33 protein-coding genes, 3 tRNA genes and 2 pseudogenes (1 of these 38 only partly in view) are annotated in these 44,497 nt (G+C 63.3%); 24 read left to right on the top strand and 14 right to left on the bottom strand.

From position 1 onward, the window contains the following. Positions 1-699: 699 nt before the first annotated feature. The 3 genes from JS531_RS06730 to galE form a co-directional block, all read right to left on the bottom strand. Positions 700-772 (bottom strand) — tRNA-Phe (locus tag JS531_RS06730). Between the two features lie 45 nt (positions 773-817). After that, positions 818-891: transfer RNA gene (locus JS531_RS06725), tRNA-Asp, on the bottom strand. Positions 892-1,163: 272 nt separating this feature from the next. Next, on the bottom strand, positions 1,164-2,177 hold the full coding sequence (galE, locus tag JS531_RS06720) for a UDP-glucose 4-epimerase GalE (RefSeq protein WP_214314317.1): 1,014 nt from the start codon (positions 2,175-2,177) through the stop codon (positions 1,164-1,166). Positions 2,178-2,543: 366 nt separating this feature from the next. On the opposite strand from galE, the gene trmB reads away from it, so the two are divergent. The 9 genes from trmB to JS531_RS06675 all read left to right on the top strand — a co-directional run bounded on the left by trmB (position 2,544) and on the right by JS531_RS06675 (position 8,416). After that, positions 2,544-3,440, top strand: coding sequence for a tRNA (guanosine(46)-N7)-methyltransferase TrmB (gene trmB, locus JS531_RS06715; RefSeq protein ID WP_214314352.1), 897 nt, complete (start codon positions 2,544-2,546; stop codon positions 3,438-3,440). Between the two features lie 145 nt (positions 3,441-3,585). Then, a tRNA-Glu gene (locus JS531_RS06710) sits at positions 3,586-3,657 on the top strand. 890 nt (positions 3,658-4,547) lie between these two features. Continuing rightward, on the top strand, positions 4,548-4,721 hold the full coding sequence (locus JS531_RS06700) for a hypothetical protein (protein ID WP_165775776.1): 174 nt from the start codon (positions 4,548-4,550) through the stop codon (positions 4,719-4,721). Positions 4,722-4,914: 193 nt separating this feature from the next. Next, positions 4,915-6,108, top strand: a complete 1,194-nt coding sequence (locus JS531_RS06695) for a helix-turn-helix domain-containing protein (RefSeq protein ID WP_125981988.1) — start codon at positions 4,915-4,917, stop codon at positions 6,106-6,108. Beyond that, positions 6,105-6,632, top strand: coding sequence for a WhiB family transcriptional regulator (locus JS531_RS06690; RefSeq protein WP_125981990.1), 528 nt, complete (start codon positions 6,105-6,107; stop codon positions 6,630-6,632). The genes JS531_RS06695 and JS531_RS06690 overlap by 4 nt, the downstream gene beginning before the upstream one ends. Before the next feature lie 43 nt (positions 6,633-6,675). After that, positions 6,676-7,272 (top strand): ParA family protein, encoded by a 597-nt coding sequence (locus JS531_RS06685; protein ID WP_164514793.1) that lies wholly within the window; start codon positions 6,676-6,678, stop codon positions 7,270-7,272. A gap of 4 nt (positions 7,273-7,276) precedes the next feature. Further along, positions 7,277-7,516, top strand: coding sequence for a hypothetical protein (locus tag JS531_RS11095; RefSeq protein ID WP_033892026.1), 240 nt, complete (start codon positions 7,277-7,279; stop codon positions 7,514-7,516). Between the two features lie 106 nt (positions 7,517-7,622). Then, positions 7,623-8,030 carry a transcriptional regulator gene (locus JS531_RS06680; RefSeq protein ID WP_125981993.1) on the top strand — a complete coding sequence of 136 codons (408 nt, stop codon included), beginning with the start codon at positions 7,623-7,625 and terminating at the stop codon, positions 8,028-8,030. Between the two features lie 134 nt (positions 8,031-8,164). Further along, positions 8,165-8,416 carry a hypothetical protein gene (locus tag JS531_RS06675; RefSeq protein ID WP_240542085.1) on the top strand — a complete coding sequence of 84 codons (252 nt, stop codon included), beginning with the start codon at positions 8,165-8,167 and terminating at the stop codon, positions 8,414-8,416. Between the two features lie 101 nt (positions 8,417-8,517). On the opposite strand, the gene JS531_RS06670 is transcribed toward JS531_RS06675, so the two are convergent. Beyond that, positions 8,518-9,531, bottom strand: coding sequence for an Abi family protein (locus JS531_RS06670; RefSeq protein WP_214314315.1), 1,014 nt, complete (start codon positions 9,529-9,531; stop codon positions 8,518-8,520). A 389-nt stretch (positions 9,532-9,920) separates the two neighbouring features. On the opposite strand from JS531_RS06670, the gene JS531_RS06665 reads away from it, so the two are divergent. Beyond that, the gene (locus tag JS531_RS06665; RefSeq protein WP_214314313.1) at positions 9,921-14,216 is read left to right on the top strand and encodes an LPXTG cell wall anchor domain-containing protein; all 4,296 of its coding nucleotides are present in this window, start codon (positions 9,921-9,923) and stop codon (positions 14,214-14,216) included. Between the two features lie 171 nt (positions 14,217-14,387). Here the strand turns inward: JS531_RS06665 and JS531_RS06660 are convergent, their stop codons facing one another. Further along, positions 14,388-15,869 carry a glycoside-pentoside-hexuronide (GPH):cation symporter gene (locus tag JS531_RS06660; protein ID WP_214314311.1) on the bottom strand — a complete coding sequence of 494 codons (1,482 nt, stop codon included), beginning with the start codon at positions 15,867-15,869 and terminating at the stop codon, positions 14,388-14,390. Between the two features lie 361 nt (positions 15,870-16,230). Between JS531_RS06660 and JS531_RS06655 the strand changes: the two genes are divergently transcribed. From JS531_RS06655 to nagA, 3 genes are all read left to right on the top strand, one after another. Next, positions 16,231-19,392, top strand: coding sequence for a glycoside hydrolase family 2 TIM barrel-domain containing protein (locus tag JS531_RS06655; RefSeq protein ID WP_214314309.1), 3,162 nt, complete (start codon positions 16,231-16,233; stop codon positions 19,390-19,392). Positions 19,393-19,477: 85 nt separating this feature from the next. Beyond that, a complete protein-coding gene (gene nagB / locus JS531_RS06650) occupies positions 19,478-20,290 on the top strand; it encodes a glucosamine-6-phosphate deaminase (protein WP_055427681.1) in 813 nt (270 codons plus the stop codon). 71 nt (positions 20,291-20,361) lie between these two features. Further along, on the top strand, positions 20,362-21,675 hold the full coding sequence (nagA, locus tag JS531_RS06645; RefSeq protein WP_214314307.1) for an N-acetylglucosamine-6-phosphate deacetylase: 1,314 nt from the start codon (positions 20,362-20,364) through the stop codon (positions 21,673-21,675). A gap of 51 nt (positions 21,676-21,726) precedes the next feature. On the opposite strand, the gene JS531_RS06640 is transcribed toward nagA, so the two are convergent. The 5 genes and pseudogenes from JS531_RS06640 to JS531_RS11080 form a co-directional block, all read right to left on the bottom strand. Then, a complete protein-coding gene (locus tag JS531_RS06640; protein WP_169275836.1) occupies positions 21,727-22,728 on the bottom strand; it encodes a LacI family DNA-binding transcriptional regulator in 1,002 nt (333 codons plus the stop codon). Between the two features lie 118 nt (positions 22,729-22,846). Further along, positions 22,847-23,998: an ISL3 family transposase gene (locus tag JS531_RS06635; RefSeq protein WP_240542084.1), complete on the bottom strand. Its 1,152-nt coding sequence runs from the start codon at positions 23,996-23,998 to the stop codon at positions 22,847-22,849. A 358-nt stretch (positions 23,999-24,356) separates the two neighbouring features. Next, entirely contained in the window at positions 24,357-25,478 is a 1,122-nt protein-coding gene (locus JS531_RS11090; protein ID WP_169240056.1) for an XRE family transcriptional regulator, read from the bottom strand. 230 nt (positions 25,479-25,708) lie between these two features. Continuing rightward, positions 25,709-25,837, bottom strand: a pseudogene (locus tag JS531_RS11085) (IS1595 family transposase); the annotation flags it as partial. A gap of 113 nt (positions 25,838-25,950) precedes the next feature. Beyond that, a pseudogene (locus tag JS531_RS11080) lies at positions 25,951-26,070 on the bottom strand (HAD family phosphatase); the annotation flags it as partial. A gap of 473 nt (positions 26,071-26,543) precedes the next feature. Between JS531_RS11080 and kdpA the strand changes: the two are divergent. The 5 genes from kdpA to JS531_RS06600 all read left to right on the top strand — a co-directional run bounded on the left by kdpA (position 26,544) and on the right by JS531_RS06600 (position 34,939). After that, positions 26,544-28,220 carry a potassium-transporting ATPase subunit KdpA gene (gene kdpA / locus JS531_RS06620; RefSeq protein WP_169240058.1) on the top strand — a complete coding sequence of 559 codons (1,677 nt, stop codon included), beginning with the start codon at positions 26,544-26,546 and terminating at the stop codon, positions 28,218-28,220. A 1-nt stretch (position 28,221) separates the two neighbouring features. Then, entirely contained in the window at positions 28,222-30,396 is a 2,175-nt protein-coding gene (gene kdpB, locus JS531_RS06615; protein WP_169240059.1) for a potassium-transporting ATPase subunit KdpB, read from the top strand. A gap of 31 nt (positions 30,397-30,427) precedes the next feature. Beyond that, positions 30,428-31,060, top strand: a complete 633-nt coding sequence (gene kdpC, locus JS531_RS06610) for a K(+)-transporting ATPase subunit C (RefSeq protein WP_169240060.1) — start codon at positions 30,428-30,430, stop codon at positions 31,058-31,060. Positions 31,061-31,226: 166 nt separating this feature from the next. After that, the gene (locus JS531_RS06605; RefSeq protein ID WP_214314299.1) at positions 31,227-34,229 is read left to right on the top strand and encodes an ATP-binding protein; all 3,003 of its coding nucleotides are present in this window, start codon (positions 31,227-31,229) and stop codon (positions 34,227-34,229) included. After that, positions 34,226-34,939 (top strand): response regulator transcription factor, encoded by a 714-nt coding sequence (locus tag JS531_RS06600; protein ID WP_214314297.1) that lies wholly within the window; start codon positions 34,226-34,228, stop codon positions 34,937-34,939. The genes JS531_RS06605 and JS531_RS06600 overlap by 4 nt, the downstream gene beginning before the upstream one ends. Before the next feature lie 186 nt (positions 34,940-35,125). On the opposite strand, the gene JS531_RS06595 is transcribed toward JS531_RS06600, so the two are convergent. Then, positions 35,126-35,551 (bottom strand): hypothetical protein, encoded by a 426-nt coding sequence (locus JS531_RS06595; protein ID WP_169240063.1) that lies wholly within the window; start codon positions 35,549-35,551, stop codon positions 35,126-35,128. A gap of 760 nt (positions 35,552-36,311) precedes the next feature. Between JS531_RS06595 and JS531_RS06590 the strand changes: the two genes are divergently transcribed. Genes JS531_RS06590 through JS531_RS06565 form a run of 6 tightly spaced genes read left to right on the top strand, consistent with a single transcriptional unit; the run spans position 36,312 to position 43,047 of the window. Further along, positions 36,312-36,518 (top strand): hypothetical protein, encoded by a 207-nt coding sequence (locus JS531_RS06590; RefSeq protein ID WP_214314289.1) that lies wholly within the window; start codon positions 36,312-36,314, stop codon positions 36,516-36,518. Between the two features lie 18 nt (positions 36,519-36,536). After that, positions 36,537-37,382 carry a hypothetical protein gene (locus tag JS531_RS06585; RefSeq protein ID WP_055427678.1) on the top strand — a complete coding sequence of 282 codons (846 nt, stop codon included), beginning with the start codon at positions 36,537-36,539 and terminating at the stop codon, positions 37,380-37,382. Positions 37,383-37,422: 40 nt separating this feature from the next. Beyond that, positions 37,423-37,803, top strand: coding sequence for a PrgI family protein (locus tag JS531_RS06580; RefSeq protein ID WP_055427677.1), 381 nt, complete (start codon positions 37,423-37,425; stop codon positions 37,801-37,803). Continuing rightward, the gene (locus tag JS531_RS06575; RefSeq protein WP_055427676.1) at positions 37,796-40,192 is read left to right on the top strand and encodes a DUF87 domain-containing protein; all 2,397 of its coding nucleotides are present in this window, start codon (positions 37,796-37,798) and stop codon (positions 40,190-40,192) included. The genes JS531_RS06580 and JS531_RS06575 overlap by 8 nt, the downstream gene beginning before the upstream one ends. Beyond that, a complete protein-coding gene (locus tag JS531_RS06570) occupies positions 40,189-41,781 on the top strand; it encodes a CHAP domain-containing protein (RefSeq protein ID WP_094667177.1) in 1,593 nt (530 codons plus the stop codon). The genes JS531_RS06575 and JS531_RS06570 overlap by 4 nt, the downstream gene beginning before the upstream one ends. Positions 41,782-41,802: 21 nt before the next feature. Continuing rightward, positions 41,803-43,047, top strand: coding sequence for a hypothetical protein (locus JS531_RS06565; RefSeq protein WP_223847559.1), 1,245 nt, complete (start codon positions 41,803-41,805; stop codon positions 43,045-43,047). Between the two features lie 6 nt (positions 43,048-43,053). Here the strand turns inward: JS531_RS06565 and JS531_RS06560 are convergent, their stop codons facing one another. From JS531_RS06560 to JS531_RS06550, 3 genes are all read right to left on the bottom strand, one after another. Further along, the gene (locus JS531_RS06560; protein ID WP_055427673.1) at positions 43,054-43,680 is read right to left on the bottom strand and encodes an ABC transporter ATP-binding protein; all 627 of its coding nucleotides are present in this window, start codon (positions 43,678-43,680) and stop codon (positions 43,054-43,056) included. A 65-nt stretch (positions 43,681-43,745) separates the two neighbouring features. Next, the gene (locus JS531_RS06555) at positions 43,746-44,432 is read right to left on the bottom strand and encodes a hypothetical protein (RefSeq protein WP_094729292.1); all 687 of its coding nucleotides are present in this window, start codon (positions 44,430-44,432) and stop codon (positions 43,746-43,748) included. Position 44,433: 1 nt separating this feature from the next. Further along, on the bottom strand, positions 44,434-44,497 hold the 3' end of the coding sequence (locus JS531_RS06550; protein WP_055427671.1) for a hypothetical protein. It continues 635 nt past the right edge of the window; only the last 64 of its 699 coding nucleotides appear in the window; its start codon lies off the right edge, out of view — the gene reads right to left on this strand; its stop codon occupies positions 44,434-44,436.

Genomic DNA, 44,497 nt, shown 5'->3' with positions numbered 1-44,497 from the left:
GCGACTACCAGTACCGAAAACCCATGCCCGACGTCAACCATGCCCCAGGACACATGTAAACCATGCCCCAGGAGATACCGTCAACCATGCCCCAAGACATACGTCAACTATGCCCCGAGACAATACACGAAACAACCAGGACACGGCATGACGAACCACCTCGTGGAAACCACCATCAACGAAGCGACACGGCACAACCCCACCAGACCGCCTCGCCAACACCCCTCCCAGCGAAACGGTTCCGCAGCACATCGCCAAACCACCTTACCGATAGGGACCCGGAACGCAGGGATGGCGCCGTTGCCCACTCCGGCCCACTGAGCCTTGGCCCGGAGCAGTGATCCCCACACGAATCGGCCTCCGGGCCCATGTTTTGCGGCTACGGAACGCGAAAACCGCATCACCGCGCGTTCCGGCCCACCACACGCCGGCCCGGAACGCGCATGCATCCCGAATTCTTGTTCCGGTGTCACGGCACCGTCCCGGCGTGCGACATAACGCCATGCAGAAGGGCCCCAAGCACCACTTTGCCAGTGAACGTGCAGAGTAAATGCAGAGTCGGGACTGAATGCAAACCGTGGCATAACGCCATGCAGCGCCACCTTGCCAGTGAATGTGCGAGGTAAATGCAGACCGTAACGGCGGATATGCGAAACCCCGTGAACCTTGCGATTGCTTGGTTCACGGGGTTTCCCGCGGTGGCTCCGAACGGCGTCGATCCGTTGACCTAGCGATTTTCAGTCGCTCGCTCTACCAACTGAGCTACAGAGCCAGAGACAGTATAAAAGCCCGAGAACCGGGCTTTCAGACCATCCAGCGACCACGACCGGACTTGAACCGGCGACCTCCGCCGTGACAGGGCGGCGCTCTAACCAACTGAGCTACGCGGCCGTTGTTTCTCGCGTTTCCGTGAGGCAACGAGTAGATATATTACTCACACCGAGCCATCGCGCAAGCTACGGCGTGTCGCCTTGTATCGCAACGGTTTTCAACCATTCCCATGGAGACGGACACCACCCGGAACCATCGCGCGACCGCCACGGAACCACCTCCGACACCGCCCGAAGGCCCCAAGGCCACGCGAAACGCGCGTGGGGCGCGCCCGACGAACGGACGCGCCCCACGGCATCGATGGCGCCACACCGGCACCGGACGGGACCGAATCAGTCGGCCTGCTTCCAGTGCTCGACGTCGATGTGATGCTCCGGGTTGGCCTGCCAAGCCTTCCACGCGGATTCCACGATGTCCTCGACGTTGTACTTGGCGTGCCAGCCCATCTCCTCGTTGATGCGCTTCGGGGAGCCGATGAGGTGCGGCGGATCGCCGGCGCGACGGCCCTGGACATGCTCCTCGAACGGGATGCCGGTGACCTTCTTGAGCTCGTCGACGATCTGGCGCACGGAGGTGCCTTCGCCGGTGCCGACGTTGAAGGCGTCGTACTTGCGCTCGTCACGGTCGAGGTACTTCAGCGCGGCGAGGTGCGCGTCGGCCAAGTCGGAGACGTGGATGTAGTCGCGCACGCAGGTGCCGTCCGGAGTCGGGTAGTCGTCGCCGAAGATGAGCGGGGCCTTGCCCTTCTTGAGGCGGTCGAGCAGCATCGGGATGAGGTTGAGGATGGCCGGGTCCTCGAGTTCGACGGGGCCGCAGCCGGCCACGTTGAAGTAGCGCAGGGCGCAGAAGCGGATGCCGTAGCGGCCTTCGCAGGCGCGGGCCATCCACTCGCCGAACAGCTTGGTCTGGCCGTACGGGTTGATCGGCAGCATCGGGACGACGTCCTCGGGCACCACGTCGACCGGCGGGACGCCGTAGGTGGCGGCGGAGGAGGAGAAGACCAGCTTGCGGGTCTTCTTGGACTGGCTCATGCCGGTCAGCACGTTGAGCATGCCGCCGATGTTCTGCTGGTAGTACCACAGCGGCTTCTCGACGGACTCGCCGACCTGCTTACGGGCCGCGAAGTGGATGACGGCGTCGACGTCCTCGGCGTCGAGGATTTCGGCGAGACGCTCACCGGCGCCCGGCGCGGAGATGTCCATGCCGTACAGGCGGGAGCCTTCGATGCGGGTGGGCTTGCCGTAGCTCAGATCGTCGACGACGACGACCTTTTCGCCGGCCTCATGAAGCGCGTGGACGACGTGGGCGCCGATGTAACCGCACCCACCGGTGACGAGAACAGTCATGTCTGACCTTTCCTTTGATGAGACATAGGCGTGCGGCCCGACCACGCGAGCCGCTGTTCGCTTCTGCTCACATTTGTTATTTTTTCGAACAATTTGAGTATAACACGTAACAAGACCGAACACACGCGGTTTCTCCGACCGCGTGGTGAATAATGGGACACAGGAATCGGACGGACAGGCATCCGCACGTACGCACGGAAGACGGCATCCGGAGGGCAACACCCGGAAACGACGCCCGGCGGCGGAACGACATCCCACATCACCGGACGCCGCGCACCAGGCACCGATCGAGCAATCGGACACCACGAAAGGAAGACACGCCCCATGGCCACCACGGACCAGACACCCACGGACCAGACGTCCCCCATGAACGGCACGAACGCCGGCGCCCCCGACACCGCTTCGCCGACGACCACGCCGGCCACGGCATCGACGGCCGCACCGACCACACCGGACACGGCGCCGACCACCGCCGAAGGCCACCCCATGCACCGGGTGCTGTCGTTCGTCCGCCGGTCGGCGCGTCTCGACGCGCGGCTGCAGCGCGCCTGGGACAACTACGCGAACGACTACCTGCTCGACATCAACGACGGCGAGGGCTCGCTCGACGTGCAACCCGGCTTCGTCCTCGACAAGGAGACCAAGCGTCGCATCTGGGGCGACGACGCACCGCTCGTCATCGAGATCGGCACCGGTCAGGGCGAGAACGTCGTCGCGGCCGCCGAATCGCACCCCGAACGCAACTTCCTCGCACTCGAGGTCTACGAGCCCGGCGTGGCGCACACGCTGCTGCTCGCCGGCAAACGCGGCCTGAAGAACCTGCGCGTCGCGCAGGTCAACGCTCCCGAACTGTTCAAGGCGTGCGCCGACGGCATCGCCGCCGAGGTCTGGACCTTCTTCCCCGACCCTTGGCCGAAGAAGAAGCATCACAAGCGCCGCATCGTCCAGCCGGCGCTGGCCGCGGACGTGCGCCGCGCCCTGGCCGACGGCGGCGCGTGGCGCATCGCCACCGACATCGAGGACTATGCGCTGCACGTGCACGAGGTGATGGACGGGCTCGAGGGCTGGCGCAATGAGGGAGGCCTCACCGTGAGCCTGCCCACCGGGCACGTCGGCAAGGGCAACGCCGACCTCGCCGCCGACATGCCGCACGCCGACTTCACCGAGTCGCCGCGGTTCGAGGGGCGCGTGCTCACCAACTTCGAGCGGAAGGGCCTCGAGGCCGGGCGCGTCATCCACGACTTCACCTACCGCAAGGCGTGACGCCGCCGGAGATGACCCGCGGACCGGCGGCACGACCGGACGGCGCCGCAGACGGACAAGGACACCGAACGCAGACCCGACACTCCAACGACACGCCGGGTTTGCGCGATATGGGCAACTTGCGTATTGTTAGGCGAGTTGTCACGCCCCCATCGTCTAACGGTTAGGACACCAGACTTTCAATCTGACAACGAGAGTTCGACTCTCTCTGGGGGTACTCACCGGCTCCGGGTTCCACGAGGTATCGTGGCCCGGAGCCTTTTGTTTCCAACGGTTTCAGGCCGCCAGCTTGGCCTTCAGTTGCTCGCACAGGAAACCCGGCGGTGGCTACTGCCACCAAAGATGCACCTCCGTCACTGCTCATTCCGCGCATCATCTGCTCGTACATCGACGCATCCAGCAGGGAGAGCGGGGGGACGTTGAAGAATTCCGCCACTGCGGCGATGTCCTGGATGGTCCAGGAAGTCTTGCCGGTCATCTTCGCGGACACGGCGCCCCTCTTCAGCCCCAGTGCCGCGCAAAGTGACTGCTGGGTCATCCCGCGGCCGGTCAGCTGCATGTTGACGTTCCAGATGAATACCCTCTGCAGGTAGTCGCCGAGTCCATTGAATTCGGGCGACGGTTCGATTTTTGCCATATCAAGTCCTTTCAGATTGGAGTTGTCCAATATCGATGGACATAATCCTACAACAATGATTTGCTGCTGTGCAAGTTTCTTGATATATTGTCTATTGTGAATGGACTGACGGCAAAAATAATGGATTCTCCGATGCGTCGCTATATGACGGCGGCGGGTCTGAGCTGCCGAGACCTCGCGAGGGAGATGGGTACGTCCAAATCCTCGGTCGCGGGAAAGGTCAACGGCTCGATACCGTGGCAGCAGTCCGACCTGATCTGGCTGGCCATTCACCGAAACCTGTCCCCTGGGTATGTGCTCGGCATCGACGCCTATCTCACGGATGGCGGGTGGAAACCCGAAACGAGAATCCCCGGACCGGCTGGAACCCGGCGCGGGGATTGAACGGCAACAACCATGGAGCCGCGGGCGCGCATATCCGCCAAGATCAGACGCCCGTCGTTCCGATTCCCCGAAGGAGGGTCATCGCCATGACCGATTCTACCAATACCGCCGGCATTCGCCCGGCATCCGTCTTCGAGCCTAATCGCCAGCGCGACGCCGCGCGGCGGACGACGCGGGCCGGCGGCAAAGTCGATCTGCGCATCGCGAAGGCGCATGTGCTGTCCATGCTCGCCCACCCGTCCCGGGGCTCGCGCCGCTGAGGCGCGCGTCCGCGGACCGTTTCCCCGATACCGGCCGAACCATGTGGTGGCTGGTCGTTGCCGCCGTGTGCGTGTCCGGCGGCGTTCTCTCGTATGCGTTGTGCCGCGCCGCCCGTCTGGGCGACGACATCGGCGCGAGGCTGCGCGAACGCCGTGAAGCGGACCCGGAGCATGACGGCGGGAAGGTCGAACGATGAGCAGCAGAGCCGAGAACTGGGCATGGGAGCGCGACGACGTCAAGGGCATCACCAAGTTCGTGCTGGTGTACCTGGCCCGCCGCGCCTACTACGACGATGGCGCCGCCGCGTGGCCGAGCGTGGAGACCATCGCGTTCAACTGCGGGTGCTGTGAGCGCACCGTGATCCGTTCGTTGCAGGAGTTGGAGCGCAAGGGCTACATCAGGCCCGGCGACCAGGAGATGTCGGCGCGCAACCCGCGCACGCGCAAGCCGATCGCCAAGGGACACCGCTCGCGCGTATGGGACGTCGTCATGGACGGCGACCACGCCGCCGAGAACATCGAGGAGAAGCCCAGGAATCTGGACGCGCTGGCGGAAGGCGACGGCAAACCGGATCCAGACAAGGACAATTTGTCACCCGACGGATTGTCACCCGAACCGAAGGGCGTGGAGCCGAGGACAAATTGTCCCGGAATCTTGGACAGAAAGTCACCCAATAGACAAGTGATAAACAATTCTCCCCTCATCCCCTTCGGGGATGCTCCCCTCAACGCCGAACAAGCCTCCACGAAGACCGAACCCGTTCCGGCGACCGATTGGGGCAAGGCCCTGCCTCCAAGGGGCTGCAGGAACCCGCTATGGGTGCCTGAACCCGGCAAGCTGCCCGAGCCGGTCACGGAACGCGCAGGCCAGGAGGTGCGCGTGCTCGACGGCATCCGCCGGCGCATGCTCGCCGTGGACCAGAGGTTCGATGTTCCGGCGACCATGGCCGACCGCAAGGCCGTCCACTCGCTGCTGATCGATCGCCCGTACGGCGAGATCGTCGCGACGATGGACTGGGCGTACCGCAACCGCTACTGGCTGCCCCGGCTCACCAGCGGCGCCAGGTTCGCCGCGAACTACGTGCAGCTGCGACTGGAAATGCTCACCCATCCCGATCCGACGGGCAAGCGGGCGCCAGACGCCCCGCTGCCGGTCGTCAAGGACCCCAACCGGGCGATACCGGTCAGCTCGTCGTCCGCGAGCCGCGTGCCGATCTACGGGGCGGCGCTGCTGCGCACCTCGCTGTGCCAGGAACACATCGAAGGCGCCATCTCGCAGGAGGCGTGCCCGGTATGCGCGTACGACAAACGCAACCACGCCACCCACGACGTCGCCGGGCGCCGCAAGGCGAAAGCCGTTGCGCCGGCGGAGGCGGTGCGGCCATGAGCGGGGACGGGCAGCGTCTTGAGGCGTGGAAGAAGGCCGGCGAATGCCGCGATTTCCCGCAACCATGGTCCGACTACCTGTGGTCGCTGGAGTTCGAGCATCGTCCCGGCGACGCGAAGGCGTTCCACTCGGTCGCCAAGGCCGTGTGCGAACGATGCCCGGTACGCGCCGAATGCCTGGCCTATGCGGCCAGCGGCGGGCTCGAATGGGGCGTGTACGGCGGCAAGGTGTGCACCGACCGGCGCAGGATCGCGCGCATGGCCGAAGCCGACGGCGTCCCCTGCCGGGACCGCGGCCTGCCGTGGCCGCAACGCTGGCGGCTGCTCACGGACTGGATACGCGCCCATCGGAACGTGTTCGACGAAGCCACCGACGAGGCCAGCACCGAACGCCAGCAACGACGCCTGCGCGCACGGGGCAGGACGGCCAATCGCCCCGCCCCGCATGAGCCGTCAGGCAATCAAACATTCAAACAAGCAGGAATCCAAGCAATCAGACAAGCAGACAATCAGGCGACCGACTGATCAGGTTCGCGTGATCGCCGGCAATCGCAAAGGAGAAGAACGAATGCGCATCGCCATAGCCAACGCCAAGGGCGGGGTCGCGAAGACCACGTCCAGCATTTACATCGCCTCGGTCATCGTTTCCAGGGGCGGCAGCGCCGTCGTGTACGACGCGGACCCGCAGTCCAGCGCGAGCCTGTGGGCCGCCGCCGCTGAACAGACCGCGGACCCGCTGACGTTCGACGTGCTTCCGGCCAACCAGGCCACGCTCCGTCAGCTCGCCGCGGGAGCGGACCCGGACGAATGGGCGATCATCGACGCGCCGCCGCAGGGGCCGACCCTGGACATGGCCATCAAGGCCGCCGACTTCGTGATCGTGCCGGCGTCGGACTCGCCCATGGACCTCCAGCAGGCATGGAGCACCCTCGACATGGCCAGGATGAGCACGCCAGCCGCGCTGCTGCTGGTCAAGGCCGAACGCAACACGAAGGCGTTCCGCGACACCATGGACGCGCTCAACGCCATGGACACGCCCCGGTTCGACACGATCGTGCCGAAGGCCCAGTCCTACAAGCGTTCGCTCGGCACCAACCCGCACCAGCTGGGCGAATACCGGGACCTCGTCACCGAACTCCAGCAGATCGCCGGAAAGCAGGAGTGAGACCATGCAGGGCAACTACCAGCCACTGGCACGGCCGGTGCCGTTCGACGACGTGCTGCGTCAGCAGAACAAGACCTCCAAAACCACGGGCGAACCGCTGGTCATGCTCTCATTGCGCATACCCGTGTCGCTCAAGACCCGGCTCAAGACCACGGCCGCCGCGCACGGACTGCCCATGCAGCAGCTCCTGCGCGACGCCATCGAACGCGAGCTCGACCGGCTCGACGGCGACGATGAGCCGTAACCCGTCAGACAATCAAGCAATCCAACAAGTCAGCACCCAAACATTCAGGCAGTCAAACATGCAGACGCAATCCGGCAAGCCGGCGCGTCTGCGGAAAGGAGACACTATGGACTATTCGATGGAGGTCTCCGTGCTCGGCGACCGGATCAGCATCGGCGAGGAGGCGCACGTCATCATCCTCGGCGTGAACACGGGATTCCCCGCGGGCTCCACGGCGGGACTGGCGTACACGCTCTCGCCATTGCAGGCCCGCGTGTTCGGCGCGCAGATGCGCGCGGCCGCGGACGCCGCCGAGGGGCATCCGGGCATGCCGTCCGACGAGGAGGTGAACGCGGCGGCGAAGGTGTTCTGCGGCGGCGTGTGGAACGGGTTCGACCCCGTCAGCATGATGCCGACCGAACAGTTCGACCGGTTCTGGGGCGACGGCGAGGGACACCAGCTCTACCTGGAGATCGCGCGCCACGCGCTCATCGCCGCCCGCATGTCCATCCTCGCCGGGCAAAACGAAAGCTGACAAGCAGACAAGCCCGCATGCAGGCAATCAAACAATCAAACTTGACTGCATGCAGTCAATCGGACATGCAAGCAATCAAGCAAGCCAACAATCGGGAAAGCAAACAATCCAACAATCAGGAACGGAGTAGAACCATGAACGACAACCATAACGAAGACGAAGAGATCTTCGACGGCACGAGCGAGGATTCCGCGCTCGAAGACCAGATGAGCGCGCATATCGCTGCCATCGCCGCCAGCGGCGTCGCCGCCGAAGCCGAAGCCCTGGCCAACCGACAAGCCGACATGGCGGCCAAGGAACGCCACGAAACCAGACTGGCGCTCCTTGCCGCCGTCACCGTCATCGCAGGTCTTATGGCCTATGTAATCACTCGCATCGTCAAATAAAGACGATGTTTCTGTCGCCTATCATTTCAGGGACGGGTAATTCCTTGAATTCACGTCCCTGAAAGGCGCGCGTTTCCCATTTATGCAATTAGGATGCCCCGTCAATGAGCTGAGCCATCGACTCGCCACAGCGGCGACACCCTCCATCCGTCAGGGAATCCCATGTCAGACTTTGGAATCTGAGGGTACCTGTCCATGAGGGAGATGAATTTCTCCGTCCATGCGGGTCCGTCGATCTGGGATGTCAGGTAGTTCTCCATGGTGAGGAATGCAGCGGGGCCGGAGGACTTACGGAAGATATCCCAATCGTTGCCCCACCAACCCTTTGCATGGGATCCGCTGCGATGCTTCGGCAGTTTCGGCGCTATGCGGGTGCTGGTTTCGTTCCAGAAGCGATCGTGGTGCGCGGTCATGTTCCGGGCCTGCCGGATAGTCTCAAGCCAATTGGAGAGGATTTTGGCGTCGCCGCGTACGGCGGGATTCGGGTTGGGGTTGAAGATATGCAGCCTGGTGGCCAGCTTTCTCTTGATATGGTCTGGCGCTCCTTGGTAGAAGTTCTCCTTGAGTGTTCCGTAGCTCAGGCATCCGACGATCATCCAATACGGAGGCAGCGGATCGCTGTAGGTACTCCGAAAATGCCTGAGGTACGGAAGATTTGATTTGGTGAATGTCGAACGCAACGAGGAAAGGCAAGCCAGATGGTCGTCATAGCTCAACCCCGGGAGTCCTTCCCGTGTCATGTAGCCGAATTCGCCGCCGAATACCGATAGTTCATGGGCGAGGAAGCTCTTGAGATAGATCTCGATGGTGACGATGCCGTCGAATACCAGCATCCGCAGTTCCTGATCGAACAGGTATCTATCCCAGATATCCTTGAATTGCACATCTTGACGGAAGGGCAATGAGCGCTTCGCCGACTGCTCCGATACCGGGGTGAGGAACGGATACCAGTACCCTTTCAGCCGGAAGTATCCCACTTGCTCGATTCGGCGCTCAAGCAGTTCACGACTTATTCCGGACAAACCGTTGTCAATAAGCTTGGCCGATAAATCATCCAATGATTTCGGCGGATGCTGCGGATAGGGGCGGAGCTGTGGAGTATCATTCTCGTCCATCGTTCCTCCGATAAGAAAAATGCCACCCTAGTGTGCTTCAGTGAGAGGCAATGGTGGCTTTTAACATCGCTAATTGTAGCGAATATATCGCCTTTCGTAAAGATACAGAACACTCCGTACATCTAGTATCCAAAGCATAGCGATGCACTAAATGTAGTATTCGCGTCATGTTTCATCCGTGAACGGGTTGCCAATCTTCGTCACATGTCCGCCGCAGCGTCGCTCGATGCGGGGCGATGCTGATGGTGCGTTCGGGGTCCGGCGGCCGGCCGTCGGGCTTGCGGGCGTGCTTTTCTTCCAGGGACCCGGGAGGAGGCGGGTTCTGGAGTCCCCGTCTCCTCCCTTTCCCGGAGAGGGGCGCTTCTGTCGTATGTGGGAAAGGATTTCGTATGAGGTTCGGGAAGAAGGGCGCCGGCGTGGTGGCGTCGATCACCGCCGCCGCGGCGTTGCTGGCCTGCCTGGTTCCGGTCGCGTTGGCCGATAACGGTGGCGGCGGTTCCGGCGAGGACGGTGGCGGTTCGGGCGGCGGTCCGACGCAGACGGCCGATGTGCATTGGATCTACAAGGATTCGTGGCCGGCCACGCTGGATGGCATGAAGACGGCGTTGAGTGACGCGAAGGTGCGTCTGTCGTCCGATCTGGCAAACGGGCAGAACCAGTTCGTGAACATGAACAAGACTTTGAGCGACGCGATCGATGAGTGCCAACGCTCCTATACGGGTGACGGGAACGCGGATTGCCGTCTGGTGGCTGTGGGCTATGTGCGATTGGCGGATGGTTCGTTCAACGGCAGCTATGTGAGCTCGAACGCGAAGAACCGTTGGGAGGCGCAGTGGAAGGCCGAGGCGAAGGGCGACTACACGTATCAGGGTCAGAAGTATTCGACCTCGACCACGTGGAAGGACAAGCTCGGCACGCGCAGCGTTGACTCACTGGCGCAGGAGTCGATTAACTCCAACCCGAACGCCTCGTTCCGCGTGATCGTGCTGGCGCAGAACCAGCCGCCGGTCGATTACAAGCTGAACGTGACCACCAGCCACAAGCAGAAGACCGACATGCAGGTCGGCTCCACCGACCCGATCGGCGACGTCATCCATGCAGACAATGGCGGTTCCGCGATCAAGGAGACGTTGAACGGCACCGCGATCATCCATTACGAGAACGGCCCCTACCTGCCCGCGAAGAGCGTGAGCAAGCCGATCAGCTTCTCCAGCAATGGGGACACCCAGCTCGACAATCTCGCCTCGCCGAAGGATTTCGGCATGAAATACTGGGCCGAGGGCTCGTACTGGATCGACATTCAGGTGCCCAAGCAGGGCCGCATGCAGGCGGCCGTGGACACCGCGGACCGCGATCCGGCCGAATCCTGGAAGGTGAGCTCGGTGCCGCCCGAGCCCCCGGTCAAGAAGATCGAGGACGGCGTGAGCGCCGACCGGATGACGAACCGCACCACCATCACGTACGGCACCGGCCGTGGCGGCTACGAGATGCGTTTCCGCGACGTGATCGAACCCAACGGCGTCGAATACTCCGTGGACAACTACAGGCTCATCGACAGGACCGACGGCAACCGCGACGTTTCCGGCGAGTTCGAGATCAATTGGGACAAGGCGTCGAACACGGTGTCGGCCGCTCGGTCGGCGGACAAGGGCGAGATGCCCATGGACCATGTCTACGAATTCAGCTTCGACGTGACCGTGTCGAAGCCCTCCGACTTCCAGCAGGTCAGGGACCATGCGTGGGGCCAGTGGAACCACGAGCCCGAGGCCGACGCCGGAACGAAACAGTTCGATACATGGCGGCCGAATCCCGACAAGAGCTGGATCCGCCTGAACGCGAAGGGCCAGTGGGAGGCGGTCATCGACCCGAAGGAGACCAACCAGACCGGTGCCGACGATATGACGCTTCTGGACGGGGACCGGGTCGCTTCGGTGGTCAACGGCACCATCGCCAAAAACCTCATCCAAGCCCCGGAGGCTCTGACGCTCACGGACGACTGGTCGGCCGCCGACTACCTGTTCGACGCCGACGACAAGTCGAAGATCAAGGTGTACGAGGCCGATGCCGGCACCGATCGCGAGTCCAGCGTCACCGACATCGCCAACCACGGCAGGGACGTCACCGACCAGTGGACGATCACGATGGAAGGCACCACGGTGACCGCCACCGCCGATCGGGCCTACCGTGATGGATTGAAGGGGCTGAAGACCGCGAAGCAGGTCACGCTGCTCATTCCCGGCAAGGCGTCCTATGCCAACGGCAAGGGCGCGGGCCAGGTGCGCGACGACTTCGGCAAGCAGTCGAGCGACGAACTGTCGTTCTGCACCACGCCGGACGGCAAGGCGCTGACGAACAAGGGATCCCAGACCGTCAACACGCACACCATCCCCACGAACGAACCGAAGATCTGCGGCTACATACCGCCCGTCGTCAAGGACGTGGTCGGCGAGTCCTCGCAGGGAGGCGACCAGGCGTCCGTGGACGGCAGGGTCGTCTACCCGGGCCAGCGCGTGGAATACCGTCTGGAGACGCAGCCCCACCTGCCCGGCAATCTCGCGTACTCGGTCAGCGAGGTGGCGGTCACCGACACCTACGACGAGCATCTTGAAGTGGACAAGCAGACCCTGGAGGTCACCGACCTGTCCACCGGCAAGTTCATCCCGAAAACCGAGTACGAGACCCAGTGGAACGACGGGCAGCATGCAGTGCGCCTCGTGTTCTCCGACGGGTACGTGAAGACCAACTGGCGCAACGGCGCGAACCCGCGCATCATCGTCCGCTTCGAGGGCACGGTCGCCAAGGACGCGCCCACGGACACCAAGATCGGCAACCAGTGGGCATTGACACTGAACAACATGGTCACCCCGAGCAACAGGGTGTGGAACGAGCCGCCCGACTTCACGCCGGTGAAGAAGGACACCCAGGCCGACCCGTCCATCAGCATCGACGGCAAGACCGCGCTGCTGGGCGACCGGATCTACTACCGCGTGACCATCGACGCCAAGCAGACCAACCAGGCCTACAAGGTCTGGAGGCTCGGCATGACCGATGACTGGGACGACGAATATCTCTCCCTTGACGCCAAGCGCATCGAGGTCATCGACACCGCGACCGGCAAGGATGTGACCGCGAAGTTCAACATCGCGGCGATCGACGGCGTCGCCTACGTGTACGCCAAGACCGCGGACACGAAGGTGCCGGCCACCGGCGAGACCATCAAGGGCGACCCCCAGCCCAAGAACCTCAAGGAGTACGCCGAAAAGAAGGACCACGACCCGTTGAAGGAGCCGGCCATCGATCAGTCGATGCTGGGCACGAGCTATGAGGTGAGCCTGCCGATGACCGTCATCAAGGTCACCGACGGACATATCGTGAAGAACAAGGCCACGCAGGTCGTCAACGACACCCGCAAGGACACCAACGAGGTCGCCAACCCCCTCAAACCCGTCAACCCGTCCAAGGACGTGGTCGTGAAGGTGGACGGCGAATCCATCGACAAGCGGAGCGTGTACCTCAACAGCCTGTTCCTCTACCGTCTCGACAGTTCCGTGCTGCCCGCTCACCGCGCCTACCAGAAGGTCACCGACTGGAGCATCACCGACCCGCTCGACACCGAGCATGACCAGTACACCGGCCAATGGGCCGTGTACGCCATGCGAGACCTGACCGAACAGGGCAAGGTGATCGCCCATAAAGGCGTGAAGATCGCCGGCAGCGGCTTCGATGCCGGCGCATACGGCGGCGAACTGTTCACCCTCGCGCAGGACGACAAGGGCGTGGTCACCGTTACCGCGACCCAGCGCATGCTCGACCTCGTCAGCGGCGACGACGAAAGCGAGCAGGCATGGACCGCGTTCATCCAGTGCAAGCGCGTCAAGACCGGAGAACACATCGCCAACCGGTTCGACGAAACCCTAAACGGCACCAAACGGCCTTCCAACCAGGTCGAGACGCACACGCCCGACATGACACCGAGCCTGAAGATCGAGAAATGGGACGAGGCCTCCGGCTGGCCGGCCGGCGACCGCGACCAGGTCAAGGACGCGCTGGCCATGCAGGGCGACACGCGCATCGTGTTCACCATCACCAACACCAGCACCACCGACCCCGACACCAAGCAGGGCGCATGGTACCGCACCAAGGACCTGAACCTCAAGGACCAACTGGTCGCCGGCGACGGCCGGGTGACCGATCTCGAATACCCCGCCGATTGGGACAGCCGCATCCTCAAGCCCGGCGAGAGCGTCGAGGTCAAGGGCGTCCTCAAGGGCGTGACCGACCATCACACCGACCGTGCCACGGTCACCGGCACGCCTCTGATCGAATGCGTCGTCTCCGACCCGGATCCGTTCGACGGCAAGGACGAGACGTCCGCACCCGATGACGCGGTCACGATCGACGGCAGGCTCGTCTGCCCCGATACCGAGGTGGTCAGCAACGCCGACGACTGGAACGGCTACCGGACCGGGCTCGCCCACACCGGCGCCGCCATCCAGGGCATGATCGCCGCGGCGATCACGCTGCTCGCCGTCGGCGGGGGACTGGTCGCCGCCCGCAGGTTCAGGCGCGGTAACAACGCCGGCGGCCGCCACTCCGGCACGATGCAACCCGTCGATGCCGAGGACGCCGACGCGGATGCCGTCGAAACCGCCGATCCGGTCCCCGGCGGGCAATCCGAGATCTGACCGAAGCGGCAGGGACCGCTCTCTGCCGCGATGATTCTTCCGGCCGGACGACAATCCGGCCGGAACCCCGCCGGTTCTCTTCCTTCTTCTCTCCCCGGCGGGCATGGCAACGGCCCGGCGCCAACGGTTCAAACCGTTAGCGCCGGGCCGTTCCCTTGCTGCCTTAATTACTTACTGCTTGTCGGGTTCCTCGGAGGCGAGTCGTTCTTCGAGCTGTTCGACGATGTGGTCGTGCATGTTCTCGTCGATCTTGACGGTCAGGAGGAAGACGACGAGGCTGGCGACGATGCCGGCGAGCGGCAGGTAGTAGGCGCAGGTCTTGAACGTGCGGATGTTCGCGGCGGTCATGTCGGCGGCGGTGGCGTTGCCGACCATGCCGGCGGCGACGGCCACGAAGCCCACGATGCCGTTGGACAGCGCGCCGGCGATCTTGTCGAGCATCGGGCGCACGGAGAGGGTGACGGCCTCGTTGCGCTTGCCGGTCTTGAGCTGTCCGTATTCGATGGAGTCGGTCATGCTCAGGATGGCGGTCATCTGGATGGTCTGCGCGGGCAGGTAGAAGAGGACGAGCGCGACGATGACGACGGGCAGGTTCATGGGCGCGATGATGAACAGCGTGTAGCCGGCGATCATGAACGCCATGCCTGCGGTGTACAGCCAGCGGCGCGGGATGCGGCGGTTGAGCACCGGGTAGAGGGGCGTGGTGACCAGTCCGGTGATGACCGGGATGACGCCGGCGATGGAGAAGCTGTCCGGCGCGCCGAGCACGTATTTGAACTGGTAGAAGAGCACGCCGGTGGTGGCGACGTTGGCCACGGAGTACAGCAGGTAGCTCAGGGCGACCCACAGGAGCTGGTCGTTCTGGGCGATGGCCTTGAACGCCTCGATGGGGTTGCCGTTGGCCTCGGCCTTGGCGCGCAGCTCGCCCTGGTTCTCGCGGGTGCCGAACGCGACGCTCCACGCGGTCAGCAGGCCGAGCACGGCGATGATGATGGCGAACGCGGCCCAGCCGGTGCGGCCCTGCTCCCATTGGCCGGTGAACTTCCAGGTGAACCAGCTGACGACGGGCACGACGATGACGGTGACGCCGTTGTAGCCGATGGATCCGGTGAACGCGCCGAGCGCGGTGTACGTGCTGCGTTCGTGCGAGTCGGAGGAGATTGCGGGGATCATGCCCCAGTAGGAGATGTCGCGCAGCGAGTAGATCACGTCCAGCAGGATGAACACGATGACGAACAGGACCATGAACACGCCGGTGTTCACGTCCACGAGGCCGAACAGGCCGGTGAACACCATGATCAGCAGGATGCCGGGCACGAGGCCGCCGATGAACTGCCAGGGGCGGAACCGGCCCCAGCGGGTGTTCGTGTTGTCCACGAGGTTGCCGAGCAGCGGGTCGAGGAAGATCTCCGCGATGCGGATGACCACCACGAGTCCGGTGATTACCGCGATGAGGCGCGCGGCCAGCGTCTTGTCCACGTCGATGAACAGCGCGGTGGTCACGAACGTGATGAAGAACGTGCTCATCGTGTTGTAGAACGCGGCCTGTCCCAGATTGCCGAACGCGTATGCGATCTTCTGGCCCATGTTCCTCGCGGGCGCTGCCTGCAGCTGTCCGGGCGTCGCCGTGCGCTGTGTGGTGGATCCGCTCATGGTGTGGTGGCCTCCTTGCGACCTGTAAAGAATCCGTGCGCGGGAACAGCTCCGATCCCGCAAGACGCGAGTATAGAGCTTTCTTGAAAAAGTAAAAAACTTTACCGCGTGTCGCAAGCAATGCCAACGAATCGCATTCGTCGATTCGACGCGACGCGCGGGCAAAAGACATCGTAGTAGTCGAATTATCGTTGCAATCAATGGATTTGTACAGGTCTTCGCAGTCACCGTCGAGGCATGCGCAAGAAGTTGCGTAAATTAGTAAATATCTTTATCATCGTTGTGCAAGGAGTCACATTCGAGGGCTCCCGCACTGCGGCGGCAACGACGCGACGCAATCCGATGCGAAAGCGAGGACATCATGAACACAACCGACGATCAGCGGAAGAACGGCGATCCGATCGTCTCCCCGTCCATGCCGACGACGGCATGGCTCGCCGACCCGCGCGTGTACGCGGTCCACCGGCTCGACGCCCATTCCGACCATGCGTGCTGGTCGTACGCCCCCTCCGGCGGCGAGGGCACGGATCTCACGCAGAGCCTTGACGGCGAATGGCGGGTCCGCGTCGAGACGGCGCCGGCGAACAGCTTCCCCGACGGGACGAGCGACGGGCCGGATTGGATCAGCGACGTGTCGCCGCTGTTCGCCGCGCCGGGCTTCGACGACTCGTCGTTCCCCCGCGTGCGGGTGCCCTCGCATCTGGAGACCGCGGGGCTTCTTGACCCGCAGTATGTGAACGTGCAGTACCCGTGGGACGGCCACGAGGACCCGAAGGCCCCGGCCATCCCCGAGCATGGCCATGTGGCGGTCTACCGACGCAAGTTCGCCGCGGAGGGCGCGGTCGCCCAGGCCATCCGCGAGGGCCGCACGGTGACGCTCACCTTCCAGGGCGCGGCCACCGCCATCTACGTGTGGCTCAACGGTGCGTTCGTCGGCTACGCCGAGGACTCCTTCACGCCCAGCGAGTTCGACGTGACGGACGTCGTCAGGAAGGACGGCAACGTGCTGGCGGTCGCCTGCTACGAGTATTCGAGCGCGAGCTGGCTGGAGGACCAGGACTTCTGGCGGTTGCACGGCCTGTTCCGCTCCGTCGAGCTCAACGCGAGACCCGCCGCCCACGTCTCCGACATCCACGCCGAAGCCGATTGGGAGCCTGCCACGTCAATCGGATCGCTCTCGCTGGACGTGCTGATCGACGGCGCCACGAACGCCGCGACGGCCGACCTCGCGTTGCGAGACAAGAACGGCACCATCGTCTGGCGCACCGCCACGGAAGCGGCCGGAACGCTGCACGCCGAAGCCGAGATCGACGACGCCGCACCCTGGAGCGCCGAACGCCCGGACCTGTACGAATTGTCCGTCACCCTGCTCGACGCGGACGGCACGGTTCTGGAGACCGCGCGCACCCGCATCGGCTTCCGGCATGTGGCCATCGAGGACGGCGTCCTCAAGCTCAACGGCAAGCGCCTCGTGTTCCGCGGCGTGGACCGCCACGAGTTCGACTGCCGGCGCGGCCGCGCCGTCACCGAAGAGGACATGCTGTGGGACATCCGCTTCATGAAGCGCCACAACATCAACGCGGTGCGCACCTCGCACTACCCGAACCAGTCACGCTGGTACGAGCTGTGCGACGAATACGGCATCTATCTGATCGACGAGACCAACCTGGAGACCCACGGCAGCTGGAACAGCCCCGGCGACATCCCCGTGGGCACCTCCGTCCCCGGTGACGACGAGGCCTGGCTGGGCGCATGCATCGACCGGCTGGACAGCATGATCATGCGTGACCGCAACCATCCCAGCGTACTCGTCTGGTCGCTGGGCAACGAATCCTACGCGGGCGAAGTCCTCAAGGCCATGAGCATGCACGCGCATCGGCTCGACCCGGGCCGTCCCGTCCACTACGAAGGCGTCAACTGGAACCACGCCTACGATGGGATCAGCGATTTCGAAAGCCGTATGTACGCCAAGCCGGACGAGATCCGCGACTGGCTCGAACACGGCGACGAGCGTGGCGCGGCGAACAAGCCGTTCGTCAGCTGCGAGTACATGCACGCCATGGGCAACTCGTGCGGCGGCCTGAGCGAGTTCATCGACCTCGAACAGTACGAGCGCTACTCCGGCGGGTTCATCTGGGACTACATCGACCAGGGGCTCGTCCAGCGCCTGCCCGACGGGAGCGAACGACTCAGCGTCGGCGGAGAATGGGGCGACCGGCCGACCGACTACGAATTCGTGGGCAACGGCATCGTGTTCGCCGACCGCACGCCCAGCCCCAAGGCGCAGGAGGTCAAGCAGCTGTATTCGCCGATCAAGCTCACCCCCGACGGACACGGCGTGACCATCGAGAACCGCAACCTGTTCATCGGCACCGACGATTACGTGTTCGCCGCACGGCTCCTCGAAGACGGGCGCGAGATCTGGCACGCCGACTACCGGTTCGACGTGGCCGCCGGAGACACCCAACGCCATGACATCGCCTTCCCGGACATCGACGCAGACGGGGATACGCGCGAAGTCACCTACGAGGTCGATCTCCTGCTCGCCGAAGCCACCGCATGGGCACCGGCCGGCTACGAGCTCGCGTTCGGCCAACTCACCGGCACGCTCAACCCCGAACGGGACATCACCGAGACCAGCCATGACGACGACGGCCGCGCAACTCGCACGCTCGGCCGATGGAACGCCGGCATCCGCCGCGACGACGAGGAAATCCTCCTGTCACGCACTCAGGGAGGCATCGTCTCCTGGAAGCGCGACGACCGGGAAATGGTCATCCGTCGCCCCGAACTCGTCACGTTCCGCCCGCTGACCGACAACGACCGGGGCAACCGTTCCGGTTTCGACCGTGCCGCATGGTTCGCGGCCGGCCGCTACGCCATCGTGACCGATACGAGCATCACGCAATCCGACGACGGAGGACTCACGGCCGAATACCGGTACGAGCTCGCCGACCCGGGCCACACGCCCGTGACGGTCGCCTACCGCATCACGTCCGACATGCGCATGCGATTGACCGTCGAATACCCCGGCGGTGTCACCAACGCCGCCAGCCTGCCCGCGTTCGGTGTCGAATGGGAACTGCCCGGCGAATACACGCAGCTGCGCTACTACGGACCCGGCCCCGAGGAAACCTACCGCGACCGCAAGCAGGGCGGCAAGCTCGGCATCTGGGACACCACCTCAGAGGCGAGCATGGCGCCGTATCTCATGGTGCAGGAAACCGGAAGCCACGAGGACGTCCGCTGGCTCGAAGCCACCGACATCCAAGGCCACGGATTGCGCGTCAGCCAGCGCGGCGACCGTCACTTCACGGCCAGCCTGCTGCCATGGAACACCTACATGATCGAAGCCGCGCGCCGCCATGAGGACCTGCCCGCCCCGCGCCACAACTACCTGCGTCTGCTCGCGGCGCAGATGGGCGTCGGCGGAGACGACTCCTGGGGAGCCCCCGTCCACACGGCCTACCAGCTGCCCGCAGGCAGGCCGCTCACCCTCGACGTGAACCTCGAACTCATCTGACCGGCAACGGGCGGCGGCATGCACCACCATGCCGCCGCCCGTGCATATTCCCCAAAACACACCCACAGAAAAGAGACAATCAATCATGGCTGAAGTGATCATCGTCAAGAACGAGGAGGAGGCCGGCGAGATCTACGGCCGTTGCGTGGCGGACCTCATCAAGGCCAAGCCGGACGCGGTGCTGGGACTCGCCACGGGCTCCAGCCCGCTGGCCGCCTACCAGGCCCTCGCCAAGATCGTACACGAGGAGCATATCGACGTCTCCAAGGTGCGCGGCTTCGCGCTCGACGAGTACCTGGGCTTGCCGCTCGACCACCCGCAGTCCTACCACTCCACCATCCACCGCACGGTCGTCGAGCCCCTGGGCCTCGACCCGGCCAAGGTCCACGTGCCCGGCGACGTACTGAACGGCGCGCCCCTTGAGGACGGCGACAAGATCGCCGCCGCCGGCCCGGCCTACGACGCGGCCATCGAGGCCGCGGGCGGCATCGACGTGCAGATCCTCGGCATCGGCACCGACGGCCACATCGGTTTCAACGAGCCCGGCTCCTCGCTCGCCTCCGGCACGCGCGTGAAGACCCTGGCCGAGCAGACGCGCATCGACAACGCCCGCTTCTTCGACGACGACATCAACCAGGTACCGACCCACTGCATCACGCAGGGCATCGGCACGGTCCTGAAGGCCCGTCACCTCGTGCTGCTTGCGTTCGGCTCGGGCAAGGCCGAGGCCATCGAGGAGACCGTCGAGGGTGGCGTGAGCGCGTTCTGCCCGGCCTCCGCGCTGCAGCTGCACCCGCACGCCACGATCATCGTGGATGAGGAGGCCGCCAGCCGCCTGCGTCACAAGGACTACTACCGCTACGCCTTCGCCCACAAGCCGGCCTGGCAGGGCATCTGACGGCAATCGAACGGTTCGGGCTCCTTCTTTCTCCGCAAAGAAGGAGCCCGAACGCATATAGGAAGGAAATCATGACACAGGACAGAAACGAGATCGTCGCGCACGTGACGGCGGCGTTGGAGGGCGAGGCCCGTCCGGTCGCGATCCGCGGGGCTCGCAAGGTGGACGCCCGCGGCGAGCAAAGCGGATATTGGGTGGTCTCGGACGCGCGCGGCGTGATCGTGGCCACCGGTTTCGCGGCGGCGGACGGCAGCGGCGAGGAGGCGTTCGAGCACGCCTGCCGCACGGTCGGCATCGACCCGGCCGCTCCATCGGGTTCGGACGGTGCGGTTATTGATGCGGACGGCCGCATCCTCACGCCCGGCTACGTGGACATCCACGCCCACGGCGCCTGGGAGAAGAGCTTCGACGACGGCCCCGACGGCATCGACGTGGCCCGCGCCGGCCACGCGGTCCACGGCACCACCCGCCAGGTCCTCTCGCTCATCACCAACCCGATGGACGTGATCTGCCGCAACATCCGCACCGTGCACGAGAAAATGGCCACCCGCCCCGACATCCTCGGCTGCCACCTCGAAGGCCCGTTCCTCGCCCTGAAACGCAAGGGCGCGCACGACCCGAACTGCCTCAAGGACCCGGTGCCCGAACTCGTGGACCGCATGCTCGACGCCTCGGGCGCCGACCCCGCCGCCGGCAAGCTCGGCTGCATCCGCCAGATCACCATCGCCCCCGAACTCGAGCACGGCATCGGCGCCATCCGCCAGTTCGCGGCCGCCGGCGTGGTGCCCGCGGTCGGCCACTGCGACGCCGACTACGCCACCGCCCAGGCCGGCTTCGACGCGGGCGCCGGCATCATGACCCACATGTTCAACGCGATGAACGGCCTGCACCACCGCGAACCCGGCCCCATCCCGGCCGCCGTCGAGGACCCGCGCGTCACCATCGAGCTCATCAACGACGGCTTCCACGTCCAGAACCCGATGGTCAAGCTCGGCTTCGGCCTCGCGCCCCACCGCATCGCGTTCGTCACCGACGCCATGGCCGCCACCGACTGCCCCGACGGCGCGTACAAGCTCGGCGAACTCGACGTGAACGTCATCGACGGCCACGCCCGACTCGTGTCCAACGGCGCCATCGCCGGCTCCACGCTCACCCTGGAGGTCGCGGTCCAGCGCGCGGTCAACGAACTCGGCTTCAGCCCCGTCGCCGCCGTCGAGGCCGCCACCTTCACCCCGGCCCGCGCCTTCGGATTCGACAAGGCCAACCCCGTCACCGGAGCCCCGCTCGGCCTCATCGCCCCCGGATACGCCGCCGACCTCAACCTCCTCGACCCCGCCGACTGGACCGCCCAACACGTCTGGTGCGCCGGCCGCCAGGTGAAGTAAATTCCTTCCAGCAAAATCGACGCCGGTGCCGCCCGTCTTCGAGACGACGTCTTATGCCCGAGGGACGAAGCTTGCGCGCGGCACCAGCTCGGTCGTCAGCAGGATGTGACGACGCACCCGCCGCTCATGCTTCAACCCATCAATCAAGGTGGAGAACGCCATACGGGCCAACTCCCTTTGATCAATCGCATACGAACTCAGCGACGGCGACGTGTACCGGGCGATTGACTGGTTGTTCACACTCACCACGGCCAACTCGTCGGGAACCGCCACGCGCAGTGCGTTCAACGCCTGCAACGCCCCCACCGCGAGCACGTCGGCGGCCACGATCAGACCATCGGGCATGCTGCCGGCCTCACGATGATCGGCCACCAGTTGCTCCGCGAGACGATAACCGTTCTCCATGGTGAACGTGCCGGACGAATACACCAATCCGTCCGTTTCCAATCCCAAGTGCGCAGCCCACTGGCGGAACGACAGTTCGCGGATATCCTCGGGATAGTCATGCGTGCCCATGATGCTGCCCACGCCACCGAGAAACGCGATGCGTCTGCGGCCCGCCGCGATCATCGCGTCCAAGGCATCCAGCATCGTCTGCGACAGATCGGGCCGTACGGAGTCGAACAGGTGCGGTGCCGGATTCGTGTCGATGCACACGCCATGCGGGAGCACCGCATGCAGGGCGCGCAGGTCCGCTTCAGGAAACACCGCGGCACCCACGGTGATAAACCCATCGAACTCCGCCGCGCGTTCCGTCAGCTCATGTATGGACCGGATGAACGTGGGCTGGTCCAATTCCATCGACTCCGCACACTCCGCAAGAACCTTCCGCAGATCGGAGAAGTATGCGTCCTGCAGCTCCTCCCCGGACGGAGGGGCGTCCAGCACAGCGATCGCGGGACGGAACACGTTGCGGTATCCCAGCTCCTCGCACACTCGCAGCACGCGCCGCCGCGTCTCCTCCTTGATGGAGAACGACGGGTCGTTCAGCAAGCGCGACACCGTGCTCTGCGACACCCCGGCCCGTTCCGCGACCTCCTTGAGCGTGGCCATGACATCCTCCCCGCAAACTTTAGTAAAGGGTTTTACTACAGCATAACCCGAGATTTGCAAGACGACGGTATCTCACACTTAAGTGGCTCTTCGCATTTTGGTGTGTATGGGCGGTGGTTTAGAGGTGGGCTTGGATGGCTTGTCTGAATCCGCCGGTGTGGAGCAGGCTTCGGGTGATGTAGTTGTCGAGGTTGCGGAAGCCGAGGGCTATGCCTCTGAGGGTTTCGAGGCGTCCGTTGATGGCTTCGGTGGGCCCGTTCGTCCCGTGGGGGTGGTCGAAGAACGCGAGGACGTCCGTCATGCGGCGTTTGAGGGTGCGGCCGAGCGTGGCGAGTTCGGGGCATCCGGGCGCCGCGCCCCTGACGGCGAGGGACTCGATGAGTTCGGCCATCATGCCCCGTCCCTTCCCGCGGTCCTCCTGCGCGTAGCAGTCGATGATCTTCTGGTAGGCACCGTGCGCGAGGGCGAGCGGCTTGTTCGCGGGATCGGAGAGCAGCAGGTCGATGCGCGCCTGCTGCTTGTCGGTCCGGAGCCGCGCGGTCTTCAATAGGTTCCTCCTGCCTTTGTAGAGCGGGTCGTCGCGCCGGCCTCGCCGGCCCGTGGCCTCGCGTTGGAGCCGGCAGCGCACTGCGGTGAGCCTGTCGCCGGCGAGCTTGACGATGTGGAACGGGTCGAGGATCTCCACGGCGCGGGGCACCTGGCGCGCGGCGGCCTTCCTGTATCCGGCGAACGCGTCCATCGCGACCTCCCTCACGCCGTCCCGGAACGATCGCGGGCGTTCCTCCAGCCATCGGGCGAACGCCTTCTCGCTCCTGCCCTCGACCATGTCGAGCAGCCGCGCCGGCCGGCCCGTCCTTCTGGGGGTGAGGTCCACGATGACGGTCACGTACCGGTTGCCGGTGCGGGTGTGCCGCCACACATTCTCGTTCACGCCGATCGACTCCACGCCGTCCAGCCGGCGCGGGTCCGCGGCCAGCACGTTCACGCCCTTCTCCAACACGGCCCGGTTCAACGCGCCCCACGAGCAGTGCAGGTCATGCGCGCAGGCGAGCACGCTCTTCGACTTCAGCACCACCTCCGCCGCCGCCCACCACACGGCCGCGTCCGTCAGCCGCCGTCCCCCGTCGGCTATGTGGGTCAGGTCGTCGGTCCACGAGCGGGCGCACGCCACGCACTCGTACCGTCTGACCCGCACCAGCAGGTGCACGGCATGCTGACCGACGGGCGTGTGCGCGAGCCGGCGCCGCCACGAGGAACGGACCCGACCCATGGCCCCGCATTCCCGGCAATACCGGGCGGTCCCGTCCGCCGGCTCGCAGCCGATCAGCCACACTCCCGCCCGCGAGCCCGACACCACGTGCCTCTGCGAGACGGGATTCAGGCGCAGTCTGTCCAGACCGAGCAGGACCCGGCCGTCGAACGCGCTAGACTCGTTACCAAGCCGCGCGGTTTCCTTCACTTTTTCAATCACACACCGAATGAAACCGCACGGCCCTTACACACCAAAATCGGAAGAGCCACTTAAGTGACCGGCAGCTGATAAACTGCAATCGTCCCTACAGGGGGCAATGCATAAGATGGCTGGAATGTTGCGATAGCATTCCAGCCATCTTTGGCTAAACGAGTCGTCAGACAACCGCGCCCTCAATGGGAAAACCGTCAACAAGCCGCAAATCATCGCCGCACCAATGATTCACTAATTCAGCGGGCAATCCAAGGAACCCTTCAATGGCTTGGATGGACACTGCAGGGTGTCTGTAATCGCGTACGTCGCTGAAGGCGCTAGCGAGCACCTGTTTAAAGAGGGTCGGATGCTCGTTCTTTACTGCTATCGGCTCTTGCTTGTTCCATTTGCGATTCGCCATCTGAATCCTCAAGGATTTTTGCCGTTCCGCATCGTATATGCCCAATCGACCGGCACGTGCAATAAGGGCGGCTATGGATACTCCCCACTCCGCCTTTAGTGTTGCAAGAGCATTCAGCGATGTGAATTTAGAAATTGAAGCACGTGCATCCTCTTCTGGCATAAGCAGGGCGCCGGCAAAAGCATTGGCCTCAAATTCCAGACTTCGATGGTCCTTGGGTCTCCTAAAACGATGAAGCACAAGATGCCCGAGCTCGTGCGCGTCAGTGAATCGTTGTCGGTCTCCGGGCTTTTCTTCGGGAAAGTATCCGATTACGTGCTTAGCATGAGGAACGGAGGGGCTGCTGACTCCGTCTGCTGTTGAATCGCTAATCGGCGCCGCTAGAGGGACAACAAGAATACCGCTTCTCTCCATACTGCGTGTGACGTCCTTCACCGGCCCGTGAGAAGACAGCCCCCAGACGGTTCGGACTTCACCGGCGAGACGTTCTATGTCCGCAAGGGAGGGATCTATACGCGGGGCAATGCCATTAAGCCACAAAGGTTCCGGGCAGGCGTGAGTCATCGATTCGAGCTTCGTCACTGTATCCAGGAGAAGTTGAAATTCCGTTATGGCCTGATTGGCCAGAGAGGATTTCATCTTGGCCAGCTTACGGAACGTAAGCTGATCGACGGGCACCGACTGATCGGGGAGCACAAAGAATCCGATAGGGAACCCGGTTACGAAGGCCAATCGTTCCGCGTCGGATTCGGTAAATCGAGTCTTTCTGTTGACCAAATTGGAGATGCGCGACGCGGACAGACCGCTGATGCCCGCCAATTCCTTCTTGTTCCAACCCCGGCATTCACGAGCCAGTTCGATTCGGTCGGGGTTGAAATCGTTCATTTTGTCTCCAGTGTGTTACTTTCCCTAATGATTGTATTGGTGTGCGGGACCATGCGCTCTTCGGCTTCGCCGCCATCGAAGGCCATTTTGTCGAACATGTCAGCGGGAACGCCAATCGGCATGGCTAAGATAAGTTTCCCCTTTGCACGTCGTGGAAAACTGCCCGCATCAAGGGGCTGAACGGCATCGCAGAGGAACCGATCCGAGGTTTCCGTCCACATGCCGGTGACGACGCACACCTGCTGCTTGCTCAGGCCGCGTTTCGCGGCCTTCTTGCCGCTCTTGCGGGCGGGACGTGGCATGGTGCCCTTGCGGTAGCCCTTGTAGCTGTCGCGGAAGTACGTCTCGTCGATCTCCACCCGGTCGCCGGCGACGGCGTTGAACGAGGGGTTGTAGCGTTGGATGCACTCGATGATGCGACGGCGCATGAACCACGCCGTGCGCAGGCCCACGCCGCACTTGTCCATGCGGTCGCGCAGATCGCCGCGACCACGTCGTCCGGGAAGTGTCCGGTCAGGCAGGCGCGGGTGTCCCAATCAAGCAGTACGCCGCAGAAGTCGAAGATCACATCGGTGATGGGGCAGTCAGCCATACAAGCTCCATATATTCAGGTCCGTGAACCAGTGTACGGGCCGGCCGGATAACCGGTGTTAGCAAAGCGTTAGGAATCGCCGCGCGGAGCCCCCGAGCACATATGCAACCCGTAAAAACCGCCTCGTCCTGACCGCTCGCTCCATACGATGAGGAATCGCAATGACCCGATGACGATGTCGCGCGGCCCCTAGCGGGAGGCGGAACACGGCACCGGGTTTGTTCGATGATAAGGAGAATGATATGCCTTGGTGGGTAGATGTTGCCTACGTTGCGGGCACGGTGGTCGTCTTCGTGCTGTTCGACCTGTTCGGAAAGTGGGTGGACAAGCTATGACGACGTTCTTCACTGTGCTGGGTGTCGTGCTGGCTATCGCGGGAATCGCCTACATGATTTATTCCCTGTGCCGGCCAGAGAAGTTCTGAACCATACCGGACTGTACTTGAGAGATCTTAGGAATCAAAGGTTCATCACATGGTATATGTATTTGCGATCATGGCATTCGCGCTGATTGCCATCATCCTTGTGGCGATCTACAAGCCGCTGGGCGATTACATGTTCAACGTGTTCACGACCGACAAGGACCTCTTCTTCGAGAAGTGGATCTACAAGGTCGTCGGCGTTGACTCCAAGAAAGGCCAGACCTGGAAGGCGTATCTGCGCGGTGTGCTCGGGTTTTCCCTGATGAGCGTGCTGGTGCTTTACCTGCTGCAGCGCGTGCAGCAGTGGCTGCCGTTCTCGCTGGGCTTCCCGAACGTGCAGGGCCCGCTCGCGTTCAACACCGCGGCCTCGTTCGTGACCAACACCAACTGGCAGTCATATTCGCCGGACGTCACGCTCGGCTACACCGTGCAGTTCGCCGGCCTCGCCGTGCAGAACTTCGTGTCCGCGGCCGTGGGCATCGCCGTGGCCGTGGCGCTCGTGCGCGGGTTCGCGTGGCGCAGGTCGGAGACCATCGGCAACTTCTGGGTCGACCTGACCCGCTGCACGATGCGCATCCTTCTGCCGATTTCCATCGTCATGGGCATCATCCTGATAGCGCTCGGCGTGGCGCAGAACTTCGCCGGGTTCGTGGACGTGAACACCGTCGCCGGTGGCACCCAGAAGATCATGCAGGGCCCGGTGGCCTCGCAGGAGGTCATCAAGGAGCTCGGCACGAACGGCGGTGGCTTCTTCAACGCCAACTCGTCGCACCCGTACGAGAACCCGAACATGTGGACCAACCTCATCGAGATTCTCCTCATGCTCGCCATTCCGGTGGCCCTGACCCGCACCTTCGGCCGCATGGTCGGCGACATCCGGCAGGGCTACGCGCTGCTCGGCGCGATGGTCATCATCTTCGGCATCAGCTTCTTCGCCGTGGTGACCGCCGAATCCTTCGCCAGCGACCCGATCACCTCCCTGACCGGTGGTTCCATGGAAGGCAAGGAGACCCGCTTCGGCATCGTGTGGTCCGGCCTGTTCGGCACCACCTCGACCTCGACCTCCACTGGCGCCGTCAATTCGATGCACGACTCGTACACCGCACTCGGCGGCATGATCTACATGCTCAACATGATGCTCGGCGAGGTGAGCCCGGGCGGCGTGGGCGCGGGCCTGTACGGCATCCTCGTGATGGCCGTCGTGGCCGTGTTCATCGCCGGCCTCATGGTGGGCCGCACGCCGGAATACCTCGGCAAGAAGATCGGCCCGCGCGAGATGAAGATGGCCTCGCTGTACTTCCTCGTCATGCCGATCACCGTGGTGGTGGGCGTCTCCCTGAGCTTCGCCGTGCCGTTCGCACGTCAGTCGATCTTCGACACGTCGCTCAACAACAGTGGCAACCACGGCTTCTCCGAGGTCGTCTACGCCTTCACCTCGGCCGCGAACAACAACGGCTCCGCCTTCGCGGGACTCACCGCCGACACCCCGTGGCTCGACACCACGCTGGGATTGGCGGTGCTCATCGGCCGTTTCCTGCCGATCGCCCTGGTGATCGCGCTGGCCGGTTCGCTTGCCAAGCAGGACAAGGTGCCGGTGACCGCCGGCACGATGAAGACCGACAACGGTCTGTTCGTCGTCCTGCTGGTGTTCGTTATCTTCCTGATTTCCGCGCTGACGTTCTTCCCGACGCTTGCTCTGGGACCGTTGGCAGAAGGTTTGGTGGCTTGATATGACTTCCGCAACCGCGAACGACGTCAACAACGGCGCGACTTCCATCGCGAACGACGTCAAGAAGTCCAACGAGCAGTCGTTGGGCGCGATGCTGGGCAAGAGCCTGCCGGATGCGTTCCGCAAGTTCGACCCGCGCAACATGTGGCACAACCCCGTGATGTTCATCGTGTGGGTGGGCGCCGCGTTCCTGACCCTGCTGGGCGTGTGCCAGCTGTTCGACACCGCCCTCACCGATGGCGAGCCGGTCTACTTCACCTGGATCGTGGCCATCGTGCTGTGGGCCACCGTGCTGTTCGCCAACCTCGCCGAGGCCGTGGCCGAGGGCCGCGGCAAGGCGCAGGCAGACGCGCTGCGCAAGACCCGTACCACCACGCCCGCCCGTCTGGTCAAGGGCTACGACGAGAAGAACGACCCTGACGTGCGCGCCCCCGAGCGCGGTGAGGGCCCGTCCTACATCGAGGAGGTCCCCAGCTCGGACCTGAAGCTCGGCGACGTGGTCGTCGTCTCCGCCGGAGAGCTCATCCCCGGCGACGGCGACATCATCTCCGGCATCGCCTCCGTGGACGAATCCGCCATCACCGGCGAATCCGCACCCGTCATCCGCGAATCCGGCGGCGACCGCTCCTCGGTGACCGGCGGCACCCGCGTGCTCTCCGACCGCATCGTGGTGCGCATCACCCAGAAGCCCGGCGAAAGCTTCGTCGACAAGATGATCGCCCTGGTCGAAGGCGCCAACCGCCAAAAGACCCCGAACGAGATCGCTCTGGACGTGCTCCTGAGCTCCCTGACCATCATCTTCCTTGTGGTGGTGCTGTGCATCAACCCGCAGGCCTCCGCGGTGGGCGCCTCCGTGAGCCTGACGGTGCTGGTCGCCCTGCTCGTCTGCCTCATCCCGACCACCATCGGCGCCCTGCTGTCCGCCATCGGCATCGCCGGCATGGACCGTCTGGTGCAGCGCAACGTGCTTGCCACCTCCGGCCGCGCCATCGAGGCGGCAGGCGACGTGACCACGCTGCTGCTCGACAAGACCGGCACCATCACCTACGGCAACCGTCAGGCCTCCGAATTCCACGCCCTGCCCGGCATCGATCATGACGACATCGTCAAGGCGGCCGCATTGAGCTCGCTGGCCGATGCCACACCCGAAGGCCAGTCGATCGTGGCACTCGCCAAGTCCGACGGCTTCGACGTGGACGAGGTGCCGGGAGCCGTGGCAGTGCCGTTCACCGCCGAAACCCGCATGTCGGGCCTCGACCTGCCGAACGGCGACCGCATCCGCAAGGGTGCCACCTCCGCCGTCGAGGCATGGATCGACAGGGAAGGCGGCACCATGACCACCGAGGTGAGGGACGCCCTGCATGACCGCGTGGCCGCCATCTCCGGCCAAGGCGGCACGCCGCTGGTCGTCGCCGAGCAGCACGCGAACGGTGAGGCCAAGGTGCTCGGCGTCGTCCAGCTGAAGGACGTCGTCAAGAAGGGCCTGAAGGAGCGCTTCGCCGACCTCAGGAAGATGGGCATCCGCACCGTCATGGTCACCGGCGACAATCCGCTCACGGCCAAGGCCATCGCCAAGGAGGCCGGCGTGGACGACTTCATCGCCGAGGCCAAGCCCGAGGACAAGCTCGCCTACATCAAGAAGGAGCAGGCCAAAGGTCAGCTCGTCGCCATGACCGGCGACGGCACCAACGACGCCCCGGCCCTCGCCCAGTCCGATGTCGGCGTGGCGATGAACTCCGGCACGTCGGCCGCGAAGGAGGCCGGCAACATGGTCGACCTCGACTCCGACCCGACCAAGCTCATCGACATCGTGGCCATCGGCAAGCAGCTGCTCATCACGCGCGGCGCCCTGACCACGTTCTCCATCGCCAACGATGTGGCCAAGTACTTCGCCATCATCCCGGCCATGTTCATGGAGAAGTTCCCGGGTCTGGGCGTGCTCAACATCATGGGTCTGCACAGCTCGCTGTCCGCCGTGCTCTCCGCGATCATCTTCAACGCGATCATCATCGTGCTGCTCATCCCGCTGGCCTTGAAGGGTGTCAAGTACCGCGCCGAGGCCAGCGAGAAGATCCTGGGCCGCAACCTCAAGGTCTACGGCCTGGGCGGCATCATTGCGCCGTTCGTCGGCATCTGGATCATCGACCTGTTCGTCCGTCTGATCCCGGGCTTCTGATCCGAAGAGCGATTAGGAAAGAGTGATTGTCATGAAGAACACCATTTCGCTGAACCTGCGCGCCTACTGGGCCGGGCTCAAGGCGGTGATCGTCTTCACCGTCATCGTGATCGTCTACACGTTCGTGATGACCGGCATCGGCCAGCTCGGCATGCCCGACAAGGCCAACGGCTCGATGATTACCAACGCGCAGGGGGAAGTCGTCGGCTCGTCGCTGATCGGCCAGTCCTTCACGGACGCCAACGGCGACGCGCTGCCCCAGTACTTCCAGTCCCGTCCTTCGGCGGCATCCGACCCGAACAAGGACGAGGACAGCCAGGGCTACTACGCGGCCGCGTCCGCCGGCACCAACAAGGGCCATGCCGACGCCGATTTCGTCAAGTCCACCACGGAACTGCGCAAGACCATCGCCAAGCGCGAGGGCGTGAGCGTCAAGGACGTGCCGTCCGACGCCGTCACCGCGTCCTCCTCCGGACTCGACCCGGAGATCAGCCCCGAATACGCGGCCATTCAGGTCAAGCGCGTGGCCAAGGAGCGCGGTCTGAGCGAGGAGCAGGTCGAGAATCTGGTCCGGAAGTACACCACCGGTCGTGGGCTCGGCTTCATCGGCGAGTCCACGGTGAACGTGGTCCGGCTCAATCTGGCGCTTGACGAGCTCAAGTGATTCGGCATGCGGTCTGCCGGTGATTCGACTGATGCGTTGTCGTCGATCGCCGTGGCAGGCGGCGGCCGGTCGTCAGGGGTGGTGACGCGGGACATTCGCGCCGCCACCCCTGACGGCGTTTATCGTATACAGTCGTATTGGGATGTCTGGGAATACGGGGGCTGATATGGCACAGGCACGAGGAACGTTCAGGGTGCTGCTGGGCGCCGCACCGGGCGTGGGCAAGACGTGCGCGATGCTCAAGGAGGGGCATCGCCTGCAGGAGGACGGCAAGGACGTGGTCATCGCCCTGTTGGAGACCCATGGTCGCGCCGCCACGGCCAAGGCCGCCGATGGGCTCGAGATGGTGCCGCGGCGGCATCTGCGCTACCGCGGCATGTGGCTCGAGGAGATGGATCTGTTCAAGATCATCGAACGGCATCCGCAGGTGGCGCTCGTCGACGAGCTCGCCCACACCAACGCACCCGGATCGGTGCACAAGAAGCGCTGGCAGGACGTCATGGACCTGCTCGACGCCGGCATCGACGTGATCACCACCATCAACGTGCAGCACATCGAATCGCTCAACGACGTGGTGCGTGAGATCACCGGTAGCACCCAGAAGGAGACCGTGCCGGACAAGGTGCTGCGTTCCTCCTCCCAGGTCGAACTGGTCGATCTGCCGCCCGAAGGCCTGCGCGAGCGTCTCGCCGCCGGATTCGTCTACAAGCCCGACCGCGTGGATGCGGCCCTGAGCAACTACTTCCGCGTCGGCAACCTCACCGCCCTGCGTGAGCTGGCCCTGCTCTGGCTGGCCGGGCGCGTGGACGAGGCGCTTAAGGCCTACCGCGAGGAACACCACATCAACGCCAAATGGGAGACGCGCGAGCGCGTGATCGTTGCGCTGTCCGGCGGGCCCGAGGGCGAGCAGCTGCTGCGGCGCGGGGCCCGCGTGGCCCGGGCGTCCGGCGGCGGCGACCTCATCGCCGTGCATGTCACTCCCGAGGACGGGCTGGCCGGCTCCAATCCCGCCCTGCTCATCAAGCAGCGCGAACTCGTCGAGGAGCTGGGCGGCACCTATCATCAGATCGTCGGCGAGGACATCTCGGAGGCCCTGCTCGACTATGCGCGTGCGAACAACGCCACGCAGGTGATCGTCGGCGTCTCCCGGCGCAACGCGCTTTCGCGCTGGCTGGGCCGGCCCTCCACGCCCAACGGCATCATCGAGAAATCCGGCGATATCGACGTCCATATCGTCAAGCACTCGTTCGTCAACAAGGGCTTCAGGATGCCCTCCTCGAATAGGCATCCTATCGCGTGGAGGCGCAGGGCGGCCGGGTTCGCGTTCGCCGTGTTGTCCGTGCTGCTCGCCGGTTGGATGCTGTACCAGTTCAGCGCGCCCACCTATGCGCAGCGCGACGCCTTGGTGCTGCAGCTGCTGGTGGTGGTTTCCGCCGTGATCGGCGGGCTTGTGCCCGCCATGGTGTGCGCGGTGCTTTCCGGACTTGTGCTGGACCTGCTCTACACGGTGCCCATGGGGACCTTCCATGTGATGCGCGCCTCGGACATGGTGACCATCGTGCTCTACGTGCTCGTGGGCGTCATCGTCTCCGCGGTGGTGGACCGCGCCGACACCATCGCGCGGCAGGCCCAGCGCGCCAGCGCCGAATCGGAGACCTTGGCCAGCGTGGCCGGGGTGGTGCTGCGCAGCGACGATCCGCTTCAGGCCATCGTGCACCGCACCCGCGAGGCGTTCGGATTCTCCTGCGTGCGCGTCGTGCAGGACGGCCACGTCATCATCTCGGACGGCGAACCGGGCACGAGGACGGATTCCGCCATTGACGGCGACGGTGACCTCGCCGTGTCCGTCGAGGAGCCGGAGACCATAGCCATGTCGGACGACGGACCGGAGCTCAAGCTGTACGGCAAACCCGTCGAGGCGTCGGACCAGCGCATGCTGCTGGCCATCCTCTCGCAGATCCAGACCGTGCTCGAGCACAAGGATCTGGAGCGCAAGGCCAGCGAGATCGGGCCGCTCGCCGCCGCCGAGAAGGTGCGCACCGGCCTGCTCAACGCGGTCAGCCACGACCTGCGCCGTCCGCTCGCCTCGGCCACCGCCGCCGTCTCCGGACTGCAGCGCATGGGCGACACGATGAGCGCGCGGGACCGCAAGGAACTGCTCAGCGTGGCCTCCAACGGCCTGAAGCAGCTCACCAAGCTCGTCACCGACCTGCTCGACGTCTCGCGCATCCGCGAGGGCGCGCTGCCGCTGTCGCTGGTGGCCACGGATGTGGGCGAGGAGATCATCCCGTTGTTCGACGAACTCGGCATCGGACCGGGGTCCATCGATCTGGACATCGCCCCCGACCTACCGCTGGTCGTGGCCGATCCGGCCCTGCTTCGCCGCGCGCTGTCGAACGTGCTGGTCAACGCGATGCGGTTCACCCCGTCCTCCAAGCGGGTGCGGCTGTCCGCATCCTCGTTCAACGGCGTGGTCGAGATCCGCGTGGCCGATCAGGGCCCCGGCGTGCCCGATTCGCGCAAGAATGATATCTTCCTGCCGTTCCACCGCCTCGGCGACACGGACAACACCACCGGTCTGGGGCTGGGCATGGCGCTGTCGAAGGGGTTCGTCGAATCGATGGGCGGTTCGATCAGTCCCCAGGACACGCCGGGCGGCGGCCTGACCATCGTGATCACCCTGCGTGTGGCCGACCAGAAGCTGCGTGTCGGACAGCCGATTCCGGCCGACGACCGACCTGATCCGGCCGACATCATCGCCAAGGACACGCTGAACGTTTCGGGGGCCGTGTCCGATGTGATCCTGCCGCTGCCGGGCAGCGGGCAGTCCGACGAGCGCGGGCTCGACCGGTTCATCAACTACGGCATCATGCACGGCGGCAGGGATGAGGGGGATGCGGACTCCGACGATTCCGACTCCTCGGTTGACGCCGGCGCTGGGGAGAGCGCGGGGTCAGGTTCCGATGCCGCGCCTGACGCCGGTGAGCGGCATGACGTTGCGGAAGCGGATGATGATGAACGACGGTATGACGACGATTCCACGGACGGCATACAGTCCGGCGTGGAACCGGCCTCGATGGATGCCGTCGCCGACGGTGGCGGCGCCGGTGACAGAGCGACGGGTTGGGACCCGTCGATGACGGATTCGGGAGAGGAGGCACGCCGATGAAGATTCTGGTGGCGGACGACGATCCGCAGTTTCTCAAGGCGTTGAAGATCACCCTGCACTCGCAGGGCTACGACATCGTCACCGCGCGTGACGGCGTCGAATGCATCACGGTGGCGGTCGAGGAGCACCCCGACCTGTTCGTGCTGGATCTCGGCATGCCCAGAATGGACGGCATGGGTGTGATCCAGGGTGTGCGCGGTTGGGCCAAGGCGCCGATTCTGGTGGTGTCCGGGCGCACCGACGCGCGTGAGAAGGTGGCGGCGTTGGACGCGGGTGCCGACGACTATGTGACCAAGCCCGTCTCCATCGACGAGCTGCTGGCCCGCATCCGCGCCCTGCTGCGCCGGGTCGCGCAGGAGAGCACGGCGGAAAGTGAGACGCCGCTGGTGCGGTTCGGCGACGTGACCGTGGATCTCAACGCCCATGCCGTATTCTGCGGGGAAGCGGGGCGCGAGACGCGCGTGCGGCTCACGCCCACCGAGTGGAAGGTGCTCGAGGTGCTGGTGCGCAATGCCGGCAAGCTCGTGACCCGTCAGGACCTGCTCACCTCGATCTGGGGGGCGCAGCACGTCAAGGACACCGGCTATCTGCGACTGTACATTTCACAGTTGCGCAAGAAGATCGAGCCGGACCCCGCGCGGCCCAGATACCTGAAGACGGAGACCGGCATGGGCTACCGTCTCGACATCAACGGCGAACCGGAGGCCTGAGACGGTCGGCGGATGATGCGACCGGATGGTGTGACCGTTTTGCGGATAAAAGAATGCTTGGCTTCCCTGAGCGAGGGAAGCCAAGCAATGTGGCTCTTCGGCTCTCAGGCTCTCAGGCGATCACGTCGGCGATGGCCTCGGGGATGGCTCGGATCACGTCGCCCGCCACGATGGGGTGGCCCAGCGTCATGAACCGCTGACGGCGGCCGTGCCCCACCAGCTCGGGCTCCTGCCAGCCCTGCTGCTCGGATTCCGAGGCGATCGCCGCGGCCATGCCATGCAGACATCCAACGGCAGGACGAACGTGCGGTCTACATCGGGAGTGAACTGGATATAGTGAATCGGATAGGCGATCGGATCGCCGTCGGAATCCTCGCCGTCACCATCCGTCGTGTCCGGAAACGCAACCGGCTCGACCGGCCAGAATCTCGTGGATACGGCGAGCAGACCGTCCGGCCGGCCGCGCAGTCGCCGGTGCAGATACCAGACGGCAAATGCGGCCGTCACGCCGATGGTGAGAAGAAGGATGATGTCACCGGGATCGATCGGCGGATCGGCGTGCGTGGCGCGACTCAACCAGTCGCCAACGGCCGCGGCGATCGGCGTACTCACGGCTAGAGCCCCCGAGAGCACAGCACTACGATCTCTGTGCCGTCAAGAGGATACCTGCTGTTGGAATCCCATCGGTCGAACAGGGAAAGAGGCTCTTGGCACCAAGCCTGAGTCCGACGCAGATTCTTACCTGCCGGAGGCAGTCCTCCAAACGCAAACTCCTTGATGAACCTAAGTTTCATATGAGTCTCGGGATCCATAAGATGCAAGCAGTTGGACGCCCCGCTGACCTTCCAGTCATCAACTGGATCTTCGAGGAGCAACTGTCGCAGCGCCGCAAGAAAGTTTTCCGCATAGTGTCCTTTGTACTCGTTGCGGCTTACCCCTAACGCATCAAGGGCTGCCATGGCACGGCCCTTCGCAAGAGGGAGATTCGTGGGAATCATGTCGTTGATTGGCGCGAGACGCTGCTTTATGAGTTCTATGCGGTCCATGACCTTCCTGCAATTCTCTGCGATTATGCAATTTTATTGTTTTCCGAAATTTTAGCACGCATTATTAACATTCGGCAAGTCCCGAGAGATTTGGCCTACGACAAGCCGTCTATGCTCACCTCGTCACAACTCACTCCTGAAACGGGAAAACCTGCTCGGAGATTCTGGGCTGGGTCTAAGGAACGTATGTCTCGCATGTGCTTTACGTCTTGCATGATCTACATGATCTATCTGTCCGCCGCTATCCCGCCGGTTTTCCCTGACGATGAGTGTCAACGGAGACCGTTGCCTGTCGGGCTCCTTGATCGTCATCAGAGGAGGCCGTCGTGGATTTGTTGAATCAGGTGCTTCAGTTATTCGTCAGGTTCGCCACTATCGGCGGCGGACTGTGGCTGGTGTGGGGCGCCATTACCTTCGGTGGCGGTCTGAAGGATCATAACGGGCCGCAGACGCAATCGGGACTGTGGCAGATCGTGGGTGGAGGCATGATCATCGCGGCTGCGCAGATTTTCAACGCGGTGGCTCTGGGCTGAGCTGATTCGGGGCCTGCCGTGGAGGACTTCATCGTAGCCATGCTCAACATGATCGGCGGCGGAGGTGCCGGTTCGATTACGGCCGGGCTGTTGTCTCAGGCGCCGGAGACGTGGAATCCCGCTCTTTACCAGTTGGCGGTGAACGTGCATGGAGTCGCCGTCAAGCCTCTGACGTCGGTGGTGCTCGCGGTCATGTTCACGTTGGAGCTGGCGCGTAACTCGACGCGCATCGAGTCGGACCGTGATCTGGGTGTGAAGATCGTGGCCGGCACCATGTTCAAGATCGCGTTGGTGTTCATCGCCGTGCAGAACGCCAGTCTATTCATTCGGATGTTCAATCAGGTCACGCAGTTCCTCATGCAGGGAGTGTCTTCTCAGATGTCGTATGAGGCGACGGGCGACGGCGGTCAGCTGGGTGATCTGATGCGTGACCAGATTCGCGATGCCGGGGTGATGGGGCAGGCGGCGTTGTTCTTTCTGCTGGTGATCCCGTGGCTGTTGTCCCAGTTGGCGTCGGTGGTGTTCACGGTGGTGCTGTATGTGCGGTTCATCGAATTGTATGCGTTGACGGCGTTCCAGTCGTTGCCATTCGCGTTTCTGGTGCATGAGGACACCAAGCCGATCGGCGTGGGTTTCTTCAAGTCGTATGCGCGCACGTCGGTGAATGCGGTGTGCGTGTTCATCTGTCTGGTGTTCTATCAGCGGGTCGTGGTCGATGCCGTGAAGATCCCGGATTCCGCGGACAAGGGCATGGTGGCGTGGGTGACGGGCAACTTCGGCAATCTCATGATGGCGGGCATCCTGCTGTTCTTCGTGATCGCGGTGAGTCAGCGTGTCAGCCGGGCCATAGCCGGCGGCGAGTAGCCGCCTACCACAACCGGACCCAATCGGAAAGGATTCTTTCATGTTGCAGATGCGCGTATATAAGGAGATCGCCAATGTCGAGGCGAAGGTGATGTGGGGGCTGAGCTGGCGCCAACTGGCGGCCGCCGCATGCATGCTCGTCCTGGGCGGAGGTGAGGCGGCGTTGTTCTGGTCGTTGGGCTTGTCCGATCTGGGGTCGTATCTGCTGTTTGCGGTTTGCCTGCCGTTCGCGCTGTGGGGTTGGTGGCGTCCGAAGGGGCTGAAGCCTGAACGGTATCTGGGATACATGCTGCGTCAGCGTTTCGGGCCGAAGGTCTACCTGCTCGAACCCTATGTTCCCGCGAGGTTTCCCGGCAAACCGTCGTTGAAAGAGAAGGCCCGTAGACGAATCAGGGGAAGGCAGGTACGTCGTCATGTCTGACATCAGTGGCAGCAAGGCGGTCAAAGGCAACGGTAAGCGACATGGAAAGGTCGGGAACAGGCGGTCCGGGAATCGTCGCATGCCTCGTTCGTCGAAGGAGTTGCTTGGCTATGATTCGATGCTGTCCAATGGCATCGTGTTCCTTGGCGGCGACCGGTGGAGCGTGTCGCTGCGGATCAGCGACATCAATTATCAGGTCGCGACCCAGGATCAGCAGCTGGATGTCGTGGACCGGTGGGGTCGTTTCCTGAATTCGATCGGCGAGAACATGGGAGTCCAGATCACGGTCGCCACGCGCATGCTGGATCCCGAGGAGGTGACGCGCAGTATCGCCATGTCGCTTCGGAGCGATGCGTTGGATGGATTGCGCGGGGACTTCAACCGCAATGTGCGTCGGCGTCTCGCCGGGCGTTCGCAGGGCGCGGTGACGGACAAGTATCTGACGTTGACGTTGCGTGAGCGGGACGGGGAACGGGCGGTCACGCTGCTGAACCGTGCCGCGTTGCGTGCCACGGCGCAACTGCGGTCGGTGGGCGGCTGCGTCGGCGTCCGCTTGAACCGGCAGTCGCGTCTGGCGGTATTGCATGGGATGCTGCGGCACGGTGTCCGGTTCTCGTTCACCGAGGATGGCTTCCTGAAATCGCATGGCATGTCCACGAAGGATTATGTGGCCCCGTTCGCCGTGGATGTGTCGGATCGCCGTCGGCTCCGGTTGAGCTCGGGCACTGCGGAGGTGTGGCATCAGTGTCTGTTGGTGCGTGACTTCCCGGATTATCTGAGCGATCAACTAGTGTCGTCCATCACGGACATCAAGGCGGATATCACGGTCGGCATCCATCTGTCCCCGCGGGGCAAGGCCGAGGGGTTGAAGCTCGTGAACCGGACGATCGCCGAAATGGATATGCAGGCCATCGACGAGCGGCGCAAGAACCGCAAACAGCATCTGCCCGAGGACATGCTGCCTCATGATCTTCAGGAATCCATGACTCAGGCGGGTGAGCTGCGTGATGATCTGGAGCATAACGGCGACCGTCTGGTGGATTCCCTCATGATCGTGGACGTGTCGGCGGGCAGTCGCGAGCAACTGGACCAGACGGTTCGTGACGTGACGGCCGCAATCGATGGGCAGTCGTGTGTGGCCGAGACCTTGGCCTACATGCAGGTGGAGGGGCTGAACGCCGTACTGCCGTTGGGGAATCCCCTGCCGCCGATGCGTCGCACGCTGACCACGTCGAGCGCGGCGATTCTGGTGCCGTTCACGTCGCAGGAGCTGTTCGAGCCGGGCGGGGTGTTCCATGGGGCGAACGCCCGCACCGGCAATCCCGTGGTCATCGACCGTACGAAAGGCATGAACGGCAACGGATTCGTTCTGGGTACGACCGGGTCGGGCAAGAGCCAGGCGGCGAAGAACGAGATCACCCAGATCTATCTGACCCGTCCGGACGATGATCTGATCGTCATCGACCCGGAACGTGAGTTCACGCCGTTGTGCACCGGTCTTGGCGGCGAGCGAGTCGAGATCGGGGAATCGTCGCGCGCGCATATCAACGCTTTGGATATCGAGTATGAGGATGATTCCGAGGGTGATCCGATACGGTCGAAATGTGCGAGCGTGCTGAACATGCTCGGCGTGCTGATCGGCGGACAGGACGGCATCGACCGCATGCAGCGCAGTCTGATCGACCGTACGGTCATCGGCATGTATCGCGAGGTGCGGGAGCATCCAGAACTGGGCATGCCAACGCTCGTCACCCTGCATGACCGTCTCACGGCTTTGAATGAGCCAGGTGCCCATGATGCCGCGCGAGCATTGGAGATCTACGCGACCGGCAGTCTGAACGCCTTCGCCCATGCCACTGATGTGAATACGTCCAGCCGGTTCCTGGTCTATGACGTTTCCGGTTTGGGAGCGGAGTTGCGCACATTCGGTATGCTCGTCGTCCTGGATCAGATATGGAACCGGGTCGTCAGGAATCGCCGTCTCGGCCGGCGCACCTGGCTGTGGGTGGACGAGTTCCATCTGCTGTTCTCGAACCGGTATGCGGCCGAATACTTCCTGCGCCTGTACAAGCGCGCCCGTAAATGGGGTTTGTGCCCCACCGGCATCACGCAGAACATCGAGGAGCTGCTGGCCAACCAGGATGCGCGTCTGATGCTCGCGAACAGCGACTTCCTGTTGCTGCTGAACCAGACCGCCACGGATGCCGACGCCTTGTGCGAGCTGCTGAAGCTGTCCGATGAACAGCGGGCGTTCTTCACCGGGGTGCAGCCCGGTCAGGGCATGGCTAAGAGCGGCACTGCGTTCATACCGTTCGATGGGCGTATCGATGCCGATAGTCTGCTTTATCGGTTGTATACCACGAAATTCGAGGATCGGAAACCCGAATGAGACCCGTCACCTCCGACTCATTCCACGCCACACGCAATCTCGTTCGACCGAACGGCACGATTCATGGCTTGAAAGTCCGTCATGTCAGCGGACTCTCCCATGGGCCCGTGCTGGCCGGGCTAAAACAGCCACAAACTATCATCAGGAACAGTGAATCCGAAGCATCGCACCCGATCGGCACAACAACCGTCAGCGCTTTGAACCGTGGTGTGAAAGCGACACGATCCGTGCTTGAATCGCAATCGACACAGACGGAGACCAGCGAGGACGACAACCCATTATCACCAATGGCCCCCGTAAGCCGGATATGCGACGGCGTGACCGGTATTATTCGCACAAGACATGCGGCAAGAGGTTCGACGGCACGTGCCGCGGCAGGAAGAACGGCTTCGGCTCGTGTCAGACGTGCGAGGCGCTCCGGCAAGACCGTACGATCGGGCGTCCAAGGGGCCAAATCCGCTGCCAGAGCCTCGACGCAGATTGCGAGACAAGTCACGCAGACGGTTTCTCGGGCCGTAACGGCGGTGAAAGCCGGGATCGCAGCATCGGCATCAGCTGCGGTCGGTGTCCCGTTTCTGCTGGGCGCGGTGGCGGTGCTGATGGTCTTCAGTCTGCTGTTGTGGTTCATCCCCACCGTTGCCGTTGGAGATGACGGCGGTTGTGAAGCCAGTGTGATCGAGGTCCCGGACGAGGCGAAACCATGGGTGAGCGAGGCGGCTCGATCGAGCGGATTGAGCGCGGATTTCATCGCGGCGATCATGAAGCAGGAATCCGGTTTCCGACCGGATGCATATGCCGACGACAGCAACGGAGGAACCTGGGGATTGCTGCAGATGAACAGGAGCGTATGGCGCGGCGTGCACCCCGAAGGCGCCGACCAGACACCACCTGAAGGCATCACCGAGCCCATGGTCCACGCCCATTACGGCGGCATGTATCTGAAAAACCGCTTGGAAGGCGTCAAACAACTCAAGGCCAAGCACCCGGGCATGCCGTTCGCCGAGCTTGACGACCTGACGGCTTTGGTCATCGCCCATAACGCGGGCGAAGGCAACCTCATGAGGTACCCGGATATTCCCAACATCACCAAACGGTATCTCGACAACGTGAAGCCGGCGATTGATGCGGGAGGCGGCTGTTCGGCCACGGCAGGACGAACCATCGGCAAGCTCACGCCACCGTTGGTCATGCAGTCTGGCACTCTGAACGTGGATGTGGCGGCGACCGGCACGCCCGTGGGCAAGATCACCACCTATGAAACCGGCCAATGCACATGGTGGGCGGCCGCCCGCCGATTGCAGATCGGCAAACCTGTGGACGGTTACATGGGCGACGGCTGGATGTGGGCGTCAAGCGCCAGAAAATTCGGATACCCGACGGGCGGCGGCATACAGCTCGGCGACGTGGCGAGCTTCGCCAAAGGCTATCTCGGCGCAAGCGCCGATTACGGACACGTCGCCATCGTCGAGGAAATCAAGGACGACGGCAGCATCGTCGTCAGCGAATCCGGCGGCGGCCTTCCATACGCATGGCTCAGGACCCTTACCAAGGAGCAGGCCAACAATCCCAGCATCACTTACATCCACTAATCCCGAGGGAAGGAAGGAAGCATGCGCCGCATCAATCCCAAGCTTGACCCTTGCGAGCTTTCCGATCTTATGAGCGATTCCGCCAACTGGGATCTCCTCATGCAAATCCGCAATCATCCCAGTACATGGCCGGAACTCGACCAGTGGGCTGCGCATGCCATTGCAGACCCTGAAACCGCTGGGGCTCCACCGGAACCGTTGACAGACGGAAAACCCAAGCACCGGCTGCTTCCCATCACACCCATCATCGATGATGAGCTGCCTCGCGATGCACGGAACAACAGCACTCCCGTATCCAAGCTTGACAAACAGAAGGGAACGACGATAGACACACCAATGGGGGTAGGGGAACATGCCAAGGATGATGTGTCCTTGGCAGAAGATTCATCGGCTGACAGCACGGATGAGGTGGCCGTCCATCGGCATATCCCTTTTACCCACATCGCCGGCATCATGCTCGTTCTGGTCATCGCAGCAGGATCAGCCGCAGGCCTTGTCATGGCGAAGAAGAACTACGACCATCAGGCGGCGCTCACGTCATGCAATCACGCAATCAAGCAATCTGACATAGTGCGGATTGAATGGAACAAGGCATTGAAACAGGCGGAACCATATGCGAAGTTCCAGGATAAAGACGTGCGGGATCCCAAGTCTTTGGAACTGCTTGGCAAAATCATGCAATATCAACCATCGATCTCAACAGAAAATTGCAATCCGAGTCTGACGGCCGACCGTCTCGATCGCACTCGTGCAGAAATAGGGAGAGCGAATAACCAGCTCAGAACCCAGATCAGGAACCTGCATGACACAGTTGACACGGTCAAGGCATCACAGGAACAACAACAGATCGACAACGCACAGAACGCACTGAGCCAAACCATTGAAGACGCCGATAGGTTCTACAAAGAATCCGCGAACAAGGTCAGAGACGACAACACCCGCGCACGACTCAATGAGCAGATCACCCATGCACGACTCATGATGCGCGACCATCAGGATCTTGATGTCTATAACAGAACCATCCAGGACCTCAACGAAGTCATGCAAATCGTCCGGGATTCCATGACGGCTGTAGTAGAGAACGAGGAAATATCCGAGGCGGGCCGTTCGGATGGTTCCACGCATCCAGGATCGGATTCCCAATCATCGAACCGACAACCCGCACCATCAGCGGAAGGTTTATCCCAGCCAGTCACGCGAGGCAATCCCACTTGGGACGTACCTGGGCAATCGGCAACCCCCTCATTCCCCGACCGGCTGGGATAGTACTGCTCATCCGAGTTTGCCGTCGGTCATGGTGTAGAGGTGGTCGGCGATTTGGTTGAGTTCATCGCTGTGGTGGGAGGCGATGATGGCGGTCCGTCCCATGTCGCGCTGACGTTTCATCTCATTGAGGAAGATATCCACGGAGTGTTCGTCAAGGCCGTTGGTGGGCTCGTCGAGCAGGATGAGATGCTGATGCTCCATGAGGGCCTGGACGATGGCGAGCTTCTGGCGCATGCCCAGGGAGAACGACTTGACCTTCTCGTGCCTGTGGTCGTTCAGTCCGAACAACGTCAGCAGCCGTGTGGTCTCCCGCTCGTCGTAGGTATGGTTGATGCCGGCGAGATAGCGCAGGTTGGCGTCTGCGGTTTCGGAGGGCATGAATCCGGGGTTCTCGATAATCACACCGACCATGTCGGGGAGCTTGCGGTTGAATTCGACCGTTTTGCCGTTGATGGTCACGGTCCCGCGGTCGGGACGGATGAATCCGCATACGGCCCGCAACAGCATGGTCTTGCCGGAGCCGTTGGCGCCGACCACGCCGTATATCCGTCCCCGTTCGAAGTCGGCGTTCACGTCTTTGAGGACGGTCCTGCCCTTGAGCGTCTTGGTGAGGTTCCTGACCTGCACGTACATGATGTTCCCCTTTCGCTGGTAACAAAGTGGTTGGTTTTCCGATTGGCGACGTCATCCCGACCTCTTCAGAGAATCTGCATCCGATTGAACGCGATCAGGTTCGCCGCGGCGCATATGAGGATCGTCAGGATGGCCGCGGGCATCCAGTTCGGTACGTGAAGCGGACCGACGGCGAGCAGCCACTGCTGCGGTTCCGAGAACGACATGAGCAGTCCCAGCAGTACGACCACGACGAAGTAGCCAGCGATGCGCGACCCCGACAAGTAGCCAAGGTTCGCGGTCAGCATCGCAGCCAGCAGCACGCACGCCGCGCACACGGCCGAACCTGCGAACGCGACCGGGTCTTCGTCCGGGAACATGATCCGCTGGGCCACGGCTTGGATCAGGGTGTAGACGACGCAGTACACGGTGATCATGAGCAGGTAGGCGAGGAACCGTCCCGGTCCCCGGCCGCGTCTGACGTACACCATGCACTCGGGCACGGCGAGCCATTCCGAGAACTGCTCCAACGGGATCGCCATACCGAACAAAGCGTACACCAGTGCATACATGTTGTACGCCAGCCCCGGAGTGAACGGCGAATCCGACGAGCGGAACATGCCGATGAACACGCCCGGATCCATACCGCTGATCAGGAACCGGTACACGACCACCGCGTAGATGACGAGCAGCATCGCGCGCAACCCGTTGCGCCGATGTAGCGACTGCAGGAACCGGGCCATCTGCCACTTCATCCGACCACTATCGTTCATGTCACGCCTCCAACCTGTCCATGTGTCCAAAGGCGACGACGTTCGCGACGACGAGCAGCAGACAC

It is taken from the genome of Bifidobacterium sp. CP2 (genome assembly GCF_018555635.1).
Taxonomy (GTDB): Bacteria; Actinomycetota; Actinomycetes; order Actinomycetales; family Bifidobacteriaceae; genus Bifidobacterium; species Bifidobacterium saguinibicoloris.
The sequence above is the reverse complement of the archived record's forward strand: the minus strand, read 5'-3'. Positions and strand labels throughout refer to the sequence as shown.

Excerpts from the sequence above, each read along its gene's own strand:
- JS531_RS06690 (WP_125981990.1), top strand. The coding sequence starts at position 6,105 with ATGAGCGGGGACGGGCAGCGTCTTGAGGCGTGGAAGAAGGCCGGCGAA.
- JS531_RS06560 (WP_055427673.1), bottom strand. The coding sequence starts at position 43,680 with ATGTACGTGCAGGTCAGGAACCTCACCAAGACGCTCAAGGGCAGGACC.
- trmB (WP_214314352.1), top strand. The coding sequence starts at position 2,544 with ATGAACGGCACGAACGCCGGCGCCCCCGACACCGCTTCGCCGACGACC.
- JS531_RS06670 (WP_214314315.1), bottom strand. The coding sequence starts at position 9,531 with ATGGACGAGAATGATACTCCACAGCTCCGCCCCTATCCGCAGCATCCG.
- JS531_RS06660 (WP_214314311.1), bottom strand. The coding sequence starts at position 15,869 with ATGAGCGGATCCACCACACAGCGCACGGCGACGCCCGGACAGCTGCAG.
- JS531_RS06700 (WP_165775776.1), top strand. The coding sequence starts at position 4,548 with ATGACCGATTCTACCAATACCGCCGGCATTCGCCCGGCATCCGTCTTC.
- kdpA (WP_169240058.1), top strand. The coding sequence starts at position 26,544 with ATGGTATATGTATTTGCGATCATGGCATTCGCGCTGATTGCCATCATC.
- JS531_RS06570 (WP_094667177.1), top strand. The coding sequence starts at position 40,189 with ATGAGACCCGTCACCTCCGACTCATTCCACGCCACACGCAATCTCGTT.
- JS531_RS06605 (WP_214314299.1), top strand. The coding sequence starts at position 31,227 with ATGGCACAGGCACGAGGAACGTTCAGGGTGCTGCTGGGCGCCGCACCG.
- JS531_RS06600 (WP_214314297.1), top strand. The coding sequence starts at position 34,226 with ATGAAGATTCTGGTGGCGGACGACGATCCGCAGTTTCTCAAGGCGTTG.
- kdpC (WP_169240060.1), top strand. The coding sequence starts at position 30,428 with ATGAAGAACACCATTTCGCTGAACCTGCGCGCCTACTGGGCCGGGCTC.
- JS531_RS06665 (WP_214314313.1), top strand. The coding sequence starts at position 9,921 with ATGAGGTTCGGGAAGAAGGGCGCCGGCGTGGTGGCGTCGATCACCGCC.
- JS531_RS06575 (WP_055427676.1), top strand. The coding sequence starts at position 37,796 with ATGTCTGACATCAGTGGCAGCAAGGCGGTCAAAGGCAACGGTAAGCGA.
- JS531_RS06675 (WP_240542085.1), top strand. The coding sequence starts at position 8,165 with ATGAACGACAACCATAACGAAGACGAAGAGATCTTCGACGGCACGAGC.
- JS531_RS06580 (WP_055427677.1), top strand. The coding sequence starts at position 37,423 with ATGTTGCAGATGCGCGTATATAAGGAGATCGCCAATGTCGAGGCGAAG.
- JS531_RS06565 (WP_223847559.1), top strand. The coding sequence starts at position 41,803 with ATGCGCCGCATCAATCCCAAGCTTGACCCTTGCGAGCTTTCCGATCTT.
- galE (WP_214314317.1), bottom strand. The coding sequence starts at position 2,177 with ATGACTGTTCTCGTCACCGGTGGGTGCGGTTACATCGGCGCCCACGTC.
- kdpB (WP_169240059.1), top strand. The coding sequence starts at position 28,222 with ATGACTTCCGCAACCGCGAACGACGTCAACAACGGCGCGACTTCCATC.
- JS531_RS06680 (WP_125981993.1), top strand. The coding sequence starts at position 7,623 with ATGGACTATTCGATGGAGGTCTCCGTGCTCGGCGACCGGATCAGCATC.
- JS531_RS11095 (WP_033892026.1), top strand. The coding sequence starts at position 7,277 with ATGCAGGGCAACTACCAGCCACTGGCACGGCCGGTGCCGTTCGACGAC.
- JS531_RS06655 (WP_214314309.1), top strand. The coding sequence starts at position 16,231 with ATGAACACAACCGACGATCAGCGGAAGAACGGCGATCCGATCGTCTCC.
- JS531_RS06555 (WP_094729292.1), bottom strand. The coding sequence starts at position 44,432 with ATGAACGATAGTGGTCGGATGAAGTGGCAGATGGCCCGGTTCCTGCAG.
- nagA (WP_214314307.1), top strand. The coding sequence starts at position 20,362 with ATGACACAGGACAGAAACGAGATCGTCGCGCACGTGACGGCGGCGTTG.
- JS531_RS06635 (WP_240542084.1), bottom strand. The coding sequence starts at position 23,998 with ATGGGTCGGGTCCGTTCCTCGTGGCGGCGCCGGCTCGCGCACACGCCC.
- nagB (WP_055427681.1), top strand. The coding sequence starts at position 19,478 with ATGGCTGAAGTGATCATCGTCAAGAACGAGGAGGAGGCCGGCGAGATC.
- JS531_RS06685 (WP_164514793.1), top strand. The coding sequence starts at position 6,676 with ATGCGCATCGCCATAGCCAACGCCAAGGGCGGGGTCGCGAAGACCACG.
- JS531_RS06640 (WP_169275836.1), bottom strand. The coding sequence starts at position 22,728 with ATGGCCACGCTCAAGGAGGTCGCGGAACGGGCCGGGGTGTCGCAGAGC.
- JS531_RS06695 (WP_125981988.1), top strand. The coding sequence starts at position 4,915 with ATGAGCAGCAGAGCCGAGAACTGGGCATGGGAGCGCGACGACGTCAAG.
- JS531_RS11090 (WP_169240056.1), bottom strand. The coding sequence starts at position 25,478 with ATGAACGATTTCAACCCCGACCGAATCGAACTGGCTCGTGAATGCCGG.